The sequence below is a fragment of the Chryseobacterium sp. Leaf201 genome (assembly GCF_001421435.1).
Taxonomy (GTDB): domain Bacteria; phylum Bacteroidota; class Bacteroidia; order Flavobacteriales; family Weeksellaceae; genus Chryseobacterium.
On the sequence record NZ_LMKA01000001.1, the window covers coordinates 1 to 57,671 of the forward strand.

General features: G+C 37.5%; 51 protein-coding genes, 1 tRNA gene and 1 pseudogene (1 of these 53 running past the window's edge). 10 read left to right on the plus strand and 43 right to left on the minus strand.

Going from position 1 to position 57,671, the window contains the following annotated elements:
* Positions 1–56: 56 nt before the first annotated feature.
* The 9 genes from ASE55_RS20215 to ASE55_RS00045 all read right to left on the minus strand — a co-directional run bounded on the left by ASE55_RS20215 (position 57) and on the right by ASE55_RS00045 (position 9,181).
* A complete protein-coding gene (locus ASE55_RS20215) occupies positions 57–233 on the minus strand; it encodes a hypothetical protein (protein WP_157844615.1) in 177 nt (58 codons plus the stop codon).
* Between the two features lie 20 nt (positions 234–253).
* On the minus strand, positions 254–2,158 hold the full coding sequence (locus ASE55_RS00005; protein ID WP_082474304.1) for a type IV secretory system conjugative DNA transfer family protein: 1,905 nt from the start codon (positions 2,156–2,158) through the stop codon (positions 254–256).
* A gap of 12 nt (positions 2,159–2,170) precedes the next feature.
* Positions 2,171–2,932, minus strand: coding sequence for a DUF5712 family protein (locus tag ASE55_RS00010; protein ID WP_056213771.1), 762 nt, complete (start codon positions 2,930–2,932; stop codon positions 2,171–2,173).
* Entirely contained in the window at positions 2,922–3,338 is a 417-nt protein-coding gene (locus tag ASE55_RS00015) for a BfmA/BtgA family mobilization protein (RefSeq protein ID WP_056213774.1), read from the minus strand. The genes ASE55_RS00010 and ASE55_RS00015 overlap by 11 nt, the downstream gene beginning before the upstream one ends.
* A 106-nt stretch (positions 3,339–3,444) precedes the next feature.
* Entirely contained in the window at positions 3,445–4,332 is an 888-nt protein-coding gene (locus ASE55_RS00020) for a toprim domain-containing protein (RefSeq protein ID WP_056213777.1), read from the minus strand.
* A gap of 419 nt (positions 4,333–4,751) precedes the next feature.
* On the minus strand, positions 4,752–5,840 hold the full coding sequence (locus tag ASE55_RS00025; protein ID WP_056213780.1) for a hypothetical protein: 1,089 nt from the start codon (positions 5,838–5,840) through the stop codon (positions 4,752–4,754).
* A 284-nt stretch (positions 5,841–6,124) separates the two neighbouring features.
* Positions 6,125–6,403 carry a helix-turn-helix domain-containing protein gene (locus ASE55_RS00035; protein WP_056213786.1) on the minus strand — a complete coding sequence of 93 codons (279 nt, stop codon included), beginning with the start codon at positions 6,401–6,403 and terminating at the stop codon, positions 6,125–6,127.
* Positions 6,404–6,542: 139 nt separating this feature from the next.
* Complete coding sequence (locus ASE55_RS00040) at positions 6,543–7,967, minus strand: hypothetical protein (protein ID WP_056213789.1); 1,425 nt, start codon at positions 7,965–7,967, stop codon at positions 6,543–6,545.
* Positions 7,958–9,181, minus strand: coding sequence for a site-specific integrase (locus ASE55_RS00045; RefSeq protein ID WP_056213791.1), 1,224 nt, complete (start codon positions 9,179–9,181; stop codon positions 7,958–7,960). The genes ASE55_RS00040 and ASE55_RS00045 overlap by 10 nt, the downstream gene beginning before the upstream one ends.
* Before the next feature lie 473 nt (positions 9,182–9,654).
* On the opposite strand from ASE55_RS00045, the gene ASE55_RS00050 reads away from it, so the two are divergent.
* From ASE55_RS00050 to ASE55_RS00060, 3 genes are all read left to right on the plus strand, one after another.
* Positions 9,655–9,736, plus strand: a tRNA-Leu gene (locus ASE55_RS00050).
* Between the two features lie 288 nt (positions 9,737–10,024).
* Positions 10,025–10,732 (plus strand): response regulator transcription factor, encoded by a 708-nt coding sequence (locus ASE55_RS00055; RefSeq protein ID WP_056213794.1) that lies wholly within the window; start codon positions 10,025–10,027, stop codon positions 10,730–10,732.
* Between the two features lie 2 nt (positions 10,733–10,734).
* Positions 10,735–12,150, plus strand: coding sequence for a sensor histidine kinase (locus tag ASE55_RS00060; protein ID WP_056213797.1), 1,416 nt, complete (start codon positions 10,735–10,737; stop codon positions 12,148–12,150).
* 63 nt (positions 12,151–12,213) lie between these two features.
* Here ASE55_RS00060 and ASE55_RS00065 read toward each other — a convergent pair whose 3' ends face one another.
* A complete protein-coding gene (locus ASE55_RS00065; RefSeq protein WP_056213799.1) occupies positions 12,214–14,916 on the minus strand; it encodes a TonB-dependent receptor in 2,703 nt (900 codons plus the stop codon).
* A 498-nt stretch (positions 14,917–15,414) separates the two neighbouring features.
* Here ASE55_RS00065 and ASE55_RS00070 point away from each other — a divergent pair, with 498 nt between their 5' ends.
* A complete protein-coding gene (locus ASE55_RS00070; protein WP_056213802.1) occupies positions 15,415–16,296 on the plus strand; it encodes a cupin-like domain-containing protein in 882 nt (293 codons plus the stop codon).
* 80 nt (positions 16,297–16,376) lie between these two features.
* On the opposite strand, the gene ASE55_RS00075 is transcribed toward ASE55_RS00070, so the two are convergent.
* From ASE55_RS00075 to lepA, 16 genes and pseudogenes are all read right to left on the minus strand, one after another.
* On the minus strand, positions 16,377–18,101 hold the full coding sequence (locus ASE55_RS00075) for a hypothetical protein (RefSeq protein ID WP_056213804.1): 1,725 nt from the start codon (positions 18,099–18,101) through the stop codon (positions 16,377–16,379).
* 85 nt (positions 18,102–18,186) lie between these two features.
* A complete protein-coding gene (locus ASE55_RS00080; RefSeq protein ID WP_056213806.1) occupies positions 18,187–18,936 on the minus strand; it encodes a metallophosphoesterase in 750 nt (249 codons plus the stop codon).
* Positions 18,937–18,941: 5 nt separating this feature from the next.
* Positions 18,942–19,484 (minus strand): RNA 2'-phosphotransferase, encoded by a 543-nt coding sequence (locus tag ASE55_RS00085; RefSeq protein WP_056213808.1) that lies wholly within the window; start codon positions 19,482–19,484, stop codon positions 18,942–18,944.
* Positions 19,485–19,494: 10 nt separating this feature from the next.
* A complete protein-coding gene (locus tag ASE55_RS00090) occupies positions 19,495–20,436 on the minus strand; it encodes an ADP-ribosylglycohydrolase family protein (RefSeq protein WP_056213811.1) in 942 nt (313 codons plus the stop codon).
* On the minus strand, positions 20,436–21,122 hold the full coding sequence (locus ASE55_RS00095; RefSeq protein WP_056213814.1) for an SIR2 family NAD-dependent protein deacylase: 687 nt from the start codon (positions 21,120–21,122) through the stop codon (positions 20,436–20,438). The genes ASE55_RS00090 and ASE55_RS00095 overlap by 1 nt, the downstream gene beginning before the upstream one ends.
* 157 nt (positions 21,123–21,279) lie before the next feature.
* On the minus strand, positions 21,280–21,801 hold the full coding sequence (locus ASE55_RS00100; protein ID WP_202967097.1) for an O-acetyl-ADP-ribose deacetylase: 522 nt from the start codon (positions 21,799–21,801) through the stop codon (positions 21,280–21,282).
* Between the two features lie 6 nt (positions 21,802–21,807).
* Positions 21,808–22,446, minus strand: coding sequence for a DUF4291 domain-containing protein (locus ASE55_RS00105; RefSeq protein WP_238584957.1), 639 nt, complete (start codon positions 22,444–22,446; stop codon positions 21,808–21,810).
* Positions 22,433–23,053 carry a hypothetical protein gene (locus ASE55_RS00110; RefSeq protein WP_056213820.1) on the minus strand — a complete coding sequence of 207 codons (621 nt, stop codon included), beginning with the start codon at positions 23,051–23,053 and terminating at the stop codon, positions 22,433–22,435. Before ASE55_RS00110 ends, ASE55_RS00105 begins: the two co-directional genes overlap by 14 nt.
* Complete coding sequence (locus ASE55_RS00115) at positions 23,050–24,282, minus strand: TIGR02452 family protein (RefSeq protein WP_238584958.1); 1,233 nt, start codon at positions 24,280–24,282, stop codon at positions 23,050–23,052. Before ASE55_RS00115 ends, ASE55_RS00110 begins: the two co-directional genes overlap by 4 nt.
* A gap of 18 nt (positions 24,283–24,300) precedes the next feature.
* Positions 24,301–24,595, minus strand: a pseudogene (locus tag ASE55_RS00125) (hypothetical protein).
* Between the two features lie 11 nt (positions 24,596–24,606).
* Positions 24,607–25,512, minus strand: a complete 906-nt coding sequence (locus tag ASE55_RS00130) for an NAD(+)/NADH kinase (RefSeq protein ID WP_056213826.1) — start codon at positions 25,510–25,512, stop codon at positions 24,607–24,609.
* A gap of 51 nt (positions 25,513–25,563) precedes the next feature.
* A complete protein-coding gene (locus tag ASE55_RS00135) occupies positions 25,564–26,568 on the minus strand; it encodes an SPFH domain-containing protein (RefSeq protein ID WP_056213829.1) in 1,005 nt (334 codons plus the stop codon).
* Positions 26,569–26,647: 79 nt separating this feature from the next.
* Complete coding sequence (locus ASE55_RS00140; protein ID WP_056213832.1) at positions 26,648–27,196, minus strand: 2OG-Fe(II) oxygenase; 549 nt, start codon at positions 27,194–27,196, stop codon at positions 26,648–26,650.
* A gap of 36 nt (positions 27,197–27,232) precedes the next feature.
* Entirely contained in the window at positions 27,233–27,775 is a 543-nt protein-coding gene (locus ASE55_RS00145; RefSeq protein ID WP_056213835.1) for an NADAR family protein, read from the minus strand.
* 109 nt (positions 27,776–27,884) lie between these two features.
* Positions 27,885–28,580, minus strand: coding sequence for an NUDIX hydrolase (locus tag ASE55_RS00150; protein ID WP_056213839.1), 696 nt, complete (start codon positions 28,578–28,580; stop codon positions 27,885–27,887).
* Between the two features lie 108 nt (positions 28,581–28,688).
* On the minus strand, positions 28,689–30,485 hold the full coding sequence (gene lepA / locus ASE55_RS00155; RefSeq protein WP_056213842.1) for a translation elongation factor 4: 1,797 nt from the start codon (positions 30,483–30,485) through the stop codon (positions 28,689–28,691).
* A 430-nt stretch (positions 30,486–30,915) separates the two neighbouring features.
* On the opposite strand from lepA, the gene ASE55_RS00160 reads away from it, so the two are divergent.
* Positions 30,916–33,204: a GH92 family glycosyl hydrolase gene (locus tag ASE55_RS00160; protein ID WP_056213845.1), complete on the plus strand. Its 2,289-nt coding sequence runs from the start codon at positions 30,916–30,918 to the stop codon at positions 33,202–33,204.
* Positions 33,205–33,299: 95 nt separating this feature from the next.
* On the opposite strand, the gene ASE55_RS00165 is transcribed toward ASE55_RS00160, so the two are convergent.
* The 6 genes from ASE55_RS00165 to ASE55_RS00190 all read right to left on the minus strand — a co-directional run bounded on the left by ASE55_RS00165 (position 33,300) and on the right by ASE55_RS00190 (position 38,182).
* Complete coding sequence (locus ASE55_RS00165; protein WP_056213847.1) at positions 33,300–34,298, minus strand: hypothetical protein; 999 nt, start codon at positions 34,296–34,298, stop codon at positions 33,300–33,302.
* A 32-nt stretch (positions 34,299–34,330) separates the two neighbouring features.
* Positions 34,331–35,362, minus strand: coding sequence for a hypothetical protein (locus tag ASE55_RS00170; protein ID WP_056213850.1), 1,032 nt, complete (start codon positions 35,360–35,362; stop codon positions 34,331–34,333).
* A gap of 72 nt (positions 35,363–35,434) precedes the next feature.
* Entirely contained in the window at positions 35,435–36,457 is a 1,023-nt protein-coding gene (locus ASE55_RS00175) for a hypothetical protein (protein ID WP_128414465.1), read from the minus strand.
* A gap of 96 nt (positions 36,458–36,553) precedes the next feature.
* Positions 36,554–37,063 carry a hypothetical protein gene (locus ASE55_RS00180; protein WP_056214569.1) on the minus strand — a complete coding sequence of 170 codons (510 nt, stop codon included), beginning with the start codon at positions 37,061–37,063 and terminating at the stop codon, positions 36,554–36,556.
* A 7-nt stretch (positions 37,064–37,070) separates the two neighbouring features.
* Positions 37,071–37,613: a hypothetical protein gene (locus ASE55_RS00185; protein WP_056213856.1), complete on the minus strand. Its 543-nt coding sequence runs from the start codon at positions 37,611–37,613 to the stop codon at positions 37,071–37,073.
* A gap of 17 nt (positions 37,614–37,630) precedes the next feature.
* Positions 37,631–38,182: an RNA polymerase sigma factor gene (locus ASE55_RS00190; protein WP_056213859.1), complete on the minus strand. Its 552-nt coding sequence runs from the start codon at positions 38,180–38,182 to the stop codon at positions 37,631–37,633.
* 349 nt (positions 38,183–38,531) lie between these two features.
* Here ASE55_RS00190 and ASE55_RS00195 point away from each other — a divergent pair, with 349 nt between their 5' ends.
* The 4 genes from ASE55_RS00195 (at position 38,532) to ASE55_RS00210 (ending at position 43,049) form a co-directional block, all read left to right on the plus strand.
* Positions 38,532–39,281: a Rossmann-like and DUF2520 domain-containing protein gene (locus tag ASE55_RS00195; protein ID WP_056213861.1), complete on the plus strand. Its 750-nt coding sequence runs from the start codon at positions 38,532–38,534 to the stop codon at positions 39,279–39,281.
* On the plus strand, positions 39,271–39,789 hold the full coding sequence (locus ASE55_RS00200; RefSeq protein WP_056213866.1) for a KdsC family phosphatase: 519 nt from the start codon (positions 39,271–39,273) through the stop codon (positions 39,787–39,789). The genes ASE55_RS00195 and ASE55_RS00200 overlap by 11 nt, the downstream gene beginning before the upstream one ends.
* A 10-nt stretch (positions 39,790–39,799) precedes the next feature.
* Positions 39,800–40,354 (plus strand): Maf family protein, encoded by a 555-nt coding sequence (locus ASE55_RS00205; protein WP_056213868.1) that lies wholly within the window; start codon positions 39,800–39,802, stop codon positions 40,352–40,354.
* A gap of 85 nt (positions 40,355–40,439) precedes the next feature.
* On the plus strand, positions 40,440–43,049 hold the full coding sequence (locus tag ASE55_RS00210) for a tetratricopeptide repeat protein (protein WP_056213871.1): 2,610 nt from the start codon (positions 40,440–40,442) through the stop codon (positions 43,047–43,049).
* A gap of 66 nt (positions 43,050–43,115) precedes the next feature.
* On the opposite strand, the gene tsaB is transcribed toward ASE55_RS00210, so the two are convergent.
* From tsaB to rpiB, 7 genes are all read right to left on the minus strand, one after another.
* Positions 43,116–43,802: a tRNA (adenosine(37)-N6)-threonylcarbamoyltransferase complex dimerization subunit type 1 TsaB gene (gene tsaB / locus ASE55_RS00215; RefSeq protein ID WP_056213874.1), complete on the minus strand. Its 687-nt coding sequence runs from the start codon at positions 43,800–43,802 to the stop codon at positions 43,116–43,118.
* 86 nt (positions 43,803–43,888) lie between these two features.
* On the minus strand, positions 43,889–44,638 hold the full coding sequence (locus ASE55_RS00220; protein WP_056213877.1) for an SDR family NAD(P)-dependent oxidoreductase: 750 nt from the start codon (positions 44,636–44,638) through the stop codon (positions 43,889–43,891).
* A 94-nt stretch (positions 44,639–44,732) separates the two neighbouring features.
* On the minus strand, positions 44,733–45,104 hold the full coding sequence (locus tag ASE55_RS00225; RefSeq protein WP_056213880.1) for a YraN family protein: 372 nt from the start codon (positions 45,102–45,104) through the stop codon (positions 44,733–44,735).
* A 218-nt stretch (positions 45,105–45,322) separates the two neighbouring features.
* Entirely contained in the window at positions 45,323–46,252 is a 930-nt protein-coding gene (locus ASE55_RS00230; RefSeq protein WP_056213882.1) for an LD-carboxypeptidase, read from the minus strand.
* Complete coding sequence (locus ASE55_RS00235) at positions 46,249–46,935, minus strand: LysE family translocator (RefSeq protein WP_056213887.1); 687 nt, start codon at positions 46,933–46,935, stop codon at positions 46,249–46,251. The genes ASE55_RS00230 and ASE55_RS00235 overlap by 4 nt, the downstream gene beginning before the upstream one ends.
* Positions 46,936–47,181: 246 nt before the next feature.
* Entirely contained in the window at positions 47,182–49,335 is a 2,154-nt protein-coding gene (gene rnr, locus ASE55_RS00240) for a ribonuclease R (RefSeq protein ID WP_056213893.1), read from the minus strand.
* Positions 49,336–49,624: 289 nt separating this feature from the next.
* Entirely contained in the window at positions 49,625–50,059 is a 435-nt protein-coding gene (gene rpiB / locus ASE55_RS00245) for a ribose 5-phosphate isomerase B (RefSeq protein WP_056213896.1), read from the minus strand.
* 566 nt (positions 50,060–50,625) lie between these two features.
* Between rpiB and ASE55_RS00250 the strand changes: the two genes are divergently transcribed.
* Positions 50,626–51,816: a phosphoglycerate kinase gene (locus ASE55_RS00250; RefSeq protein ID WP_056213899.1), complete on the plus strand. Its 1,191-nt coding sequence runs from the start codon at positions 50,626–50,628 to the stop codon at positions 51,814–51,816.
* Positions 51,817–52,368: 552 nt separating this feature from the next.
* On the opposite strand, the gene ASE55_RS00255 is transcribed toward ASE55_RS00250, so the two are convergent.
* The 4 genes from ASE55_RS00255 to ASE55_RS00270 all read right to left on the minus strand — a co-directional run.
* Positions 52,369–53,190, minus strand: a complete 822-nt coding sequence (locus ASE55_RS00255) for a class I SAM-dependent methyltransferase (protein ID WP_056213904.1) — start codon at positions 53,188–53,190, stop codon at positions 52,369–52,371.
* Positions 53,191–53,293: 103 nt separating this feature from the next.
* A complete protein-coding gene (gene mnmG / locus ASE55_RS00260) occupies positions 53,294–55,156 on the minus strand; it encodes a tRNA uridine-5-carboxymethylaminomethyl(34) synthesis enzyme MnmG (protein ID WP_056213905.1) in 1,863 nt (620 codons plus the stop codon).
* Positions 55,157–55,376: 220 nt separating this feature from the next.
* Positions 55,377–55,787, minus strand: coding sequence for an rRNA maturation RNase YbeY (gene ybeY, locus ASE55_RS00265; protein WP_056213907.1), 411 nt, complete (start codon positions 55,785–55,787; stop codon positions 55,377–55,379).
* 7 nt (positions 55,788–55,794) lie between these two features.
* On the minus strand, positions 55,795–57,671 hold the 3' portion of the coding sequence (locus ASE55_RS00270) for a patatin-like phospholipase family protein (protein WP_056213909.1). Its footprint extends 283 nt past the window's final position; 1,877 of the gene's 2,160 nt are visible here — the last part of the coding sequence; its start codon lies off the right edge, out of view; the stop codon is at positions 55,795–55,797.

The window sequence follows — 57,671 nt, forward strand, 5'->3', positions numbered from 1 at the left end:
TTCCGATCTAAAATTATTTCTTTAAATAAATTTTTTAATTTTTGTCAAAAAAGATTTCAATTATTTTCTATAGTTCCAAATAAAGCCTTGTCAAGTTCTTTATAATCTACTTTCGGCTTTTCTGCTACTGTTTTAACTGAATTTTTTCTTATAGCAATTGAGATCAAAAAGATCATTACTATTAATATGGTTACAATGCCCCAAACTGAAATTTTGCTCTGTAATATTTTCATAACTTTTTTTTTATAATTATTTATAGGCTCCTGCTTGAAAACTTAAAGTTTCTTTCATTCTCTTCAAGTTCAGCGGATGAATTAGTCTCTTCATCTTCAATTATATTGATTCCGCTAAATTCTTCAGAACTATTATCGGGAGCTGGATTCATTTGCCTGGATCGGTCTTGCTTGCTTTCATTTTTATTAATTTCGTCTTTAAAAAGAGAAATAATTTCATTGACTTCATCCCTAACTTTTTCATAATAATCAGTAATGACGAAATCAGGCTGATTCTTAAACTGACTGTCTATCTGATACGCTAATTTCTTTCTTTTAACAGGTAAAAATTTCTCATGAATATAGGCTTCAGAACTTTCGGCAACTCTTCCAATGAATTCACCAACCGGCAACTCCATAAAAACTGAATTTCTGAAAACGTCTCTTTCCTGTACAGATCGGCTCTGACCAACGTTTCTTTTAAATGGGTTGAGAAAATGACGTGAAGTATTGTTACTTTCAAAATATTGATCTTTCTTTCCAAACTGTTTACTGAGAACATCTGCAGTATGACTACTGGAAACCTGACCGTAAAAATGATTTAGACAGCTTGCAAATAACACATCTGCTTTTTCTTTCGTGTAACCATCCGTAAGTTGTGAAAGATCCTGACAGAAAAACATACTTGCAATTTTATTGCTTCTACCTGTATTTGGAAGAGTTTGGATATCGTTAATAAAAACAGTTGGAAATTCATCCAATAATACAAAAGAATGGTGTTTATGTGGTTGATTCAATTGTTTTGCAGCAACTGAGATAATCAGACTACACAGAGGAGCTAATGTAGTCGCAATTGAAGGATTATTACCTACCGTTAAAACAATCGGATTATCCGGATTATTAATATTCAGATCAAAATCCTCTCCTCCGAGAATATACATGAACTCCGGAGTATTAATTTGTGCTACTGCTCCCTGCAATGATCCAACTACTCCCGCTAATTGTGAATTTGCTTCGCTCTCTAAAGCTGTAGCAAGTGATAATATCATTGCTTTGGTTTCGGAATTAGAAGATAGTAAAGCAATTAAATCAGTGTGATTTGTCGCAATCAATGCTAATGTATGTGGAAGATCACAATATTTAGGATATTCTTTCTTCAGAAACCAAATACAGGCTGTCAGAAGATCTGTTGCAGAACGTGACCAAAAATCCTCTTTCTTGATAGATTCTTTCATCAAATTTTTAGTGATGGCAGAAGCATATTCCCTTGCATACGCTGAATGAGGTAAATATTTTGGATTTAAAGGGTTACATCTATGGCTTTTAAGTGAATCATTAAAATTCAAAACATAATGCTTAATACCTGAATCAGAATAGAAAAGTTCTATATCATTTGCCAGTGCCGGATACTTAAAATCATAACAGATACCTGAAAACTTTTTTTGTGCTAACTCTCGTATAAAGGGGACTGCAAAACTTTCAGATTTTCCTGCTCCCGGCCCTCCTATTACTAAAATCCCACGAAAAGGATTAGGAATTTGAACGGTTCTTTTTTTCGTTTGCAAAGTTAATCCCTGAAATTTTTTCTTTGAATCTGTCAATAATGAAAAGCCTGTAAATTGTTTATTAATAAACCCAAACGGATAAAAAAGTAGTTTTTTATAAAAATTGAAAGGTATTTTCAGTGGCGGAATTAAAGATTTTACAATCCAGAATTGAATCAGAATGTATAAAAGTTCAGCATAACCGAAAAAAATTCCTACTACTAAAAATTTTAATCTTGCCAGGAAACTTGCTTCAGGAGATACCACCATTGAAAATCCGTGCTGAGATATGCTGTATAAGAATGAATTAATACCTATAATCTTCACTCCTAACATATACAATAAAAATAAAGACATTGCGACAATGATAAATTTTATCATTAAAATTGGATCTTTTTCCATGTTTATTATTTTTTATAGGCTTAAGCCCTGGTTATTTTTTTTATTTTGTTCGATAGTTTTTTTAATTTCAAATTGCTTTGAAGATTCCTGCTTTATTACTATTTCTATTACTCTTTTTCTTTCTTCGATTGTACCGTTTTTGATCGCATTACAATATTCAAAAGATTGTTTATAGTTTCTTTGAAAGGCAAATTTCTTATCAAAAGCTTCTTCGGATTTTTGAATGAAATTTTTACGGTCAAAACCTCCTTTAACCTGTCCTCTCGTTGTATTTTTATGGTTCGTCATTGGAGAAAGTTTCATTCTTTTATCTAAAGATTTTCTACTAACAACTATATGAACATGCATATCAATATTATTTTTCATGTTTCTTTCGTGATGAATTTTAGCGTAGTACATAATATCTTTAGCCTGTAATCCTTTTCCAAAATTTTCCGCATACTTCTGCATTACTTCATTTCTTACATAATCTTTCAAAGCGTCACTTCTTTCTTGGGAGGTTTTGCCAATTTGCTGTAATTCTTTTTCTGAAGGACTCACAGTAATGACAAAGAATTTTGCATCTTCTTTTGTCAGTTTTTGTCTATTGTTGTCAAGAGATTCAATAATTTCAGCTGAAGGAATTTTATACTGATAATGAGAAAAAAAGTGTTCAACTTGTTTTCCTTCCTTCATTCTTTCCAAGTCTTCATGTTCTAAATAATCAATCAGGTTTGATGAACTTCCGGAATTCGAATATTTACCACTTTCGCCACCCTGAATTTTAATGTTCATTCTGATTGCTTTGATTTAATAATTTCAAAGAATTTTTTGTTTCCATCGCAAAAGAATTAAACCCTCTGATGAATTCATTAAAATGTTCAATTTTCAAAATTTTTGAAAGATCATTTTTAATTCTTTCCTCACTCGAAACGATTGCTTCAAAACTTGGCCGTATAGTTTCCTTCTCCTGTATTTTTATAAAAGCAACAATCTGATCTATTCTTTTTATCACCTTTTCAAGTTCAGCTTTTGGAGATTCATGTTTAACTGGATCAAGTCCGGTTCTCTCAAAAAAATCTAACGAAACTGTAATAAATTCTTTCTTCGAAAGTCCTTTTTTTCTTACAAAGTTCTCCAGCCTTTTCAGGTCTTGTTGAGAAATAGCAATTGTTGTATTTGGCTTTTTAGTAGACTCCATTATATTGATTTATATGTAATAACTTCGATGAATAAAGCTCTTCAAGAGATTTACATATCATTGATATATAGTTTCAAAAAGATTAAATATTGTAATTTATTGACGGTCAGTCATTTCCCCGAAGGGGCAAGTCGAAACAGTGGCTCTGCCCAGTTTCGTCTTGCTGGATAAATCCACCCTTACAACCAAGCAAAAATTCATTAAAATCTTTATTTCCATTATAGAGAAAACTGTAATCTATTGCGTTGGAAAATGAAGACAATAGTTCATCTTTTGTCTTCTTTCCGGCAGGATCATTGTCGAGAAAAAGGAATATTTCTGAATAGTTTTGAAGATAATTTTTAGCTTTGTTTAACATAGAAATTGAGTTCAGAACTAAAATATCTTCTCTCAAATTTTCTTGAAGTTCTATATAAGAAAGAGCATCAAAAAAACCTTCAAAAACAACAATTCTATCACTACCATTTTTTAAAAGAGAAATATCTTTTTTAAGGAGTGAACCTTTGTAAAAACTATTTCTTAATTCATATCCTGATGAAAGATTTTCAAATCCAATTGCATAAAGCTTCTTGCTATTAATTGTAAATTTTATTTCTTTCAAATAAGTATAGACTTTTTTTGTCAGACCTCTTTCATTTAGATATTTTTTCAAGTTCCAATTCTTAAGTTCAGAAACTTCAGTAATTTCATAGTTAGGTTTTGCAATATCGGTTTGATGATGAAAAGAAGAAAAACTTTGTTCTGTTGTCCACGCCAATGCTTCACTTGTATTGCAATTAAGATATTTCCTTATAAAATCAATGTTGTTTCCTCCTACACCTTCAGAAAAAAGATACCATTGATTTTTTCTTTTATCAATCTTAAAAGATGCTTGTGTTTCGGTTCCAAAAGGATTCAGATACCAAGCTTCTTTTTCATTTTCTTTATTTGGAAGATGTCCAAGAGAACAAAGGACATCTTCCAGTCGGACTGAGTTAAATTGTTTACAGTTCATTTTTTTTTATTTTGATTAGCAAAAATTCCTTTTAATAAAAAAAGAAAACTTTTAAAGTACTTTTAATATATATTTTAGTAACTCCAGACAAAGCCTTTATAGGTGGGCTGTTAAGTCAAAAATGACAGGAGTGTAATACCGCAATTTGCAGGAGTGTAATACCGCAATCTACAGGAGCGCAATACCGCGAAAACATCAATAATAGCCGAGCGGAATACCGCAATTAGTTTGCGGATCCATCTGAGTTTTTCCTTATTACTACTTTTCAAATAAAAATTTCATTGGGGAAAGAGCGGAATACCGCAAAATCAGTACTTCGGATTTGTTTTTTAACATTTTCTTAACCTCAGAGAGCGCAATACCGCAATTGTTACGAGCACAATACCGCAAACACAAGAGCGCAATACCGCAAACTAAATTTATATTATAACCGGATAAGCATCTGGAAATCTTTTTCCGGTTTCCGATTCCCTATAAATTTCAATAAGGAATTCTTGTAATTTTTGAAGAAAGTAAATACCTCTTATATCAGTAGAAGCTCTTCCTTTAATCCTATTTTCTTTAATAAATCTTTTATAAGCTTCGTCGATCTGAAGTCTTATTTTTAAAATATTAGAATAACTATACAAAAACCTAGTTAAGTCAATATTTTCTAAATAATATCTTTTTCTAAAGTATCTTATTCTTTGATTTATAAGTCTAGCATCATTAGTTTTTTCTGTTAGAAGTCCTCTCTCAATATTTTTATTTAAATAAGGAATAATGGAAACGGTTTCATACTCGTATTTATAATTGAATGATAAATGGTTTAATTTATTGAGGTTTAGCCTGATTGGCTTTAAAAACTTGGAACAGAAATCATTTGAATTCTTATAATTAAGATTAAATTTCTGATTAAAGGTCGAAAGTTTTAAAGTCGTACCATTTTCAGGGATCTTTGATAGCCATATTGCAAATAAAATATGTTTGTTATTTCGTATTTGATAAACCAATTCATACATTATATGATTATATTCTGTTAGGATAATTAGTTTCTTAAGCCAAAAACTACTTATTAAAAAAGATGTATATCCTCTCTCTTCATAAGTTGGTAAAGAAATCAGACCCCCAAAGGTTTTAATGTCCTTGCCTGCTATGTTTTTTGAAGTATACCATCCCATTCTAAACCTTGCAAGATATTCATACGCTTCAATGATCTGCTTACTGGATCTTTTTCTTGAAATTTTGCTATTTCTGATCTTCATTGATATGAATACATTGTTTTCAGTTTCAAACTCTTCATCAAAAAGGGAAAGCTGTTTGATTTGTTTTTCAGGCATAAACTGATCATTTCTCAGAATTGAGATGATGTTGAAGATAATTCTTAATGCATTTATGGGTATATCAGTAGCTTTATTATCTTGAAACAAAAAGTCATCTGCAAATTGGTTACCTATTCTTATAAATTCGGCTTTATCAATGTCATTGTAACTTTTTTTGATAATTTTTTTACTTTGATCGGAAACCATATGGGGTCATCTTTTTAATTTCCTATTTATTCTTTTAATAACCTTTTGAAATATTGAAATTATCTTTAAAAATGTTTTCTTCAACATTTCGCTAAAACTTACTCTATAGTATTTCTCTACAAAATTGTCCTGAACTAGAATATTACAAGCTAGCCTCCGAAGATGGTGTCTTGATAGTTCCGGATCTCTTTGAATAGAATTCAAAAAGTCTTTCCTGGCTGTATTATTAGGCAGAGAATCTAGCTGTTTAATCAGTTCGTGTAATTCGTTCATTACAAGTTTGATTATTTACGATTTCTTTTACCGTATTCCAGAAGCTCTCTTTTCGAATAGTAAAATCTACCGCTGAAATTGTAGTAAGGAAGATTCTTATTTTTTCTCCAGTCTATGATTGTTGGAATGGAAACATGTAGGAATTTTGAAGCTTCGGTCTGAGAAATTAAATCTTCAGGTTGATCTTCTTCATTTTTTGAAGGAGCTATAAAACTCTGTGCTTTGTTGAGGATAATCTCAACTGCTTTTTCTAAATCATTCTTAGAATGTGAATAAAGTTGTATTGACATTTTATTAAACTTTTATTGGTTTTTCTAAAGCCAAAGTTCAAGTTTAAACAGATGAAAAAATAAATTCCGTTAAAAAACGGAATTTAAAAAGAGTTTAATCGATTGATTTTGAATGTCTTAATTTTAATATGTGAAATTGTTAGCGGATTAAAGAATTTAGTTGTTTTTGTATTTCATTATCTAAATTAAACCTTACCTCCCTATGAGACTTATTTATTGAAGTATTTTTATCTTCTTCCGGTTTATTAGCAAAATGGGTTAATAAATATTGTAAATCAGGAACTTTATAATAAAATTCTCTATCCTTATATTTTGAAAAAAAACGCATAATATACTTTATATTTTCAACCGTCAGCTCATTAGTCGTTGGAAAAACTGTGATTGATTCATCAGTAATAAACATGAATAAGTCTTTAAGATCTTTCTTTAACTGATCGTTGCCCAATAGACATTTGTCGACAAAGCCATTAAACAAAATAATAGTTTTATTAAAATCAATATTTGCCTTAAGTAAGTTTCTGTATCTGCTACTATTAAGCATGTTTTTTATGTCATTTTTAAACAGATTCTCTTCTTTAGTATCGTTGTTATGTTTTAATTCTTGCATATAACCATGAACACTCTTGAAAGCGCTAATATTATCATTAAAATAGTATTTTTTATTATAGTCTTCGACAAATCCCAGATATGGCAGCTTAAAATCTATTGAAACAATGAAAAAAGTAATATAATATTTAGAATCATATTTGTTGAGTTTCCTTGGGGAAAAATATTTATCTAAGTATGTGAGCAATTCATCATTTTCATCTGCATATAACTGTGCACGCATTCTAAACTCATAAAAGTTGTAACATTTAATGTAATTACATTTTGTTCTTGAAGTAATTTCTTCAAGAGTCATGTGAAGTTTGTTATTAATAATTTGAAAATTATCAATAACCTTATTTTTATCCAAAAAATTGAAGTTATCTGAAACGGTCATGAGATGATTCTCTAATTCTCTTGTACCTTTGAATAAATAAGGATAAAGATTAATTATGTCTATGTCATTAAAAGCAGTTTCATAGTTTAAAAATTGTAATTTACCGTAGTTAGACCGATCTTGATATCTTTCAACTACACGCCTAAATATCTTATTAATTTCTATATTGAAAAATATATCAATAATGCACACAACGCTATCATTATTTGTGAGCTTATATTCAATGTTAATTTCTTCAGGAAAGGAATTATCTATAGGAACTACCGAACCATAATCTCCATATACTTTTTCATATATTGAAGAATTTTCATGTATATAACCGTAAGTCTCTGTCTGAAATAATAATCCCATTACTGACAGTAAATGGTCTGAGTATTTATGAAGAGTTTCCTGATTCCTATTTATAAATTTTTCATGTTCTTTAAACAAAAAGAAAAATTTTTCTGAAGAACCTAAATATGAAATCTCTTCATATTTTTCTAAAATAGAATAGGTGTGTAAATCCTTTTCTAAATAGGAACTTAATATACTTGCGGATTCGCTTGTAATATATTTTAAGATAGTTAAATCATTTATTTCCATGCCTTATCCATTTGATCGTCCGTAAATGCTTCAGTAACTTTCATGTATTTATCTAAAACAGCATCTTTTTTAATATTAGCTATTTTTTTAATTGCCTTCGGTTCCATTCCTAAAAGCAGGGAATTTGTTATAAATGTTTTCCTAGCAGTATGGCTTGTAATAAATTTACATTTAGGTTGTGTTAAAGATTTTTTTTGATTGCCAATAAACCAATGTATTGTAAAAGGTTGTGTAATTTCAGCTTCCTCACAACACTCTTTTACATATTCATTAAATTTTTGAGATGAAATACGAGGTAATGGTTCGTAAATAGTACCTTTATACTTATTCAAAATCTCTTTTGCGTATTTATTTAGCTTAATCGCATGATTTTGAGTTTTCGTTTTTTGAATTGATAGAATTATATGTTCTTCAGAAATATTTGCTAGGTGAAGTTTTGAAAGGTCTGAAAATCTTAATCCCGTGAAGCAGCCCATGCAGTAAAAATCTCTAACATGGCTCAATCGTTCGCTTTCAAATTCTTTATTATAAAGAATCATTAGTTCTTCAAAAGTCAGATAAACAATATCGACATCATGCTCAGTGGCAATAAATTTTTCATACTCTCGATTGGAATGATAACCCTTTTCTTCAGACCATTTAAGAAATGATTTTAAGACTTTAATGATTTTGGCAAAGTAGTTTTGTTTAACTTTCTTATCCTGGTATGAATATTCCATTAGAGTCTCAAAGAATGGAGTGTTAACTTGGTCAAAAGAGATAATAAATCCGGAATCATCACAAAAATTTTTAAGATAATTTTTTACTGTAATTTGCCCCTTGGTTGTATTGGGAGTTTTCGTAAGTTTCCCTTTTTCTATATACTCATCAAAACATTGAAAGAAGTCAAATTTATTTTCAACTAATTGTTGTCTTTTTTCAAAAAGCTCATTAAACTTTTCTGCCGAAAACTCAATATCATTGACTTTCAAATAAAGAAAAAGCTTATTCACCTTATCCTCGATCTGTTGTAGGTCGTCATTAATGATCTGGTAATTGTTATCTTTTTCTTTCTTCAGGTTGGGTTTAACTCTATGTCCCGTCCAATGATTTTCTAAGACAGATAAACCTGTATTTTTCCTAATTCTTTTCCCATCATGACGTACAATAAGCTGTATTGGAATTAAGCCATCTTTATTTATTTTTTCTTTTCTTAATTCAAAAACTGTCTTCATTCTTAACTTAAATTAATTTAAACGAAATAAAGGGTGGCTAAATAGGTGGTTAAATTTAATTTTAAATGAGCTAAAATTGATTATACTGTCTATTTAAAAATCCTTTCTATTTCAAAGTTATTGAATATAAATGAATTAAAGATAAAGAAATTTTAAGAAAATTATATAGTACCCCCGTCTGGGGTACTTAAAAACCTCCGTAATTTGATTACGGAGGTTTTTTGTTTTTTGATCTGGTTAAGACTTAATACAAATGCTTCTATAAATCAATTGTGAAGAATCAAAAAATTTGAAAGATACACTTGCTTCTAAGGATTTCTTAATCAATACAATCAGAATTTAAAGAGGGGATTTAGCTTTATTTTTTCTCAATCTGTTCCAAAAAATTACATTATCCGGTATAAAATTATCCGGAAATATTTTTATATTTGCACTCACAAAGCAATACAGGTTCTTTAAAAAAAATCCAAACTGCGGATGTGGTGTAATTGGTAGCCACGCCAGAATCAGGATCTGGTGCCGCAAGGCATGGGGGTTCGAGTCCCTTCATCCGCACAATTTGCAGAAACAGTTCAGTTAGTCCGATCTTTATAAAAATTGAGGCAGAACTTAAATCTATATCTGTAAAACAAATTAATATTTCCTTTGGAATAATTAAAATCCTCTGTAATCAAATTATAGAGGATTTTTTGGCTTTGGTACAAGATGTATTTATTGATAATTCTTTATTTCAATCCATTTTCAATATAACTGAAGACACCTTCAGATATAACTGATACTTATTAGCCAAATAAAAATTCCGTTTATCTTCTTTTTTCTATTTTTGTACAATTCCCTATTCCAATGAAAAAAATTATCCTCATCGAAGACGAAACCAGTGTAGTTTCTTTTATCAAGAAAGGGCTGCAGGAGAATGGTTATGAAGTTTCCGTAGCTTTTGACGGAAAAACAGGTGTGCAGCTGGTACAGTCCAATGATTTTGATCTGGTAATCCTGGATATCATGATGCCTGAAATGAACGGACTGGATGCCTGCAAGGAAATCAGGAAAACCAACCAGCATGTCCCGATCCTGTTCCTGACAGCCTTAGGTACTTCCGAAAATATTGTATTGGGACTGGAAAGCGGCGGCGATGATTACCTGGTGAAGCCCTTCAAGTTTATTGAATTGGTGGCACGGGTAAAATCTTTACTGCGAAGAAGCAACAACGGAAGTACACCTGAAATTGCGGAGCCTGAAACTGATCAGGAGCACTTATACCAGTTTTCAGACCTGATTCTTAATGATTACACCAAAAAAGTAACCCGGGCCGGAGAAGAAATATCCCTGACCTCGACGGAATATAAACTGCTGCTGTATTTTCTTAATAACCCTGAAAAGGTAATTTCCAGAGCAGAAATCCTGGATGCCGTCTGGGGTGTGAATTATGACCTGGGAACCAATGTAGTGGATGTCTATGTCAACTATCTAAGGAAGAAACTGGATCATCAGGAAGATGAGAAACTGATCCATACCGTGATCGGTATGGGATATGTAATGAAAAAACCGTAACCATGTTCAACAGAGTCATAACCAACCAGACCAAGACCATGGTACTCCTGATGCTGGTTTTTACCGCCATTATCCTGTTGTTCAGCGGACTGGTGTATTTTTCGATTGTCAACTTTTCGCACCAGCGGTTTTATGAACTGCTTAAAATCCGGACGACTACCATTATCCAGATCGAAAAAAGTAAAGACAATCTTGATATTCCGGAAAATTATATCTTAAACGGACTGAATGATGAAGAGCTGCCGATGGAGCGCGACTATGTTTTTGCGGTTCCCGCTGATACCAATTTTAAGAAGATTTCACACGAGATCCATATTCCGGATTCTTTTTTCAAAAGTATTGTAAGAAAAGGGGAATCCAATTATAACGATAAGGAGTTCTATTATATCGGACAGACCTTCCGGCATGATCACAAGAATTATATTGCCATTGCGTCTGCCAAAAACCATTATGTTGTTTACTACCTTGGCTTCCTAAAACGCACCCTGATTACCTGTATTGTTCTTTCGCTGTTCTTCAGTATGATTTTTTCTTTTTATCTATCCAAGACATTATTTAAGCCCATCTTAAAAATTACGGGAAAAGTAAAGGATATAAGTTCTGAAAACCTTCACCTGAGGCTTGAACCTCAGCCCGACAATAAGGAACTGAATGAGCTGATTGAAACCTTCAACGGGATGCTTAATCGTATTGAAACATCTTTTGAAACCCAGAATCACCTGATCGGTAATGTTTCCCATGAGCTGAGAACGCCTTTAACGTCCATTATGGGAGAAGCGGATGTAGCCCTTTCAATTCCCAGGACCAATGATGAATATAAGGAAACCCTGAGTATTATCCTTGATGAAGCTGAAAAGCTGGACAGAAAAATCAAGGCATTGCTGATGATTGCCCAGACCGGTTTCGACGGGAAGATCCAGAAAATGGATAAGGTAAGAATTGACCAGCTGCTGTGGGACGTTATTGAAACCCTGAGGAAAATTGATGCAAGAAATAATATTTTCCTGGACATCAGCATGCTCCCTGACAACCCGAAGAAGCTGAAAGTTCAGGGAAATGAGCAGCTGCTGCATCTGGCCGTAGCCAATATCATCCAGAACGGCTGTAAATACTCTGATTTCGCACAGGTAAAAGTCTCATTGGGCGCAACGGATACGGATGTGTATCTTATTGTAAAGGACAACGGTATCGGTATTCCGGAAGAGGAGATGAAAAAGATTTATGATCCGTTTTTCAGGGCTTCGAATACCCATAACTATGAAGGATACGGAATCGGGCTGCCGCTGGCCAGGAATATCGTCAGAATGCATCACGGAGAACTTATTGTAAGCTCAAATGAAAATCAGGGAACAACAGTCCAGCTCAGATTCCCGAATTATTATCATACGACACAACAGCAGGAAATGAAAGAAAGCTGATACATTACCCGACCATTTGGAAAGAAGTAAAAACCAACCTCACTGAGGTTGGTTTTGTTTATATTATTTGAAATTGAATTTTACCGTAAACATAACCTGGCTCGGGCGGAGCTGGATTCTGGTATAAGAAATATTACTTGTGTTAATTTCATAGTTTTCAAATACTTTTTTATTCGCAATATTCATCCATTTAAGCTCAAAATCAATTTTCTTTTTAGCCCATGTGAACTGATAAGAGACATCATAGAAACCATTGTTGTATTTCTGTCCGGTTGCACTGGTGTTGACCTGATCCCAATTGAATCCTATCGTATGATTTTCTATCGGGTAGAAGAAAAGCCCTAAATTGTGTGTAAATCCTTTTCTTGCTGCATTAGAAATTACCTCTCCTGTACTGGTCTGTTTAGTTTTTGATAAGCTTGCATTATAATCTATGCTCATCCAGCTGAAATAGGTATTATTAAATTTAAAACCAACTGACTGACTGTTATTTTTGTTGGTAAAAGACGCATCATCTAAAAAAGCATCAGATTTAGAGGTATTGTTGCTGTAATTTACGGAAGCATTGGTTTTAAACTTCGGAAAATATTTTCCCACTTCCGCGCTATAGCTATTATTCAATATATGATTGTCCTGTACTATATATTGCATTACAGTAAACCCGGCAGTATTGATTGTAGGATTGGAAATAAGATTTCTCTTTGCATCTGAAAACCTGTAATTGATGTTGAAAAATAAATTGTTCAGTGGATTTCTGTATTCTAATCTTGTCCCGGCAGACTTATTATTATTCTGAGGAATAGGATTGTTAACATCCATCGCATTCAGTCCTGTAGGTGAAGTCATCAGAAGTCCTGAATATGCTGTATTAATTTCACCGAAATTATTATTGACATTGGCATTTACCGAAGCTTTCCAGAATGAAGCAAACGTATATTGCGCAAAAACACTCGGTTCAAAAGTAACTTTATTTACTGATTTTGAAACATTTCTTAACGGATCTTCTGCTTTAATATTATTGGAATTTACCGGAAAGTTAGCATAGAGCATCCAGGCATCATTTTTATAGTTTACCCCTACACTCCCGTAAGGCGTAGCTGTTGTATACTTCAGGTCATTATAATAATCCTGTCCGTATCCGAAATAAGTTCCTTCCTGCAGATTGGATAAAACCGTATTTAAATCCGTTGATTTAAAGTTGAATCCGACTTCCGGAGTAAATGTCCATCCTTTAGTTGAAAATCCGATATTGGCAGAATGGTTGGCTTCAAAGGTTTTAAGCCTTAAATTCTGTCTTACTGTTTCTGCATAGGCACCGGGATTAAACCCCGGAATGGTAATATAGGATGCCGGAGAAACATCCAGGGTCTGACGGTCTGTTTGGTAACTTATAAAAGACAGTACATTCACCATTTTCTCTTTCCACGGAACAATTGTACTTAATGAGTTCTGGAATGATGTAGTAGGAGATTCAATTGCCTCTTCTCCGTGTGTTGTAGAATTCACCAAACTGTTAACCCTCCTGTCAACAATTCCACGGTCTGCATTCCAATACTGGGAGAAACTCGTGGTATTCTTAAAGAATCCTTTTTTAGCATTTTTTGTAAAAATCAGTTCTCCTTTTGCCTTATCCGTATAAAAATTATTTAATATGTTCTGTATTACTGTTGATTGAGGTCTTTTCGGACTGGCAAAATATTCAGTCTCGCTGTAAGACTCCCTTTCTACGGCATTATTGGTATAGTTGGCATTGGCTTTAAGTTCCCATTCTTTTTTCTTATCGATATTGGTCAGGTAGTTGGCAGACAGGTAATGCACGTTGTTCATCAGGTATCTTTTTACCGGAAGGTTAGGCGTACTCGCATTTTCTACATTTAACCAGTCGTTTTGTGAAGCATTGATCCTTCTTCCTTCAAAACGGCTCCCGAAAGCCAGGATATTCCCCTCGTTTTCTACCTGTTCGCCCATGTTGTTGGTTTTATAGTTAACCACCCACTGGCTTTTCTGGCCGAAAAACATCGGTGTCAGCTTGACATTCCACAACCAGGGATCTCCGAAACCGGTTCCCACTTCTCCCCTTCCGGTCATGGTTACAGAGTTTTTCAGCTTGATATTGATAGCTGCCTGATCTGAAGGCACTTTATTCTGAAGTATTTTTACAGGCTGGTGGTTTTCCAGTACCTCAACTTTTTGTACGGCATCTTTCGGAAGCGAGTTGTTGATGGTTCCGTATCCGCCTTCCATTAAATCTTTTCCGTTGACATAAAATTTATTGATGGCATTTCCCTGGTAAAGAATTGTCCCGTCGGTATTCACTTCAATTCCCGGGATTTTTCTCATCACATCAGCCAGCGTCCTGTCGCTTTTGCTGTCGAAAGCTTTAAGGTCATACGCAATGGTATCCCCTCTTGCCGTGATCATTTTTGTTTTCAGCTGTACTTCCTTGATTTCCGTGGCTTCCCCTTCCATCTTAAAGCTCAGGGTCTGATCGCTGTTATTGATCTGTTTGGTTAAAGGTCTTTGGTTGAATGCCTTTACTTTCAGGTCAACATTGGGTTCTGTGGAAGTAAAGGTTACTTTGTATTCCCCTTTCGAGTTGGTGATTCCGTACGCGAGGATCGCATCTTTACCCGGTTCCTCTATCGTTACGCTTGCGCTTGGGATTGCCACGCCGTCTTCGTCCGTGATTTTCCCCGAAACGGTCTTCTGTGCGAACGAAAGAACAGAGAGAAAAACCATCAGGAATAAGGAAATTTTCATTTTCATAATGTATTATTTGATTAATTAGTTAACGGTTACGGCTTTTTGTTACACCTTTAAAGATGCTATTTTACAGGAAAAGTTAAAGCCTGTCTTTTATCACTACAAACATAGTGATGTTTTTACGATATTGAGCTTTTATTTTTATTTATAAATTCTTACAAAAAGGTTGATTTGCCTGACAATTTATTACAGCGCTTTTTATCCGCTTTTATAATTTATTTAAACCATAACCATTCTTTCAGAATAAAAAAATGACAGGATATCTTATTTTGGTCATATTTTGTTAACTTTAAAATCTTTATCTTTAATTAATCAGGCTTTTTAAAAGCATCCTGCTGTGCTGGATTTAAGTAGCTGATGATCATATTTTGTTAATCAGGCATTATATTGTTATTTAGGCTAAATCGTTAAAAATGATTTGAATCATAGATTAAAAAAAGCTTAAACCCGTTAACATATATTTTTTATTTAATAATTTTGTAACATTAAATTTTTAAAACAATGGGAATTAATTTAAAGCCGATTGATATTGTAGATGATATTACCCAGGAAGAGTTTATCAAAAAATATCTGAAGCCAAGAAAGCCGGTGGTCATCAAGAACATGGCGAAAAAATGGCCGGCGTACCAGAAATGGACCATGGAATATATGAAGGAAGTCGTAGGCGATGTGGAAGTTCCTTTGTATGACAGCGCCAAGGCTGACCCTGCTGCTCCCATTAATACTCCTACTGCAAGGATGATGTTCAAAGATTATATCGACCTGATTCAGAAGGAACCCACGGATCTGAGGATTTTTTTCTTTGATCCCATAAAGCACGCTAAAAAATTACTGGAAGATTATATATCCCCAAAAGACCTGATGGGTGGGTTTTTAGATAAGTACCCTTCCATGTTCTTCGGAGGTAAAGGTTCTGTAACCTTCCTTCACTATGATATTGACATGGCGCATATTTTCCATACCCATTTTAACGGAAGGAAACATGTTCTGCTTTTTGATTATAAATGGAAAGAAAGGCTGTACCAGCTTCCTTATGCCACGTATGCGCTGGAAGATTACGACATTGAAAATCCGGACTTCAATAAATTTCCTGCCCTGAACGGCGTGGAGGGCGTTGAATGTTTCCTGGAACACGGCGATACCCTGTTTATGCCTACCGGATGGTGGCACTGGATGAAATACCTGGACGGAAGTTTCTCCATTTCTTTAAGGGCATGGGATAAATCCTGGGGCGTAAAAGCCCATTCTTTATGGAATCTTACCGTACAGCGTAAATTCGATGATATCATGAAGAAGAACTTCAAAAAGAAGTATATGGACTGGAAAGAAAAAGTAGCCGTAAAACGTGCTGAATTTGCACTGAAAAAAGGCCTTCCGAAATAAATAAAGTAAAAAGACGCTTCTGATGAAACGTCTTTTTTTATTTACTGACTTACCTGAACCGGCAAGCATAAAAAGCAGTCTTATAAAATCCTGTACACCGGATACTGCCTGAATGTACTGTGTTCGAAATAAGGAGAGTTTCTGTAAATCCAATCCAGCTGGGCGGTCCCGTCATCAGCAAACTGTTTGTCTGCAGATTTTTTAGCTTCAAACCTCTGTTTTAAATCTTTATCTTTTTTCAGTAATTCCGCTGCAGTATCTTCAAAAATATAGGCTGAGTAGTATTCTTTCTGTGCTAAAATCCCGTCAAAGAAATTCCAGTTGAAGAACGAATCCAGAGCGGACGGCTCCAGCGTCTCAATAATATATTTTACGCCTTCCTGGTTAACAGGGACCAGATAATCCCCTGCTGTGAAAGCCATACTTTTCTTGGATGCATTAACTGTGGTTTCATAATGAAGATAATGGCCTTCATAGGGGTTTTTAACCGTTTTAAAATCACTGATGGCATAAGATTCTACTTGGATTGTGCTGTCACGCATAAGCGGCTGCATCCGGATCCCGTTTCTTTTAAATTCCTCAATAACCTTATCCTGCGACTTAGGGATCACGTAATATTCAGGAATGGTAACATATCCTGTGGGAACTGCCGTAGTAAACAGCTTTATTTTTTTAATAAAGGGTTTCTTACGGTCATAATACAGCCGGGGCTTCCCGGAAATTTCGCTCGGCTTATATTTTCCTTCATAACCTTTGAAATCCATCGTTGTATATTTCGCAGAATCTATTTTCCACCGGATCCCGTACTGTTTTCCGGCCCGATACTGTTTTAAGTTTTCAATCCTGAGCTGTTTTATTTTTTTGTATTCCTTATCTAAATTCTGAAGGTTAACCAGCATGTATTGATAAGTCGCATCTACTCTTCTGTCATACGGTTTCAGCATATGGGTTTCGGGCATGGTGGCCAACGCATTGAAGAGAGAAGCATATCCTGTAGAATATCTCGGGGAGTCTTCAAAAGCAGCAAATCCGATCTCGGGAACATCGCCGTGGATATTCACATACGGCGTGCTTTCGTATCCTGCCTTTTTTAAATCCTCAAGATTTTCAGCCTGGAAATGGTTGTAGAAATAGGTACCCAAAACATTTCCCAGCCGTTCCTTGAAGGTAGAGATGTAGGTAAAAGTATACTGGTAGTCTGCGCCGTTGCTCACATGGTTATCAATAAAAACATCCGGTTTCAGCCACTGATAGATCTCCTGGAAACTTCTGGCATTTTTAGTATCAGCCTTGATGAAATCCCTGTTCAGGTCATAGTTCCGGGCATTTCCCCTGAAGCCGTACTGTTCCGGGCCGTTCTGATTGGCCCTGGAAAATGACCCTCTGTTGAGCATTCCGCTCACGTTGTAAGCTGAAATGGCCGCCACAATAAAGTTCTGCGTCGTTTTTATTTTCTTTGCTGCCAGATCCCTCATCAGCATCATGGTGGCATCAATTCCGTCAGGCTCGCCGGGATGAATCCCGTTATTAATAAACAGAACTGCTTTTTCTTTTCTTAACTGATCCAGGTCTTTTTCCGGAAAGGGGTTGTACACCACGACATACATCGGTTTCCCGTTGTCATCCTCCCCTTTTTTCAGGTACTGAATGGTGCTGAAGTTTTTGGCTAAATCCTGATAATAGGCATTCATTTCTTCATAAGTAACGGTCTGATTGCCATTTCCTTTTTCGAAAGGTGTCTTAAAATGAGTCTGGGCAAAACACCAGCAGGATATAAAAGTACATAGGAAAGCGTTGAGTTTCATTGACGTGATATTTCAGGCTTCAAAATTACTCAAAGTTTTGTAAACGGATCTGTTGTTCCAGTGCAGTGTAAAAGTGGTATACTAATTATTTCAGTTTAACAATGTCTTTATTTCTCCCTTTTTCATCAGGGTATAAAGCTGGAAGCGGATCGCTCTGCCAGAACTCCTTGGTATCGGTATCCATGACCGTAAGAGGCCCTGTAAATGCGGCTCCTGTATCTAAATTCCAGATATTGGCCTTGTGAACCGGTTTGGTACTCCCCAGATATAAGGTCGGTGTATGGCCGATGAATATTTCACTGTACAGAAGCAGGCGTTTCGGATAGAGCGCTGAGTTTTTAGATAATTTCCCGTCCATAGCGATGGCTGTTTCCCAGAGGGTTCTGTCCCACCGGTAGCCACTGCTGTACATTTCTTTTTCCGGACCATTCACAGAGGAATATCCCGCATGGATAAACAGGCGGTTGTATTTATCCACGTAATAGTTTTTCAGGTTCTGAAAGAATTCAAGATGCTTGTCCAGATCTTCAAGATCATAATCCGAATAGCTGCTAACCGTACTTTTTCCGCCGTTGGAAAGCCATACGTTTTCGCTTGTTCCGAAACACAGCCAGTCCTCACACCAGGCATCGTGGTTTCCTTTGATGAAAATACATTGCTGCCTGCCGGAAAGTTCCATTAAAAACTGAATAACCCGGGACGATCCGCTCCATCCATCCACGTAATCCCCAAGGAAAATCAGAGTATCATTTTCAGTCACCTCCGCTCTTTCCAGAACCTGTGTCAGTGCTTTAAAGCCTCCGTGAATATCCCCTATTGCCAATGTTCTGCCCATATCATCTATTCCATAATATATTTAGGATCTACAAAGTCCGTCAGCCAGACTTCATTTTCTGATAAATAAAATTTTATTCCGTCCTCAAACATTTTTCCTGTGCTTATGGTAAGTATTACCGGCTTTCCGTGGCGCATTCCAACGCTGGTGGCGGTTTCCCTGTCGCTGCTTAAATGAACGTGCTGCCGGCTTCTTTTTTCAATGCCTTTTTCTAAAATGGAAACTGCATTATTTTCGGATGTTCCATGATAAAGAAATTCCGGCGGTTTTTGTTCAATTAAGGCTAAATTTATATTAATCGAATGCCCCTGGCTGGCTCTTATTTTTGTTTTATCTTCATTAAAAGCAAATCTTTTTTTACTGTTCGTCTGTACGATTTCATCAAGCTCTTCAAAAGTAAAACCCTGAGAATCATTTTTGGATTTTGTAATCAGCTCTTCAACGTCTGCCCAGCCGTGTCCATCCAGATTCAAATCAATGAGTTTGGGATGATGCCTGAGAACGTAGCTCAGGAATTTGCTTGTTTTTTTCTTTCGCTCTTCATTCATGATTGTGCTTTTATTTCATTAATTTATTCTCCAATTTAATACATACGTTTTCAATATCCTCTTTCCTCACCAGCTCAGCCACCCATTCTTCAGGGATATTTTCAAAACCGTAATAAATTCCGGCAAGTCCGCCTGTAATGGCTCCGGTGGTATCGGTATCTTCTCCTAAATTGACGGCTTTCAAAACCGCTTCAGCATAACTTTCAGAATTTAGAAAACACCATAATGAGGCTTCAAGAGTGTGGAGGACATAGCCACTGCTTTTAATTTCATCTTCAGAATATATTGAAATATCATTTTTTAAAATTCTTTCAAAAAGTATAATTTCATTGGGATTGAAACCTTGATTTTGCGCAAATTCCAAAGCTGTTTCTCTTATATAACTGTATGCTTCTGTTTTATCTTTTCCTTTAATCAGTTCAACAGCAAAAATTACGTAGATGAAACATGCAAAAACAGAACGGAAATGACCATGCGTGATGGATGAAACTTCTTTTACTGTCCGGTATAATTTTTCAATATCTTCCTCATCTTTAAGATAAAAAGCTAAAGGAAGGATTCTCATCAGAGAACCATTCCCATTATCTTCTTCAAAAATATTTCCTGAAAATTTTGCACTTTCACCTTTAATCAATCTTGCAATAGAATGTCTTGTTGTTCCGCCGATATCAAAAAGCTTTCCGTGAGCTGTCCAGTGTCCATATTTATTCCATTTCACAAAACTTTGCCCGATTTTTTCCAGATCATAGCCTTTCGTTAATTCATCGGCAAGGCAAAGCGTTAATGAGCTGTCGTCACTCCATGTACCTTTTGGCTGATTCCAAGACATGTATTCCAGCATTTTTGTAACCGGAGCTTTTTTCAGGTCTTCTCTTTTTTTGAATTCCACCGGCACGCCCAAGGCATCACCGATACATACGCCAAAGATTCCGGCTTTTACTGCGTTGTCCATTATGCGAGATTTACCAGTTTATCAAACAGTAATTTCATTCCTTTTGTTGCGGTTTCTTTCATTACAACTGCTCTCTGGCCATAACCGAAGCCGGTTTCATTCGGGTTGATGACGATGAGAAGACAGTCATCTTTGATATCATGAATCAGTCCTGCCGCCGGGTACACCTGCAGTGAAGTTCCAATCACCATAAAAATATCGGCTTCCTTAGCCTGTTTTGCGGCTTCTTTCATCAACGGAACTTCTTCCCCGAACCATACGATAAAAGGCCGCAATTGCGCTCCGTCTTCTGCTTTCTCCCCGATCTTAATATCCTCTTTCTGATCGTAAATCAGGTTTTTATTGTTACAGGAACATGACTTGAACAGTTCCCCGTGAAGGTGAAGAATATTTGAAGATCCCGCTCTTTCGTGCAGGTCATCAATATTCTGGGTGATGATGTGTACCTCGAAATATTTTTCCAGCTCTGCAAGCAATCGGTGGGCATCGTTCGGCTCCACTTCATGAAGCTGCCGCCGTCTCTGGTTATAAAACTCCAGTACCAGGGCTCTGTCTTTCCGCCATCCTTCCGGACTGGCTACATCTGTTACATTATGATTTTCCCAGAGCCCATTTCCGTCTCTGAAGGTTTGTATTCCGCTTTCGGCGCTTATTCCGGCACCTGTTAATATGGTTAGTTTTTTCATTGGTCTTTAATTTAAGAATTAATTTTTAACGCAAAATCCGCAAAGTTTTTAAGACTAATTATTTTAAGACTTGCAAAACGAAGTTTTATCGATTCTGACAGGTTAATAATAAATTGAGGAAGGCGTTTCACTCATCAAAGAGATCAATATTACATTGTTATTCATTACTGGTTTTCAATACGTTTTTATAAATTTCTTCATTTTCATCATCAAAACAGACAAAAATAACTTTTTGTATGACATCTGATTTGAAGTTTTTTATCTCATCAACAGCAATTTTCCCGGCCAGTTGCTTTGGAAACCTGTAAACTCCTGTACTGATATTGGGGAAAGCAATTGTATTGATCCCAAGGCTTTCAGCCAGTATTAAAGAGTTTTTATAGCAATCTGCCAATAATGCTGAACATTTCTCTTGATCACCATTCCAAACCGGGCCCACCGTGTGAATCACATATTTTGCCGGAAGATTTCCTGCCGTCGTTACCACAGCTTCTCCGGTGTTGCATTTCCCCTGTTTATTTCTGATTTCCCTGCATTCTTCCAGAATCTGCGGGCCTCCTGCCCGATGGATCGCACCATCAACACCACCTCCGCCAAGTAAGGATGAATTGGCTGCATTCACGATTGCATCTGCTTTTATTTTGGTGATGTCACCTTTGATCAATTCAATGTTCATCATTTATTTTTAGTTTAAATTTAATTTCCTGTTTAAACATTCATCATCAAAAAGCAACGGTTTTTCTTCAGGCAGCATCAGAGAATCCGGATCATTATTCAGTACAAACTGATGCTGTTCTTTTACAAAATCTGAAATATCATGAATTGAAATAATATCTTCCCGAGCAAAAGATGTAATGAAATCATTTCTCAAACCTATCTGAACTGCTTTTCTTTCTAATTTTCTTCCGGAAGGATCATGATCCGGATCCCATTGCAACCTTACAGAAGATTCTTTTACCTGATGCTTCCATTCCTCCCCGGAAATTTCCAATCTGCTGCTGTATGAAGAATAAACGGCATTTTCCAGATATTTTTTAAAGGCTTCCATTTTTAAATGAATTGCCAGAACATATTCCTGATCCTCCTTTGTTCCCCATCCGTTCCGGTACATCATCCAAAGAAAGTTCGGTTTGATCCAGGTCATTCTTTCCAGACTGAAGGCCCCGCCAAAATATTGATTTTTAACGGCAAATTCGCCAATCTCTTTCCGGTAAGACTGATAGACAATGATTTTCTCATCATCATACTGAGCCATGATATGATGCCCTTGCTGTGGCCAATCCTGTAGCTGCTCTTTATATTTTTTAAGTTTAAATTCCTTCATAATATTCATCCCATTCTTTTTTATCGAGCGCCTTATAATCTTCTAAAGGAAAGTTATATTTTTCAACCAGAAGATTTATATCAAACTCTTGTGTTTGGGGAAACAGTAAATAACTGATTATTTTATCTAGTCTTCCAACAAGCGTGTCAATATCTTTTATACTTTCAATAATAAAAGTTTTAGAAACCCTTTCTTCGACAGAGGGGGCGCCCATGATTCGCATACCTCCAAAAAAGCCTTCTAATATTTCAATATAACTTCTTCTAAATTGAATGATCCTGCTGACAATTTCTTTAAGATTACTGCTTTTGATGTCCTCTGTCTTATAAAAGTTTTCAATTCCAGAGTTTACTGTATCAATAACTTCTTCTGAGAATCGGTAATCTTTAAAATCAGCAATAAACTCCAGATTGTAAAAATCTCTGATATCTTTTATCGGGATGTTCAAACATGCGAAATATGCAAAAACCCTTTTATATCTCACCTGTATAGATGGCAGTAACCTTTCCGGGTACTGAATATAATAATCTGTATTTTCTAATAGATGCCTTAATTTTAAAAGTAGTTCTAAAATTTCTACAGTGGCTTCTTCTCTTGTAACTTTCATTGTATTTCTTCAAAAGGTTTTATCATTTCCTCTTTCTTCGTCAAAACTGCAAAAACCACCCTTTTAAATTTATTTTTATAGTTCCCTTGAAGGTGTTTCTTGAATAATTCAGCAATTTCTTTTGGATCATTTTTAAAAACTCCACATCCCCAAGCTCCTAAAATCAATGTTTCGTTTCCTTGATGTAAAGCTAAAGACAGCATTTTATCAATTCTCACATCCATTGCTCCGAAAATCTCACTCACTCTTTCCGGTTCCTGGCGTTTTACCACACCTGCATTTACTGCCGGAGAAGTAATGAAATTGCACAGAACAGGTTTTGCCAGAAGTTCTCCTTTGTCTTTCCTGAAAACCGGAACTTTCGGGCTATAAATCATTGTATCGGTGTAGAAGCAGGACTCCATTGCCCGATGGGTTTCATAATATGTCCAGCCTTTAAGCAATGATTCGTACAATCCTGAAGTCCTTGCCAGGCTTTCTTCCTGTGCTTCCGCGCCATTAATAAAACCACCGCCCGGATTTTTTGCTGATGCGAAATTCAGACACATTAATTTTTCCTGATTTTCTTCTTCGGCTAATTTTAAAATTGCTTTTAATGAACTGCAGTTCCAAGTTTCAAATGTTGTTTCAAAATCGGCTTTCGGAAGTTCATTTTTCTTCATTTCCGAAAGTTCTTCAGATGAAAACAATACGGTTTCTTTTTTAGAGATTTCCAGTTCGTTTTCTATATTTATTTTTTCGTTGTTTTCGTTTATATAATATTTCTTGGCTAAGATGTCTAATGTATCTTTTGCCATTCCTTTATTTGTCATTGTTAACTTTTTAATGTTTAATAATAAATTTTCGATCTCAGTATCGGAAGGCTTTTTAAATTCTTTCCCTATGAATACTTTAACCACTTCAATACTTCCCACAATGGCCTGATTGAAAGCTTCCAGCTCTTCTGAAGGAACCCAGAGTTCATTATGATTCCTTGCTCCGACATTCTGCACCTGGTATTTATCTGTTTCATCTTTCAATACTTCAAATCTGGTTACAAAACCGAGATAATTTCCTGCTTCATCACGGGTGTTCCATTTTTCAGCAATTTCGGAAGCATAGTCTTCATCCAGAACGGGATAGAAAATAGGCTGCCACTCCAGTCTCGGAGGAAATTTTCTGTAATGGCCTGCAATAATAAGCATCATTTCCTTTTCGCCTACCGGCCTGTATAGTGTTATTGTTTTCATGGTTTAATTTTATTTTATTTATTCAAAATCATAAACATATACTTCCACATTATTGCTTAATAATGTCCTTTCGATAATAGGCTCGATTTCTTCCCACTTTCCTCCTGCCAAACCGCAGCCGATCCTTGGCATATGAATACCTGCATTCAGACCATTTTCTGTATTCACTTTCCGGTTTTTTCCACCTTTTCGAAATGGCTAAAACGAAACCTTTTCCCCAGCCTCCGATATTATTGCAAATATGAGTAATGATTTTATTTCCTTCAACCTGAGGGTTTGTTGCATCACCTTTTAAATATGTAATCGTTTTCATGGTTATTATTTTTATATTACCAAAACCGCTTCCTCTTCGGAAAGCTTTATTTCTGCTGTGGCACCGCTGTTGAACTGCAGGAAGTCCTGTTCAATTCCGTCACTAAATATAAAACCATTATTCGGCATTAACGATTCTATGACCAGCGTGCTGCCTTTTTTCAGCATACCGCCGCAGATTCCAGTTTGTGTCCGGATGCTTTTGAAAGGTTCCCTTACCGCAAAATACAGGTCATCTTCATTCAGCTCCGGATATCCGGGATTGGTGATGCCTGAAATTCCGGACACCATATTAAAAATGGAACTTAGCCAGCCTGTACTTCCCGTCTTTGTAGAGACAATAATCCCGCTGGAAGAGTGGGTTTCTTCTTTTCCGTTCAGCGTGATCCTGTACCTTGCCGAAGCATGAGAGGAAATCCCGATGAACAGGTCATTTACCGCTAATAGTTTTTGTCCGTCATTAAGTACAGCTTCAGCAAACCGCATCCTCTTTGAACTAAAATTTTCGTTGACAACAGAATACACTCCTTTCATAAAGTTTTTTACGGTGAAGGGGAGCAGGACACCATCATACCTTTTTTCATCAGGATTGATGGCGATTATCGGGATATGCCTGGAATATTTGGCAACATTGGCCACCAATCCGTCCTGCCCGACGACAACAATCAGGTTATTATCAGAAAAAATATAGGAAGGCACAAACTCTCTTTCAACCACTTTATTTTTAATCACTTTGGAAAGTCCGGTCTGAATTTCAAGAAACGAACGGCAGAACTGTTCATGTTCATCAATGTATTCCTGGAAATTCCCTCCTGAACTTTCAATATAAAACCGAGCCTGCGCTTTGGTATTGAAGCGTTCGGTAAGAGATTCAAGCCTGGTTTTGTTTTTAATGATAATGGCATATTCTATTTTCATGACTCTTCTTTTTAATTCAACGACCCATTGTTTCCGGCCTCTTTTTTCTCCTTAGTGTTTCAGAATAGTTTCCAAAAGGTCAGGGCTGATGTTAAGGTTGCCTATTTTCCCTGCATTTTCAGCCAGTTCCCTGAAGGCTAAGGCGATGTTGTTTTTTGCATCCTGTTTTCCGCTTAAAGCATTCAGTATTTTCCAGTCGATTTCTTTATACGGTTTAAGAGACGTTTCCAGAATATATCCCTGGGTTTCTGCTTCCTTCCTGTCATTTTCCGTTTTCTGTTCAATCAGCTGTTTTCTTTGGCTTTCAACAGAGATATCGGCAACAATTTTCATTTCCCGGAGGATCCTGTTGTTTTCTTCCTGCTGCACTTCGGTCTCCATCCTTTTTTCTTCAATCTGCTTTTGCTTTTCCTCTACGGCAATTTCGGTATTCAGTTCGGATTCCTTGATTTTCCTTTCCTGTTCCACAGCAAAATTCCTTCTTTCATAAATGGCTTCGTCAGCCTGCTGCTGGAGCTTTTCCCTTGTTTCGGTTTCCAGCGCCCTTGCCATTTCAGGAGTGGTCTGAACCGCCAGGATATTGGCTCCCATAATTTCGATGCCCATGGTTTTTACGGCTTCCGAAGCCATCAGCCCTTCCAGAATGTTGGCTTCGATCTGCTTTGCAGAACGGATGGCATCTTTTAAACTCAGCTCATGGATAAAAGAAGAGGTGGAAGTCTGTGCCAGGTTGATGATCCTCTGGTTCAGCTTTTCCATATCATTTTTCTTATATACCCCTGCCTCATTTACGGTAAAGTCCAGCGTATTGGAAAGTGCCTTCGGATCAGTAATTTTATAGCTGATCTGTCCCTGGATTTTTACTGTCTGATAATCCAGCGTGTTTTCATTAAAAATAAACGGCAGGTCATTGCTCCCCATCGGAATCGCAACAATGGAAGAATCCGGCGCGAAGTAAAAGAAAGACAAGCCTCTTCCTTCTTTGACGATTTTCCCGTTGCTGAAATGAATCACGTAGGTCATTGAATCGAATTTGATGTGTCTGAAACCGAACATAGCTTTAGGTTTTAAGTTACTATTTGTGTTATATTTACGCTAATTGAAAATGACATAATTTTACCTGTATTTAAACAGATTATACTCTACTGTACATTACGTCTGTTCTCAATACGTACTTTAATCCGCTGATCAGCGTTTTTCCTTCGTGTCTTAACGGATGGTAGAAAACCAATGCAGATCCTTTCTTCGGAGCTACTGTGAACAGGTTTTCAAATTCTGTTTCCCCGCCTTCAAAATCATCGTTCAAATAGATCATAAAGGTATAAAAACTCTTCTCATATTCATTTCTGATATAACTTCCGTCACGGTGCATCTTAAATCTCTGTCCCGGAGAATATTTATAAATCCTGAACATTTCATTGAAATCCAGAATCCTGTAATCTTCGTGCTGCTGCGGAAGAAATTCAGATGCTTTTCTGAAAAGTGTTTCCGCTAAGTTTGCATCAAAAACTATCAGCCTCTCATTATCCCGGACCCCTTTATTCATCAGCTGCCGGCCGTGCATATTGATTTTGGCTTCCTCAAAAACCTGCCCATGTGTCAATTCAATGTAATGATCACATTCCTGAGGCGTAAGAAAATCTTCGATCAGAAAGATTTGTGGGTGCAGTTCTGTCTTTTCCATACTGAATAATTGTGTGTTTGGTTATGTATTGTGCTTCTATCCTTTCAATTCATCCCTGACTTCCATTAATGCAAATCCTAAAAGATTCTCACCATTCCACTGCAATGGGTTTTCTGCTCTTGGATCTGTCTCAGGCATCCCGATTCCCCAAACGGTATCATACGGACTGGCTTCTACCAAAATCTTATCCTCCGTTGACAGAAGAAATGTTTTCAAAGACTGATGCTGTGAGAACTTCAGAAGGTTTCCCTGCTTTACAATTTGATATTTGTGCCTGTCCCAAAGCTGAGGATCAAAATTCTTAACTTTTCTTCCCAGGCTTTTTACCTGATTGGGAGATTCCGCATGTATGATTTCCTTTAAAGTTTCATGATCATCAAACAATTCTGCTTTTCCTGCCATCATGTAATGTTCTGCAGTTTTGTAAATAGTTCCATTTTCTTCAAACGCCGCCGGGAACCACTGGCTGAAGCAGGCTTTTGTCACCTCATCCTTTACGGTATGTCCCCAAAAGAAAAGAAACGGCAGTTTTTCTCTGTTTCGGAACCGTTCAATAATATCCTGTAGTATATATTTCACATTGCGTTATTTTTACACAAATTTAAAAGAATATATTTTTATCAGCCAAATCTATTTGTGTTTATTTTACGCTAATAAAATTAAAGTATTGATTTTCAGTAGTAAAAATTTATTTGATCTCGAAGTAGAAACCGGCTTCTTCAAGCTCTTTATATTTATCCTGATTGAAGGTGAACAGTTTTCCGGGTCTCCCGCTGCCTTCTTTTTTAACATTTGCCGTCTCATTCAGAAGCCCGTAACTCATGATTTTCTTACGGAAATTCCGGCGGTCGATTTCCTGTCCGATGATGGTTTTGTAAAGGTTTTCCAGGTCTGAAAACGGAAATTCCTCATTAAGGAGGTTAAAGCCGATCGGCTGGTACTGGATTTTTGTGCGGAGCCTTTTCAGGGCAATATCAATAATAGACTGGTGATCAAAAGCCAGCTTGGGAAGCTGATTGACACTGAACCACTGGGCATCATCAGCATCTGAATCGGCAAACAGTTCGTGATAGGAAGGATTCACAAGGCCCAGGTACGCTACGGAAACCACACGGTTCCGCGGATCCCGGCCCACATTGCCAAAGGTATACAGCTGCTCCAGAAAATCGGGTTTTATGCCGGCTTCTTCATGCAGTTCTCTTTTTACGGCATCATCCAGGTTTTCATCATCCAGAACCAGGCCTCCAGGAAGGGCCCATCCTCCTTTGAAAGGATCAATTTTCCTTTTGATCAGCAGGATCTGTAAATCCTTTTTATCAAAATATCCGAAAATTACGGCATCTACCGCTACTTTTATATCCTGTAATTTCTTTGAAGGCTTCATTGTCTTAATTTGCGTTGTGAATACACAAAATTACGACTTAGATTCTGTTTAAAAAATAATTAGGATCATAAACATAAAAAAACCGCTTCAGTGAAGCGGTTTATATTTTTAATCATTCAGCTTTAATACAGCCATGAATGCCGATTGAGGGACTTCTACCCTACCAATCTGCTTCATTTTCTTTTTACCTTCTTTCTGCTTTTCCAAAAGTTTACGTTTTCTGGAAATATCTCCTCCGTAACATTTTGCGGTAACGTCTTTTCTTAATGCCTTGATGGTTTCCCTGGCGATTACTTTGGCCCCCAGTGCTGCCTGAACTGCAATATCAAACTGCTGTCTCGGGATCAGCTCACGGAGCTTTTCACACATTTTCTTACCGATATAATAGGCATTGCTGTCGTGGATCAGTGAAGATAATGCATCTACCATATCCCCATTAATCAGGATATCCATTTTTACCAGTTTGGAAGAACGCATCCCGATCGGTGAATAATCAAATGAGGCATATCCTTTGGAGATTGATTTAAGGCGGTCATAAAAGTCGAAGACCACTTCTGCCAGAGGCATATTGAATGTTAATTCTACCCTGTCTGCCGTTAAATAACTCTGGTTGACAATCTCACCTCTTTTCTCGATACAAAGCGTCATTACGGCACCTACGAAATCAGATTTGGTAATAATAGATGCTTTAATGTAAGGCTCTTCCACTCTGTCTAAAAGATTCGGGTCAATCATTTCAGATGGGTTGTTGATCAAAATTGTGGTGTCAGGCTCTCTTTTTGAATATCCGTGGTATGAAACGTTGGGCACCGTGGTAATAACATTCATATTAAACTCCCTGTCAAGACGTTCCTGCACAATTTCCATGTGAAGCATTCCCAGGAATCCGCAACGGAACCCAAAACCGAGGGCAGCAGAACTTTCCGGCTCAAAAACAAGGGAAGCATCATTTAGCCTCAGCTTTTCCAGAGAGAACCTCAGCTCTTCGAAATCTTCAGAATCAATCGGGTAAATCCCGGCGAAAACCATCGGCTTCACTTCTTCAAATCCGTCAATTGCTTCGGTAGCTGGGTTTTCAAATGAAGTAATGGTATCTCCTACTTTTACTTCTCTCGCATCCTTAATCCCGGAAATAATGTAGCCTACATCTCCGCATTCAATCTTCTTTTTCGGAACCTGCTTTAATTTAAGCGTACCTACTTCATCTGCCCCGTATTCTTTTCCTGTTGCGAAGAATTTAATCTTTTCGTTTTTAGAAATACTTCCGTTTACCACTTTAAAATAAGCTTCAATTCCTCTGAAAGGGTTATAGACCGAGTCAAAGATCAGAGCCTGTAACGGACCGTCGGGATTTCCTACCGGAGCCGGAATCCTGTTTACAATCTGCTCTAACAGATCATGAACGCCCTCTCCTGTTTTACCGGAAACCCTGAGCACATCTTCCGGTTTGCATCCTAAAAGACCAACGATTTCGTCGGTAACTTCTTCCGGATTTGCAGAAGGAAGATCGATTTTATTAAGAATCGGAATAATTTCCAGATCGTTTTCCAATGCCAGATATAAATTACTGATGGTTTGCGCCTGAATGCTCTGTGCCGCATCTACAATAAGAAGCGCGCCTTCACAGGCTGCAATGGAACGGGAAACCTCGTAAGAGAAATCTACGTGTCCCGGGGTATCAATCAGGTTTAGGATATATTTTTCTCCTTTGTATTCATAATCCATCTGGATCGCATGGGATTTGATGGTAATCCCGCGTTCTTTTTCCAGATCCATATCATCCAGTGTCTGAGACTGCAGTTCTCTTTGGGTTACCGTATTGGTATATTCCAACAGGCGGTCTGCCAAAGTACTTTTACCGTGGTCAATATGGGCGATTATGCAAAAATTTCGTATGTTTTTCATTTAAGAACCTTGTAATTGGCAAAGATAAGAAAATGCAAGAGAATTTCTGATTCTTATTTTATCGGGTAAAAATTAAATTCAGAAGCTGTTTCCCGCTATCCACTTTTACGCCTCGCGCCGGAGCTTAACCCATCCTTGCTGTGGGGTAACCGTTTCTATTGCGGCCAGGGGTGCGGCAGTACAAAGTGAATTGTGAGTTTTATATAATTGACAATTGATTATTCACTTGCGAAGCAAAATTCACTTGTTAAAACCACCCCGTCAAAAATTCTAAAGAATTTTCTCCAGAGGAGGGGAATTCTTATTGTTAAAGTTATTCAGAATGACAGATTGTATATTTTGGGAAATCAAAGTACACTTCTATTCTAAATAAAATTTTTAACTTTTCACATTGAAAAACTTTACAGAAAGCCAAAATCTACTTTTACGTATGAAAAAAGTTCTTTTACTCCTTCTAATCATATCACTGACTCACCTGAAGTCGCAGTGGGTGGAAAAAGCACCGGAAAATCCTGAAGAATTTGTCAACCCGTTAATCGGTACCCTTTCGAAGCCTTCCCTCTCCAATGGGAATACATATCCTGCCGTTGCGGTTCCTCACGGGATGAATCTCTGGACACCACAAACCGGAAAGAACGGAAACGGTTGGCAATATACGTATGATACCGATAAAATCCGCGGGATCAAACAAACGCACCAGCCTTCTCCCTGGATGAATGATTACGGCATGTTTTCCATTATGCCGGTAACAGGAAAAATGCGGTTCAGTGAAGATGAACGGGCAAGCTGGTTTTCCCATAAATCCGAGGTTTCAAAACCTTATTATTATAGTGTTTACCTGGCCGACCATAATATAACAGCGGAAATTACCCCGACTGAAAGAGCGGCCCAGATGCGCCTGACCTATCCTGATTCTCCTGATTCCTGGTTTGTTGTTGATGCATTTGATAAAGGTTCGGGCATTACCATTATCCCGTCCCAGAATAAAATCACGGGCTATTCAACAAAATATTCCCGTGGAAAGCTGGTGGGCTTTAAGAATTATTTTGTGATTTATGCTGATAAGCCTTTCAAGAAATATTCCACCTGGAAAGACAAAGACTTTGTGAAAGATGCGTTGGAAATTACCGGAGATCACTGCGGGGCTGTTGTCGGCTTTGCCACTGAGAAAGGTGAAAAAGTGAATTTAAGAATTGCTTCTTCTTTCATCAGCCCGGAACAGGCAGAATTAAATTTACAGCGGGAACTGAATAAAGATTCATTTGATGATACATTTAAAAAAGCAAAAGCAGCATGGAATGAAAAATTAAAACGGGTTGAAGTGGCAGGCGGCACCATTGACCAGATGCGGACTTTTTATTCCTGCCTGTACAGAATGCTTTGCTTCCCGCATAAAATGTATGAGATAAACAAAACCGGAGAAGTCGTCCATTACAGCCCGTATTCAGGTAAAACAGAGGCGGGATACCGCTTTGCAGGAACCGGTTTCTGGGATACGTTCAGGGCGCTCTATCCTTTCCTTAACTTGGTTTATCCGGACATCAATGTCGAAATGCAGAAAGGCTTAATCAATGATTACAAAGAAGGTGGCTGGCTGCCGGAATGGTCAAGCCCCTCCTATTCTGATATTATGATCGGAAACAATTCTGCTTCTGTAGTAGCCGATGCCTATCTTAAGGGCCTGCGGGGCTATGATATTGAAACACTGTACCAGGCATTGCTTCACGGAGCCAATAATGAAGGCCCTCAGGCAACGGGACGGCTGGGAATTGAATATTATAAAAAGCTGGGTTACGTTCCTTATGATGTGAAAATCAATGAAAATGCTGCGCGCACATTGGAATATGCTTACGATGATTTCGCGATTGCCCAATTGGGGAAAGCACTCGGAAAACCCGAATCTGAATGGAAAGAATATTACAGACGTTCCCAAAATTTCCAGAAAGTTATTGATCCGGAAGCAAAATTAGCCCGTGGAAGAAATCAGGACGGGAGTTTTCAGGCACCATTCAATCCTTTTAAATGGGGCGATGCATTTACGGAAGGAAATTCCTGGCATTATACATGGTCGGTTTTCCAGGATATTGAAGGCTTGGCAAAGCTCATGGGCGGAAGAAAAGAGTTTTCAAAAAAACTGGATCAGATTTTTGAACTGCCTCCTGTTTTTGATAACAGCTATTACGGCTCCACCATTCATGAAATCCAGGAAATGGTGAATGCAGACATGGGACAGTACGCGCACGGAAACCAGCCGGCACAGCATATCATTTATCTGTACAATTATTCGGGAGAACCATGGAAAACGCAGTATTGGGTCCGCGAAACGATGAACCGCCTGTATCAGCCTACTCCGGACGGATATTGTGGTGATGAAGACAACGGGCAGACTTCTGCATGGTATATTTTTTCTGCACTGGGTTTTTACCCGGTTACGCCGGCAACAGACCAGTATGTTCTGGGAGCACCTTTGTTTAAAAAAGCAATCCTTCATCTGGAAAACGGTAAAAAAATTGAGATTAAAGCTGAGAATAACAGCAGCGAAAACCGTTATGTAAAAGCACTGAAGCTGAACGGAAAAGCCTACTCTAAAAACTGGTTGAGCCATTCTGAATTAATGAAAGGAGGAATCTTAAAATTTGATATGGATAATAAGCCTGATAAAAACCGGAGAACTGATGAAAAGGATTTTCCTTATTCCTATTCTACGGATAAAAAATAAAATACAAGAGAGACAAAAATGTCTCTCTTGTATTTTCTATCATTCAGATTACTACAATTCCGGAATATGTTAAAATAGTAAATTATGATCTGATTTTAAAAAGTATATTCTCCTGTAAGCGGATCAATATAAATATTAGACAGTTCAGCATTGGAACTTCTTCTGGCGGATCCTGAAGAATCAATAGCGGCACCGATAAGTGCACCAACCATTCCTCCCATCATCGCTCCGATCATTACTCCATTGTTGTTTTGCGGCGGGAATAATTCTAATCTTGAAGACACCACATAATATCCTTTTCCGTCTTTTTCCATCTCCAGAAATCCTGCCGGTGTCAGGCGATATGCTTTTCCGTCTTCTACATATCCGAATATTTCTTCTCCTGAAACCATAAGGTTCTCCCTGTTCTTAATACCTGTCACCCTGCCTTTCTTATTTTTATCTACATAATATCCTTCCTGAGGTTTCTGTAAAGAAAACGACCTGAAGTCCGTATAAACTCCTGCAGTAAGTTCGGCTGCATTCAGATATTTAATATTTTTACTTACAATGGGTTCATAATTAGCAAGTTCAGCTTCAGGTACCGGCGTACTTAAAGCAATATGGGAATAGGAATCATTGATTAAAGTAGAAAAAATGGCTGAAACTGTAGAAGAAACGGCTTTGGGAATATTAGGCGTAACCTTGGAATTGAAATCCAGTGTATTGTTGTACCGGTTAATAAAATAATATTTCCCGTTCCTGTTGATAAAACTGCTGATCTTTACTTTCGCTTTTACCATCCCTGTCTCTTTGAAATCATTAATGGTAATTTCTTCCAGCAATAAGGCAATGTCATTATTTCCCCTGGTTTTATTATCCGCTGCAAACCAGGATTCGATATAATTTTTTACATCTTCATTGGTAAATTTTATCTGGACAGGCTCTTCTTTATAGGTTACTGTCCCCAGATTTTTGTCTGTCCTGTTATCAATTACCGTAAGCGATTTCGTCCGTGAGAATTTATCTTTGATATTCTGGTTCAACTTGATAAGCTCCACTTTCTGTGCAGCCATTGATGCTGAAAGCAGTAAAAAGAAAATAATTTTTTTCATTAATAATTTTTAAATTTTATAAAACTCTGAATTTATTTCTCAAAAACGTATGCTCCCGATAAAGCATCAATGTAAATGTTCATTTCTGTCGGAGACCTGTAGCCGAATCCGTTTACGTTGCCTTTATTAAGTTCAGAATGAATTATTCCTCCTACCAGAGCTCCGATACCACCCGCTGCAATGGCTCCGATAATAATGCCGTCAGAAGTATTGCTGTTGCTTAACAGTTTTTTCCTGGAAGAAACAATGTAGAATCCTTTTGCATCTTTATGCATTTCAGCAAAGCCTGAAGGTGTAACCCTGTATGCTTTTCCGCTGTCAACATAACAATACATATCAGATAATGCTGCAGACTGCCCTTCTGTATTTTTTATTCCCGTTACATTCCCTTTTTTATCTTTATCTGCAAAGTAGCCTGTATCGGGTTCCTGATAATAAAAATGCCTGAAGCTTTTATAAACACCATCCTTCAGCTCCAAGTTGAATGCACTGTAATTCTTTTTAAGATAGTTATCATAATTGCGGATTTCATTTTCAGGAATAGAATTACCGGAAACAGAAGATAAATAAGAAGTCTTAATGAACTCAGTAATAATATCCGAGATCTGCAGGGCAAGATAATTGGGTGCACTCACAGTCCTTTTAGGATCAGAAACGATTACATTATCAAAACGGTTGATAAAATAGTACCGGTCGTTTCTTTTAATAAAGCTGGAAATTTTCAATCTGGCTTTCGCATAAGGATGTTTCTCCCCTTCATCCTGTTCATTGTATATCTTTAAGTCTTCAAGCATCAGGACAATATCGTTGCTCCCCCTGTCTTTATTATCCCTGTTAAACCAGTTTTCAATATGATCCTTTAAATTTTCATTGGCCAGTTTCACTTCTATCGGTTGCCCTTTTGGTGAAAGGATGCCAATTTCCCCGGTTTCCCTGGTATCGATTAAAGTCAGCGATTTTGTGAGTCCCCTTTTATCTTTAATGTTCTGGTCTAAATTAATATAATCTACCTTCTGTGCAACCAGCGAAAGCGAAAACATTAAAAAGAAAATAATATTTCTCATCGTTAAAATTTCCCGCAAAATTAAGCATTAGTTTTAAATTAGGAGACTGCCAGAAACGCCCGGCCTTAACAATTATCTGGATTTGCTGAAACCTTCAGGTAAAATATACTCGCCGGTAAGCGCGTCGATTCCTATCCGGTAATATTTTGCATTCTGTCTGCGGATTTTTGCTGCGGTAATATCTATCACGGCTGCCACCAGGCCTCCGATTGCACCTGCATTTGATGTACCTGCAATGAGAAGTGTATTGTCAGGAGGAAAAATCTCTTCTGCTGATGCTGTTATAAAATACCCTTCATTGTCCTTTTCAAGTTCTATCAGGGTTGTCGGGGTCCTTTTATAGGCAATCCCATTATCCACTACGGCGAAAATGTCTCTTTTAAAATTATCATAACCGTCAGTTCTTTTTACCCCTTTAATCCTGCCTTCTGTATTCTTTCTTACCACAAGTTCTTTATCCGGTTTCTGTTCTGCAAATGATTTGTAATCTGTATAAACACCATCTGTAAAAGACCCGCTGTAAGCCGGCAGCCTTTCTGATATTATTTTTTCATAGTTTTCAAGCTCTGTTTCAGAAATGGGAACATTCAGCCCTTTTTCGTCATAAGAATCCTTAACTATGTTGGCAATCTGCGCTGAGATTCCTGCAGCCATTACTCTGGTGACGTAAGCATGGTTTTTCGGCTCATAATCTTTTGAAACCTTTGATTTTTTTAAAAAATAATATTTATTGTTTCTCTTTAAAAAAGTAGCCATCTTCATTTCCAGATGTGCCATAACTGTTCTTTCGGTCGGGATATCAATCGCTTTTAAATCTTCCAGCATAAGAAAATATTCAGTGCTCCCCTGCTCTTTATTATCTGCTGAAAACCATTCTGCAAATAATTTTCCGAGATCCTCACTTTCAAATTTCAGTTCATACGGTTCTTTTCTGTGAGAGACTGTTCCTATATTTTTATCTTCTCTCAAATCAATTAATGTAAGGGATTTAGCCAGATGGTTTCTGTCTTTTATACTGTTTCTAAGTTCTATGAGCTGAGTTTTCTGTGCAGATGCAAAAGCTGAAAATAAAACCAGGAAGAAGATCTTTTTCATATCTTTTAATTTCCTCAAAACTAAGCATTAGTTTTAAAATTAAACGACCCTTACAAATAAATTGTAAGGGTCGTCCAACATTAAAAAAATAAACTATTATGGGTTTTGCCTCTGTTTCGCAGCGTTATCATTTCCGCGGGGTTTTCTTTCATTCATTTTCTCTCTCATCATCCCCTCAGACTGAAACAGCTTCAAGACCTTCTGGCAAGGAATAATCTGCTGCATCTTATCAGCATATTTTTTTCTATTATCTAACAGCTTCTGCCCTACTTCAAAACTCTGCTGCAGCTTGGCTTTCGCCTCTTCATCAGACATTGTTTCCGCATCGAAATTGGAGTTAAACTGGCTTTTAATCTGCTTCTGGCTTTCCAGATATTCATTATAGATATCCGTAAATTCCTTTTTATCGCTCGGATCTAAATTCAGATTGTCCATCACCATATTATTCCTGAACTCGTTAAGAAGTGCTTTCCTTTCTTCGGGAGAAAGATTATTAATCACTTCCTTTCTCTGTTTAGGATTCATTTTCTTCCAGTCATAATCCGTTTTCTGGGCATTCAGACCAAAAGCATACATTATAAAAAGCGTAAATAATATCTTTTTCATCATCCTATTAATTATATAAATCCAAATAAACATCCTGTGTGGAATTACTTGCCAATTCTGAAATTTCAGAATTTGTGAAGGAATCCAGGAAGGCATTCATCTGAGCTTCATTTTCTTTTGACACAGGCTTTGCCGTCCGGGCTTTTGTACCTGTTGAGGCCTTTTCTGTTTTATTTTCTTTTGCTAAAGACCTTTTACTCTGTCCGCTTTCATTTGTTTGATTATTACTTTCTACAGAAGTTAAATCAGATTTCAATGTTTCGTAAGCGATCTGGCTTTCTGTTTTCTTTTCCGTATTATCGGCAACATAAGCGGTTTTGGTGCCTTTAGAACCTTCTGATGTTTCATTATAGGAATTGAAAACAAAAGTCGCTCCAAAAATCAATGCCAGTGATGCCGCTGCGGCATATGCCCAGTTCAGTTTGATTATCGGCGCTTTTTTATTGGCCTTCACATCATTCATTACTTTCTCCTGAATGTTTTCAAACATATAATCAGGCATCCGGTAAATGTTTTTGCGCTCCAGTTTTTCTATATCAAAATCTTTCATTTCCTTTTTTTCAAAAATTACCTTTCGAAATTTTCTTTAATATGTTCTTCTATTTTTTGTTTGGCATAATGATAATTTGTCTTCAGGGTGCCTACAGACATATCTACAATTTTAGATATTTCTTCATAAGGCAGGTCATCATAATACCGCATCATAAATACCAGTTTCTGCTTTTCCGGCAGGCTTTGTATGGCGTTCTGTAGTAAGATCTGTATCTCTTCTGCATCTCCTTCCGTGTTATCCGCGACCAGGTTCTGCATGTAATATTCCGGGTCTTCATCTGTTTTCTGCATCCTTTTCAGCTTATTGATCTGCTGTAATGCCTCGTTGGTTGCAATCCTGTACAGCCAGGTGTACAGCTGACTGTCATTCTTAAACTGATGAAAATTCTGATAAGCTTTAATGAAGGTTTCCTGCAAAGTATCCTGAGCAAGATCCCCATCCACAATAATCCGTCTTATGTGCCAATACAATCTGCTTTGATAAGCATCCATCAGAGCGCGGACTCCTTTTTCCTGAGTCCGTGGGTTTTGCATCAACGAAATAATTTCCGCGTCCTTAATCTTCATAAGATGCTTTCATTGTTTTGGATTACAAAAATTATTGAAAGTTAAATGAGATATTCAACTTTTAGTCCAATAGATGAGCTAAATATAAGAAATATCCTGTTCTTCCTCACATTACTCCACTCAAAATAACTAAAAATAAATCACCGGATTAGGTTCATTACCGGCATTTGCTTAAAAATCAAAGCTTAACCCATATTGAATTAAGATAAAAACCATAATTTAAATTTCTTCTTTTTATTAGGTTAGAAATTATATACTGCCATACACCTATCATCTCAGACAAACAACTTTCATATTCTGCTTCGTTAACTTCTTTCTGAAACTGAAGCGAAAACCTTATCTTTGTTCCATGCAAACTGTAATCATCGGTTCCGGAAATGTCGCATATCATCTGGCTAAAGCTTTTGTACTCAACGCTGTTCCTGTAGCCCAGATTTTCGGCAGGAATGAACAGGAACTGGAAAAAATTTCCGGGGAACTGCGGATCCCTTGTTCAACTAAAAAACTCAGTGACGCAGACTTATATATTATCTGCGTCAGTGATCATTCCGTGAGAGATGTTTCCCGGCTCATTACTAAAAAAAACTGTCTTGTGGCACACACTTCAGGTTCTCTCCCAACAGATATTTTAGCAGGGGAGTACAGGAAATCGAGCCTGTATCCGTTACAGACTTTTTCAAAATTAAAAAAGCTGGATTACCAGCATATTCCATTTTTTATTGAGGCTGAAAACAGAGAGGATATGAAGATTTTATCTGATCTTGCTTCTGCAATTTCTGAAAATGTGATGGAAAGTACGTATGAAAAAAGAAAATACATCCATCTGACTGCAGTTTTTGCCTGTAATTTTGTGAACCACCTTTTCTCAAGGGCAAAAGAAATTTCAGATTCCCAGGAGATCCCGTTTGATTATTTTTTACCGCTGATTGGTGAAACCGTCCGGAAAATTTATGAAATTGAACCGAAATCTGCACAAACCGGTCCAGCCGTAAGAAACGATAAAAGGATTCTGGAAATGCATGAGCAGTTACTGAAGGATGAAAGCCTAGAGATTTATAAAACAATGAATCATTCTATTCAAAAAATGTATGAGCTATAAAGAGAAACTAAAAAATATAAAAGCATTTGTATTTGATGTAGACGGTGTTTTTACCGACGGAAGCGTTTACCTTCTTCCCGGAGGAAATATGTGCCGGGTAATGAATGTGCTGGATGGCTATGCTGTAGTGAAGGCTTTGAAAAACAATTACCTGATCGGGGTTATTACCGGAGGAAATGATGACATGGTAAAACACAGGATCAATTATCTGGGAATTGAGGACTATTATCCTAAATCTCCTGATAAGATGATTGATTTCGAAGATTTTAAAGCGAAATACAATCTTGCCAATGAAGAGATTTTAACGATGGGCGATGATATTCCGGATCTTCATATCATGAAACATTCTGCAGTTGCAGCCTGCCCGGAAAATGCCGTTCCTGAAATCAAGGAAATTGCCACCTATATTTCACCAAAAAAGGGGGGAAGCGGGGCCGTACGCGATGTTATCGAACAGGTGATGAAAGTGCAGGGAAACTGGCATGATGACAATACACAATCAGTATAATTATTTGAAAATGAAATTATTGTTAGCCTCACAGTCTCCCAGGAGAAAAGAGCTGTTATCCAGTTTAGGGTTTGAGTTTGAAGTGGTGAAAATTGATTGTGAAGAGATTGTTCCCGCGCATATTACAGCAGGGGAGTCTGCAGCTTATCTCTCTGAATTGAAATCAAAAGCCTTCCGGGAACTGGAAGGAGACGAAGTCCTGTTAACGGCAGATACCGTGGTAGCGATTGATAATCAATTTCTCGGGAAACCGAAGGATGAAGAGGATGCCAGGAACATACTGAAGCTGCTTTCCGGAAAAACCCATCAGGTCTATACGGGGATTACCATTAAAACATTAAATCACAGCATTACGCAGACTGATGTGGCGGATGTAGAATTCAGCACCATTACAGATGATGAAATTCAATATTACATCGAGCATTACCGGCCTTTTGATAAGGCGGGAAGCTACGGGATCCAGGAATGGCTCGGAATGGCAAAAATCAGTAAAATAAACGGAAGTTTTTATACCATTATGGGGCTTCCGACCCATTTGGTTTACAAAATTCTGAAAGAAATATAATCAGTTTCCCTGTAAAATTTTATTATTTTTACAAAATCATCAAACTGCTTATAATAAAAAGTATATTAGCGAGTTATATTAAATAATGAAAAAGAATATCTTATTCCTTCTGATACTCTGTATTGTTGCTTCCTGTTCTACCAGAACCAAGAAGCCGGAGCAGCGATCTAAGTTCATGAAAGGGTTTACTACATACTACAATACTTTATTTAATGCCAAAGATGCATTGAATAATGAATTTGAAACCCGGGACAAAGCACATAAGGACAATTTTTATGCGCCTTTTATCCCTATTCTTACCTATGAAGACCAGCCTTTGGGAAGTGACCTGGGACAGTCTTCAGCTTTTGCAGAAAACTCCATGAAAATGGCGGAAGTCAACAGGCCGCAGCAAAGCAGCAACGGCAGAGGCGGGATGCCCGGAATGCCTTCAGGAATGCCCGGAAACCCAGCCATGTCCGGTGGCCTGGGCGGCGGTACAGGAACAGACCCGAACCAAATGGACCAGAAAGGAGCTACAACCCTGGAAATCGCAGAAGCAAAAGCATTAAAGGCTATCAATAAATATTCTGTGATCAAACACGGTGAAGAACGGAACAAACAAATTTTTGATGCGTACATGATCCTTGCGCAGGCCAGGATTTACAGAGGCAAGTCTCTGGAGGCCTTGGATGCCCTGAACTATGTCTTTACCCATATGAAGGATGACAAAAGAATCCCTCTGGCAAAAATTTATCAGGGTTTAGCCTATGCCCAGATTAAAAATTACCATAAAGCACATGAAGTTTTTTCGAAATTAAAAAGCGAAAAAATCAGCAAACAATATGAAAAGCTGTTGAGCATCTATTATTCTGAATCCCTTCTGGATGCAGGAAAGAAAGAAGAGGCCGTACGGGAGCTGGATAATGCTTTTGAACTCAACAGCAACAGAAAGCTGAAAAGCCGGATTGCTTACCTGAGAGGGCAGGTTTTGGAAAACCTCAACCAAAATGAGAAAGCAAGGGAAAGCTTTATGGCTGCCTACAAATATGCCAATGATTTTGAATTTGAGGTAAAATCCCAGATTGAAATTGCCAAAACGTTCAACGGAAACGGAGATTACAGCGGAGCACGGAAATACCTTGAAGACATCAGTACCAAGGGGACATACGGTTCCAGAAAGAATGAATTTTATTATGCGTTAGGACTTATGGCCAATAAAGCCGGTAAAAAGGACGAAGCCCAGGAATATTTCAGGAAATCCCTGGCAGAAAAAGTTTCAGACGGACAGATCCGCGGACTGGCATATTATGAAATCGGGAAAGGATATTTAGATAAAAATGATTATATCGGAGCGGGAGCATATTATGATTCTGCTTTAGCGGTGATGACTTATGAACCTTCAAAGGTTCTTTTGGCAGACCAGTCCGTTTATATTAAAAAGATCTCTAAAAATTATTACATGATCAAGAAAAATGACAGTATTCTGAATCTGGCTAAAATGTCGCCGGAACAGAAAACCGATTTTTTCTCAAAATATATTGCTAAAATAAAAGTAAAGGAAGAGAAAGAAGAACTGGAAAGAAGACGAGCGGAACGAAGCAAAGGATTTGACGGGGGAGATTACAATGCCGCTTCAATTTTCGCCAACAGTTCAAATGCTTTCGAAGATTTCGGAGTCTCCAACAGAGGGTTTTATTTTTCCAATACAGGAACGGTTTCAAAAGGGTCGCAGACCTTTAAACAGACCTGGGGAGAAAGGGCCCTGGTTGATAACTGGCGTTCATCAAAGAAAATGGCTACGATTGAGGATATGAAAAATGATGCTCTGGGAACTACGGCAGCACCGAACCCAAGACGTTTCGAGCCTGCTTTCTATATTGAACAGATCCCGACGGATCTTGCCAAGCTGGACCAGTTGAAAAAGGATAGGGATACTGCTTCATTAGGATTAGGGGTGATGTATCAGAATTATTTCACGAATACGCCTTTAGCCACAAAGACCCTGTATGACCTGGTGGATGTAAAGCCTGAAGAAAAAGTAATGCTGCAGGCACTGTATGAAATTTTTGCCATGAATTACCTTAAAAATCCCCAGGTTGCCGAAAGAGCCAAGCAGATTTTACTGAAAGACTATCCTTATACTTCCTACGCAGAATTTGCAAGAAACCCGAAGAGTAGTACGTTTGTAAAATCTTCAGAAGACGTAGAAACACAGTATAAACAGGCATTTTCCTTGTATGAATCCGAGAAATTCGGGGAGAGCAAAGACATTATTGAACAGACCATTCAGAAATATCCGAAAGATGCACTGGTTCCGAAGCTGTATTTGTTGAATGCGTTCAATTCCGGAAAATCGAGTGGGAAAGAAGTGATGATCCTTCAGCTGGAACAGATTGCTTTAAATTATTCCAAAACTCCTGAAGGAGAAAAAGCTAAGGAAATGCTGAATTACCTGAAAACGGACCTCTCATTTCAGGCAACAGACAATAAAGGAAATTCATTACCCAAGAACCCCGGAGCCATGAGCAGTAATGTTCCGGGTCAGCAGTTCAATGCTACAGGAGTTCCCCAAAACCAGGGAAATATGCAGATGAGCAATCCTCAAACAATCCAGCCTACAGATGGAAACAATAATACACAGAGAAGGAGACAAAACAAGAATCAGCAAATGCAGCCTGCAGATATGAATTCGGTTCCTGCAAAACCACAATAAACAAAAAGCGAAGAATTAAATTCTTCGCTTTTTTTATGATATCAATTCAATTGCTTATCTATTTTATTATGTCAGATCCTGGGATTTCTTTTTCTTTACACCGTGAAAATCCTTGAGGTAAAACGGTTCAAAATAGGCGATATCTTCAAATGCTTTGTCCCTGATTTTCTCCATGGTTTTTTTGACCAGATACTGTGCGGAAGGGTAGATGCCTGCATTAAATTCAGCATTTGGGAGCTGCAGGATTTCTTTTGCTTTCAGGGCGCCGTCTCCTACAAATATGATCTTTCTGTCTTTAAATTCAGTGAAAGAGGTTTCATCTAAAATTTTTGCTTCCGTACCAGAAACGTCATCACCTGTTTTTCCGTCATAAATGGCGGTATAAACCTCCATTCTCCTGGCATCGATCAAAGGGATAATTAAATCATAGTTCTGCCCTAAAAAAGGCTCTATCATGCTTTCCAGTGAATTTACTGCAATTAAAGGAACTTTCAGTCCGTAACAGAAGCCTTTTGCTGATGATGAACCGATCCTTAAACCTGTATAGGAACCTGGACCTTTTCCTAAAGAGACTGCTTCAATATCCTGTATTGAAATTCCGGCACCTTCAAGGGCCCATTCTACAAAAGTATGGAGGCTTTCCGACTGTTTATAGTTTTCAGAAACTTCTTCGGTAAGGCACAGCAGCTTTTCATCATCAGAAATGGCTACCGAACAGTTTTTTGAAGAGGTTTCAAGATATAATATTTTCATTTTTTAATGTAAAATTTAACTGTACTGCAATTTATCAATAAATAAAATGATGAGTTATGCTGCAAATTTAAGCCATTATTTTGAGACTACTTCCTGTAAATGGTCCTCGGCTCTGCCTGTGCAGTAGGGTAGATGGTCATATCAGAAATGCAGACATGCTTCGGTGCATTGATACAGTAAGCTATTGAATCTGCAATATCTTCCGCTTTTAAAGGCTCATAGCCTGCGTAGACCGTTGCCGCCCTTTCTGTATCTCCTTTGAATCTTACTACGGAAAAGTCGGTTTCCACAGCACCGGGCTGGATATTGGTTACCTTAACTCCGAATTCGGTAAGCTCAAGTCTCATGCCTTCAGATATAACATCAACTGCTTTTTTAGTTGCACAGTACACCACGCCGTTTGCATAGGTCTGCCTTGCTGCTACGGAACTGATGTTGATAATATGTCCCGAATTTCTTTCCTTCATTCCCGGAATAACCATTTTAGAAACGTACAGCAGCCCTTTGACATTACCGTCAATCATCGAATCCCAATCATCTGTTTTACCGGCAGAAAGAGGATCCAGGCCGTGGGCATTCCCTGCATTGTTAATCAGCACATCAATATCCTTCCATTCCTGAGGAAGAGAACTGAAGGCTGCTTCCACCTCATCCAGGTTCCTTACATCGAATTTCAAACTAAATATTTCGGTATTTAAGGAAAGTTCTGCCTTTAATGATTCCAGAACTTCATCTCTTCTTCCGCAAATAATCATTCTGTTTCCCTGTTTTACCAGAAGCTGAGCGGTAGATTTTCCTATTCCGGATGTAGCACCGGTAATTACTATTGTTTTCATAAAATTTTAATGTTTAAATATACCACCTGATAGGTAATCAGTAAAACAGCCATTGGTAACTGTTAAACTGATGTATTGTTATTGTTACCTCATTTTAGTTGGCATCGAATGCTTCAAAAGCACCAACAATATGTTCAATGACTAGTTTTTTTCTCTCATCGGGAAGAACGGTAATTACATCAAACCTTACTTCCTGATGTTTATTAAACTCTTCCATATAATAATTAGCTGCCGATACAATTGATCTGATCTTTGTTTTGGTCACTGCTTCCTGTGGCAGCATAAAGGCATCTGTGGACCGTGCTTTTACTTCCACAATAATGATCTGGTTATCTGCTTCAGCAATGATGTCTATTTCCGCTTTCTGAAACCGGAAGTTTCTGACCAGGATTTTATAGCCTTTTTTCTGTAAAAATTCTACCGCCAAATCTTCTGCTTTTTTGCCGAAATCGTTGTGTGTGGCCATACTTGAATTTAAGTTATAGGATTAATCTTCCTGTTTAATTAAAGTATTGTGAGTTCATCAATCCAATCTATTCTTCGTCAGAAAGAGTTTTATCTGGCTTTTTATAATAGAAGATTTCAAATTTAAAATCAAAATTTTCATAAATGCAAATGTCAACACTTCTGAGTACCCCTGTTATTGAAGGAGAATAGCTGTATTCTACTAGAACATTTTCCATTTTAAAATTCAATTTCTACCATATCGTCAATCTTTATCTTGATATGGCTTCCGATAATCAAAGGCCGGTTATCTTTAATATGTCCGTTTGGAAACCCGAAAATTACAGGGAAATCATACTTTAAAATTCTTTCTGAGATTAATTGATATGCGAATTCATCAAAACTTTCGTTATATTGGTTATTCTCTTTTTCATCGCCCATATTGGTCATTCCACCGACAATCAAGCCTGAAATTTTATGAAAAACGCCTGCCAGTTCCAGGCTCATGATCATTCGGTCAAGCGCATAAAAACTCTCGCCGATATCTTCAATAAATAAAATTCTGTTTTTAAATTTAAATGAATATTCTGTCCCGAGAAGGGCATAAATCAGGGCTAAATTTCCGCCGGTAAGCTGTCCTTCAACGGTGCCTGCCCTGTTTAACTGATGTGATGCAAAACTGTATTCCGGTTTTTTTCCTTCCAGAATATCGAAAATCAGATCATAGCTTTCATCAGTTACTCCAAAACTTGAAGTTTTAACAGTCTGTCCATGAACGGAAGCAAACCCTTTTTTCAATAAATAACTCTGGACAACCGTATTATCGGAATATCCGATGTACCATTTCGGACGGTCTTTAAAATCACTGAGTTCTATATGTTTAATCAGATGCTGACAGCCGTAACCGCCTCTGGAAGCCCAGACTGCAGAAATTTCACTGTCATTTAAAGCCCAGTTAAGGTCTTTTATTCTTTCCTGTTCAGTTCCTGCGTAATTGTATCCGTTAGAGAATTTTGTGTACACATGCTCTCCTAAAACAGGTTCATAGCCTTTATTTTTAATCATGGCAATCCCTTCCTCCAGCTGGGATGCCTCTACAGCTCCTGCGGGAGAAATAACGGCTATTTTATCGCCTTTTTTAAGGGATTCCGGAAAGATTATTTTTTTCATTTCTGCTTTTGGTATTTTACTTCTGTTTTTTCTGCTTCTTCCAAACGCTTATCAAACTGATTGAACTTTTTAAAGCTCTGTAAAAAGATAAAGAAACTGAAGCCGATAAGAATTCCGCCGACAATCTTCCTGATCCTGTTCGCCAATGTCTGGGTCAGCCGGTCATGAAACTGTTTGGCCAGAAAAATTTTAATAAGGTCTATGAAAAGGTAAGTGCCGATGACAATGCCGATGTATAAAATAAAATTGCCGGTATTCGGATACTGATTCCTTACGGAAATTACCGTTACCAGCCAGAAAAGAATGACCCCCACATTTAAAAGATTAAAGAAAAAGCCATTAATGAATGTTTTAAAATAGTTCTGACTGATGATTTTTTCTTCACCGGACATATGCATCTTGGTTTTGGTAAGCATCATTATAATACCGTAGGCAAAAATGAGTATTGCCGTAATCCTGTAAAAACCGGGATGCTTGTCAATTAAAGTTACAATATCTGCACTCGCGTAATAAGCTGCCAGAATACACAGCAAATCTGCAGAAATCACCCCGATATCCAGAGCCAAAGCATGTTTCGGGCCCCGGGAAAAGCTGGTTTCGATGAGAAGGAAAAAAATAGGTCCTATAAAAACCAGGCTCAGCATAAATCCTAATACGATGGCAGATAATATAAGTTCAAACATTGATTATGGGTTTCAGAGCCAAATTTAAAGATTATATTTTTATCTGGGTTTAAAAACGTTGTTGTTTTAATTTTCAAAGAATGCTTTCTTATCGATTATCATGCTTTCAGCCTCATTAAAGGAAACCAATTCTGTACTACTTATAATCTGCAAACGATGATAATCAGCTATAAAAACAAAAAAGACCACAAATTGTGATCTTCAGTATATTAAATGGATTTCGTTCTTTCAGAACCTATAGATTAATTATTCAACAATCTTAAAGTCCAGCTGCTTTTGGATTAAGTTTGCTTTTACCACTTTGATCTTCACCTGGTCTCCCAGCTGATACCGGTTGCCGGTTCTTGAACCGTAAACGGCATGGGTAGCTTTATCATAGGTGTAAGAATCATCCATCAGGTCTCTTAATTTAATCAGGCCTTCTGCACCGTTTTCAGGGATTTCAACCCAGAATCCGAATTCTGCCACACCGGAAATTACCCCTGTGAAAGTTTCTCCCAGATGTTTTTCCATGAATTTCACCTGCATATATTTAATGGAATCCCTTTCTGCATCTGCCGCCAGCCTTTCCATGGAGCTGCAGTGTTTTGCTTTTTCTTCAAGTTCTGCTTTGTTCGGGGATTTCCCTCCGTCCAGATAATGCTGCAATAACCGGTGGGCAAGCAAATCGGGATATCGACGGATAGGAGAGGTAAAGTGGCTGTAATAATCAAATCCGAGTCCATAGTGACCGATTGGTTCCGTAGAATATACAGCCTTGCTCATGCTTCGCATCGCCAGTGTTTCAATCATATTTTCTTCACCCTTGCCTTTTACATCCTGTAACAATCTGTTTAAAGACTCAGCTACTTTTTTGGTATTGGCCAGGTCCATTTTATATCCGAATGTAGAAACAAAATCCCTTAGCGATTTTAGTTTTGCCGGATCCGGATCATCATGCACCCTGTAAATAAAGGTATTCTGACTTAAATCTCCTCTTTTGTTCAGGGAAACAAATTCTGACACTTTTTTATTGGCCAGCAACATAAATTCCTCAATCAGGTGGTTTGAATCTTTACTGATTTTAAAATATACCCCGATAGGACTATTGTTTTCATCTAAATTAAACCTGACTTCACTTCTATCAAAAGTAATCGCTCCGTCCTTAATCCTTTTCTGACGCATGATTTTTGCCAGCCTGTCCATGACCAGGATCTCTTCTTTGAAATCACCTTCCTGTCCTTCAATTCTTTCCTGGGCTTCTTCGTAAGTAAACCTTCTGTCTGAATGGATAACCGTTCTTCCAAACCATTGGTTATGAATTTTTGCATCATCATCCAGCTCAAAAACAGCAGAAAATGTAAATTTATCTTCATGCGGGCGGAGTGAGCAGACATCATTACTTAAAACCTCCGGAAGCATCGGCACTACACGGTCTACAAGGTATACTGAGGTAGCTCTCTGATAGGCTTCATCATCCAGCATGGTCCCCGGAACCACATAATGGGAAACATCTGCAATATGGACACCGATTTCCCAGTTCCCGTTTTCTAATTTTCTGATAGACAATGCATCATCAAAGTCTTTGGCATCTTTAGGGTCAATGGTAAAGGTAGTAATCCCACGCATATCCCGGCGTTTTGCCACTTCATCATCATTAATGCTCCTGTCTATTTTATCGGCATCTTTTTCCACTTCTTCAGGGAATTCATACGGAAGCCCGTATTCTGCCAGGATAGAATGGATTTCGGTTTCATGTTCTCCCGGTGCGCCGAGCACCTGGGTGATTTCACCTTCCGGATTTTTATCTCCCGGTCTCCATTCCGTCATTTTTACAATTACCTTATCGCCGTCTGCAGCGCCTCCGAATTTTCCTTTCGGAATAAAAATATCTGTATTGATCGTTTTTTTGTCACACACTACAAATCCGAAATCTTTATGGGTAACCATCTGCAGTGTCCCAACAAATTCCGTTCTGGATCTTTCCAGAACTTCCAGTACCGAACCTTCCAGTTTCTTTCCTTTATAGGTATAGGTTACAATGAGTACTTTATCACCCTGCAATGCATCTTTTACATTTTTGGAATGGATGAAGACATCATCTTCAAGTCCTTCAACGGTAACATAAGCATTCCCCGACTGGTTAAAATCAATTATTCCGGTTAAGGTTCCTTTAATATCAAGGTTGATGATATATTTTCCTTTTTCAGGCTCTTTAATGCGGTCAGCAGCCTGCAGCTTGTGTAAAGCCTGGATAACAAGCTCGCGTTGTCTTGGATTTCTATGGTCAATTCCGTCTGAGATCTGTTTGTAATTGTAGATCTTCGTAGAATTTTCATTCATGAAACGCAGGATCAGCCTTCCGATTTCCTGGAGCTTATGGTCATTTTTCTGACTTATATATTTTCCTTTTTTTGGCATTTTATTATTATTAATGGGTTATAGTTTTAATGATATTAAAACCATTTAAATTTACCGTTTATAATCAACAGCATCAATTTTCCTACCAGTCTTTCGACAGCAGGGAGCTTTTAGTTTCTATAAATTTAATACAAATATGGAGAAGAGAAGAGGAAAACCTTCTTTTAAATATCTTTTAAAATGATAGAGGCAGTGCAGGAATATTCGGCGTATCCTATTCCTTATATGCTGCAAATATACAGAATAAAAAATAAATAAGGCTTACCGATTGATTGATAAGCCTTTATATTTAGCAAAATGCAATTTTATCTACTCTGTTCTGATGCCTTCCGCCTTCAAAGTCTGTTGAAAGGAATTTATCTGCAATTTCAATCGCCAGTTCCTTAGATATGAACCTTGCCGGGATGGAAATCATATTGGCATCATTATGCTGTCTGGCCAGTGATGCAATCTCCGGCATCCAGCAAAGCGCGCAACGGATCTTCTGGTGTTTGTTTGCTGTGATCTGAACTCCGTTTCCGCTTCCGCATATTAAAATACCGAGTTCATTTTCTCCGTTTTCAACGGAAGCTGCAGCCGGGTGCACAAAGTCAGGATAATCCACACTGTCTGTGGAAAACGTTCCAAAATCCTGAACCTCAAAGTTTTCTGATAAATAGTTCTTAACAATCTCTTTATATTCAAACCCTGCATGGTCTGCGGCAATAGCGATTTTTCTTTTCATAATACCTGTATTAAACTTTTTTAGATGTATTTCCGGACAAAGGTAAGAATAATAACAAAGTCTGTTAGTCGTTCGGGAGTAAATTGTGAACAGCAATGTGAATAACTGTGGATAACTCCGGTAAAATAAATGTTTCGTAACATTATAAAAATGTGTAATGGAAAGGACGCCCAAAAATTCCGGGACAAACTTCGCAAAACTTTCCTGCACGAACTCACCGGTTTTTCCGGAAATCAGTTATCCATAATCGAAATTGGGGAAAAGTTACTAATATTTGTTAGTAAGTACCTGAAAAATCAGATTTCCAGCAGATTATAATGTAAATAAATTGTGAATTGATCAGAAATTTCATGTTATAAAGATTTTATACAAAAGTTATCCCCTAAACTCACAACACACAACAACAATAGCGTATTCTTTTTTTATATAAAGAAAAAATTGTTGGTTAATGGATGTTGGGCTTGCGGAGAACATTCTTAAAAACTTTTCTGAAAACTTTTAATGGGCTGGCGCATTTCCAAATTTTTAAAATCTTACATTTGTGAAAAGAAAATTCTGGGTTATTTATGAAAACAATCAATGATTTCAATTTTAATGGTAAGAAGGCTCTGGTAAGAGTAGATTTCAATGTTCCGCAGGACGACCAGCTGAAAGTTGCAGACAATACGAGAATTGCAGCGGTAAAGCCTACGGTAGATAAAATTCTTAAAGACGGAGGTTCCGTTATCCTGATGGCGCATTTGGGAAGACCTAAGGGCGAGGTAAAGGACGAGTTCTCTCTTAAGCATATTACAGACGAGGTTTCCAAAGTTTTAGGGACGGAAGTAAAATTTGTTGAAGACTGTATCGGGGAGAAAGCTGAACAGGCAGCTGCTGATCTTAAGCCGGGCGAAATTTTATTGCTGGAGAATCTGCGTTTTCATAATGAAGAGGAAAAAGGTGACCGTGATTTTGCTGAAAAGCTTTCACAACTCGCTGATACTTATGTGAATGATGCCTTTGGAACAGCGCACAGGGCACATGCCTCAACCGCTGTGATTGCTGAATTCTTTACTTCGACTAAATTTTTCGGTTTACTGATGGCTGATGAATTAGAAGCCATTGATAAAGTTCTGAAAAGCGGCGAAAAGCCTGTAACGGCTATTTTAGGTGGATCTAAGGTTTCAACTAAAATTACCATTATAGAAAATATACTTCCGGCTGTAGATAATTTAATCATCGGCGGAGGAATGGCTTTCACTTTCATCAAGGCACTGGGCGGAAAAATCGGGACTTCACTGGTGGAAGAAGATAAATTATCCCTGGCTCTTGAGATTTTAGGAAAAGCAAAAGAAAACAACGTAAAGGTATATCTGCCTTCTGATGTCATCATCGCTGAGAGCTTCAGTAATGACGCGGAAAGAAAAGAATCAGATATTTATACAATCCCTGAAGGATGGATGGGTATGGATGCAGGCCCGAAGTCCAGAGATCAGTTCAACGATATCCTTTTAAACTCAAGAACTATTTTATGGAACGGTCCGATTGGAGTTTTTGAAATGTCGAATTTTGCTGCAGGAACTGTTGCACTTGGAGACAGCATTGCTGAAGCTACAAAACTGGGTGCTTTCTCTTTAGTAGGAGGGGGAGACAGTGTGGCCTTCGTAAAGCAGTTCGGTTACGATGATAAAGTAAGTTATGTTTCTACCGGTGGGGGAGCAATGCTTGAAAGTCTGGAAGGTCTGGAGCTGCCCGGCGTTGCCGCAATTAATAAATAATAAATTTCATATACAATTTTTAAAGTCCACTGCATTAGAGTGGACTTTTATTTTTAGCAACCTAACCTGTTAAATAATTAATATTTTCTAAAATTATTTAAAACACTTAAATTATTTTAAGCTTTCCTAAATTCTGTCATTAAATTCCACTTTAGAAAAAATTAAAAATTTTCAAAACTCAGTGTCCTTCTATAAAGTGATAACAGCTTCCTTAATAAAAGTTAAGCATGTGCAATTTCAAATAGGCAGTAAAATAATTATACTATTTTATTTTTAATAGACTGTATTCTGAATTTAAAATTAAAAGTATAAATAGTTTCGTTATCAGAATCTCAACAATAACATCAGATTTAAATATTCCAGAATTTATAAATTTTACCTGTCTTGAATACTAAGAGGGTAGGGGAGGAGCTGACTATGCTATAAAATAGGAACCTTTATTCTGACTGGTTTAAATTTAAATAAAAAACCTCAGAAAAATTTTCCGAGGTTCTGATTTTTAATCTTAATACGTGAAAATTGACACTCATAAATGGGCCAAAAACAGCGTTTCTACTTTTTTTCGATAACGTATATCAAACTTGAAAATTCGTTTGAAAAAAGGGCATTTATGTTAGAAATTGTTCCGTAAACCACCGCTTTTATCCAAAAAAGAGATGATTTTTTATATTTTTCGCTCAACATGGAGATGTAATAGGAATCTAAAACCAAAGGTTTGATTTTTCTCATTTTCCAATTCGGTTTTTTGGAAATTAAGTTTTCCATTCCTTTTTTTGAAAAATGATAGACATGCCGGGGAACATCGTATGCTGCCCAATATTCCCTGTAATGTTTAGCATCGTAGGAAGTAGGATTTGGTACTGCAATAATCAACAGTCCTTTATCTTTTAATTTTCTGTTAAATATTTCAAGCATTTCATCCTGGTTTTCAATATGCTCAAAAACATGCCATAAGGTTATGGCATCCAGACTCTTATCCTGAATGAGATTAATATCATCTAAAATAGCTGCTTTTGAAATTTTATGCTGTGCTGCTTTTCTTGCGTCGGCATCCGGTTCAAACCCAAATGTTTCAAAATCATTTTCAATGTATCTTACAAATTCTCCAGCGCCACAGCCGTAATCTAAAACTTTCGCTCCTTTTTTTATTCTGTCTAAGAGAATGGTCTTTTTATACTGCAGATTGAAAGACTGCAGAAATTTATACAGTTTTTCTTTCAGGCTGCCTGAATCCTGATGATGAGAAATATAATCTTCACTTTCATAATATCTGGAAATATTGGATGGAATAGGGGAGGTCTTAAAAACCCCCTGAGTTTCGGTTTCTTTAATTTCAAATATTTCCTGGGAAAGAAAATGATCTTTAATTTTCATTGTATGTTATTATTTAAAATAAAATTTGAAGCTTTTGTAAGCCCCAAATTTTAATTAATTTTTCAAAAATATTTTTTATGTTTCACGTGAAACATATTCTTAATTATCTTCCAAGATACACTAATAAAACATTAATGTCGGCAGGAGAAACACCGCTGATTCTTCCGGCCTGTGCAATGGTCTTTGGTTTCACATTGGCCATTTTCTGTCTGGCTTCTGCAGAAAGACTGGAAATTTTAGCATATTCAAAATCCTCCGGAATCTTAATATTTTCAAGACGGTTCAGTTTGGCCACATTTTCCTTTTCCTTTTCTATGTATCCTTTATACTTGATATTGATTTCAGCCTGTTCTCTCACTTCATTACTGTATTGAGACGCTTTTTCTTTAATAGCTTCAATATTTTCCAGTTTTTCAATCGTCATATTAGGTCTGGTAAGAATCTGTGCTGCTCTGTACGCCTGGTCTACAGGATTACTTTCAATACTTTCCAATATCGGATTAATCATTCCCGGCTTTAAAGAAGTTTCCCGGAGAAAGCTTTCAAGTTCTTCACCTTGAGCTACTTTTTCTTCCACCTTTTTCAGTCGTTCTTCTTTAGCGAGACCTAAGTCAAAAGACTTTTTGGTTAACCTGATATCTGCATTATCCTGTCTCAGAAGAAGCCTGTATTCTGCCCTTGAAGTAAACATGCGGTACGGTTCTTCCGTTCCTTTTGTGATCAGATCATCAATAAGAACCCCGATATAGGCTTCATCCCTGTTCAGGATAAATTCATCTTTCTGATGTACTTTATTGTGGGCATTGATCCCTGCCATTAATCCCTGTCCTGCCGCTTCTTCATAACCGGTTGTCCCGTTGATCTGCCCTGCAAAATATAAATTTTCAATCAGCTTTGTTTCTAAAGTATGTTTTAGCTGGGTAGGGGGGAAGTAGTCATATTCAATAGCATAGCCCGGACGGAATACTTTCACGTTTTCAAATCCGGGAATGTGTTTCATGGCTTTCACCTGTACATCCTCCGGTAATGAAGAACTGAATCCGTTGACGTAGATCTCAACTGTTTTCCAGCCTTCGGGTTCTACGAATAACTGATGCCTGTTACGCTCTGCAAAACGGTTGATTTTATCTTCAATGCTAGGGCAGTATCTCGGTCCTAAACTTTGAATCGTACCATTGAACATCGGGCTCCTGTCAAAACCTTCACGCAGAATATCGTGTACCGTTTCGTTGGTATAAACGATGTGGCAACTTAATTGTTTGGTTAATTTAGGCGTATCTAAGTAACTGAATTTTTGAGGATTTTCATCACCCTTCTGTTTTTCCATTTTAGAATAATCCAGGCTTCTTCCGTCTACTCTCGGCGGCGTACCGGTTTTCATTCTGCCCGCTTCAAAACCTAGAGAAACCAACTGCTCTGTAATTCCGAAAGCTCTTGGTTCACCCATTCTTCCGCCTCCCAATTGTTTATCTCCTACATGGATCAATCCGTTCAGGAAAGTACCGTTGGTCAGAACTACGGAATGTGCTTTTATCTCGATACCTAAAGAAGTAATAACGCCTGCTACTTTATTGTTTTCAATAATAAGCTGCTTCACCATATCCTGAAAGAAATCAAGATTGGGTGTATTTTCTAATGCAAGACGCCACTCTTCTGCAAAAAGCATCCTGTCATTCTGTGTCCTCGGAGACCACATAGCCGGACCTTTGGAAAGGTTGAGCATCTTAAACTGGATGGCAGATTTGTCGGCAATAATTCCTGAGTATCCTCCTATTGCATCAATCTCCCGTACAATCTGTCCTTTTGCAATTCCTCCCATTGCGGGGTTGCAGCTCATCTGTCCGATGGTCTGCATATTCATGGTAACCAGAAGTGTTTTAGAACCCAGGTTGGCTGCTGCGGCTGCGGCTTCACATCCTGCATGTCCGGCTCCCACCACTATCACATCATATGTTTCTGAAATCATTTTTACGCTTGTTTTAAGCCTTATATTTTAATTTTTTCTTATTAATGTTTCACGTGAAACATTCTACCGGAATACGTGATTGAATCGTCTGTATTGCGGTTCTTTTAGCCCCGATTGCAGCATTTGTCTGAGCTCATTTTCTTTTTGTAAGAAAAGAAAATAGCGAGTGCGGAAAGCGGGATTAAGCTCCTTAATAATTTAAGTACACTACTTAAATTACCTAATGCTCATACTTTGCTAAATAAAAATCTTCTTTACTTCGCATTACCGTTTCTTCTTCCTCTGTTTTATCTTTATATCCGCAAAGATGAAGAATTCCGTGAGCCAAAACCCTTCTGAGTTCTTCTTCATATTCTTTGGATAGGGTAGAAGCGTTGTCTGAAATGCGCTGCAAAGATACAAAAATCTCTCCGCTTATCGTTCTGCCTTTTACATAGTCGAAGGTAATGATGTCTGTATAATAATCATGCTGTAAATAGTCCTGGTTTACCTTCAGTAAATATTCGTCGTCACAGAATATATAATTGATATCCCCGGACTTTTTTCCTTCAGAAATAATAATATCTTCCAGCCATGCTGTGTACCCTGTACTTACAGATTCCGGTACATTTTCGTAAAAAAATTGTATCATGATGTAATTAAAACCAATGTCCTAGAATGACACTGAATATGCCTTTTTGGTTATTTTTAAGTGAGTGGCTAAAGTTGATCTTGATCTGCCCAAACGGAGATTTATAGCCTGCCGTTAATCCGATTGAGCTGTAATTCAGTTTTACGGCATCTTCAAAACTTATATCATCAGACAGATTGGCTAAAGAAAAGTTTCCGCTTATAAAATAATTTTTGTTGAATTTAAACTGCACATCATTTGAAACCAGAATCACATTATTGGTGCTGAGCTGCCCGAAATAAAATCCGGAGAAGCTTCTGAAATTAACCAGGTTCTGTTCAAAGATTCCTCCCAAACGGTATTGGTAAAACTGAGGAAGATTTTCTCCTATGGTAATTCCGCCGTACAGATTAAGACGGTAGGCAAACTGTTTGGTAACGGGGAAATTAATTCTGATATCCGCTTTTACCTGTACGAGCCTTTTATCGACTTCAGACTTTAAAAGATCGATTACTTTTCCTTCAGCATTAATATAGATTCCGCGGGTAGGGAAGTCCTTATCATCCTGCGTATCGCTTTTCAGAAAAACGTAAGGGTTTAAAAAACGGTTATACCGCTTATTGGTTCCGTTGGCTTCCGCTTCAAAGTAGTCATTGCTGATTCCGCCGCCTACAGCAAACTTATCTTTCCAGATAGACTGGATATAGACTTCATTCCTCAGCCACATCCAATTTTCTGTATTGTTATTATCGGCATCCCGCAGGTCAAAACTCATTCCGGAAGAATAGATTCCAAAGCCGGGAATGTAGCCGTTGTCGATGAAATAATTTAAGTAATATCTTGGTTTATCTCCTACAATAACATCCAGGGAAAGATTGGAATTTCTAAAAAGAAGCCTTTTGGCTGAATAGTTCAGCAGCAGTCCGGTTTTAAAGATTTCGTCATAGTGCAGCCCGAATTTCACAAAATGCCTGGAATTATCTTCGGTGACATACAGCTTAAGGTAATTGGCATTATTCTCCGTAACGATGTCGTAATTAATGAATTTATAATTATTGGTGGCAACAAGCTTATCTATTTTTTTATTGATGCTTCCGTAGGTCTGAAGAGAGGGGAGACGCAATCCCATTTTTCCGAGGACGTAGTTTTCGCCGTAAATCCGGCTGCCTTCTACGGAAACACTGTCTATCTTATAGACGTTGGAATAGATCGGATTTATATGCTGCCTGAGGCGGTCAAAAGGGCGTTTCGGAAGTTCATTCAGGATCTCTGAATATTTAAGGCCTTCAGCATATCCGCTGTCGAGAATTTTTTTCTTGTCATCATAGCTTGTAGCGGTCATCCCTTTCAGATCAGGCTTGATATTGATGTCCGTGTATTTGTACTGCCTGCGGGTATCTTTTTTAATGCCGAAATCAATAACCTGATTTAATATAGCCACAATGCTGTTCAGGTCTTCCCGTTTTGAAAGATCCTGGTTAAGATCCACACCGATGACAATATCAATGCCTTTATCTTTTAATGGTTTTGAAGGATAATTTACCGTCATGGCGCCGTCGATATAAATACTGTCCCCAATCTTTACAGGATCCATCAGCGATGGAAAAGCAGAGCTTGCCATGATAGACTGCACCAGATCTCCTTTCTCAAAAATTTCCATATTCCCGCTTTCGAGATTGGTGGCTACACACATGAAAGGAATCGGCAGCTTTGAGAAGTCATTGATATTGGAAACATTCTTAAAAAGCTCTTTCAGTAAGTAAACATTTTTCTGCCCGGTACTGATGGAAGAGGGAAGGGTAATCTTACCGTTTTTAAGAGGGATTGATAAAAGGTATTTGTCTACAGACTTATTAAAAAATGTGGTTTCCTGACGGGTAGCTTTGGGATCCAGGATCAACGAAT

What these genes read in the sequence shown, in the direction of transcription:
- ASE55_RS20215 (WP_157844615.1), bottom strand. Translation starts at nt 233, where the DNA reads ATGAAAATATTACAGAGCAAAATTTCAGTTTGGGGCATTGTAACCATA.
- ASE55_RS00005 (WP_082474304.1), bottom strand. Translation starts at nt 2,158, where the DNA reads ATGGAAAAAGATCCAATTTTAATGATAAAATTTATCATTGTCGCAATG.
- ASE55_RS00010 (WP_056213771.1), bottom strand. Translation starts at nt 2,932, where the DNA reads ATGAACATTAAAATTCAGGGTGGCGAAAGTGGTAAATATTCGAATTCC.
- ASE55_RS00015 (WP_056213774.1), bottom strand. Translation starts at nt 3,338, where the DNA reads ATGGAGTCTACTAAAAAGCCAAATACAACAATTGCTATTTCTCAACAA.
- ASE55_RS00020 (WP_056213777.1), bottom strand. Translation starts at nt 4,332, where the DNA reads ATGAACTGTAAACAATTTAACTCAGTCCGACTGGAAGATGTCCTTTGT.
- ASE55_RS00025 (WP_056213780.1), bottom strand. Translation starts at nt 5,840, where the DNA reads ATGGTTTCCGATCAAAGTAAAAAAATTATCAAAAAAAGTTACAATGAC.
- ASE55_RS00035 (WP_056213786.1), bottom strand. Translation starts at nt 6,403, where the DNA reads ATGTCAATACAACTTTATTCACATTCTAAGAATGATTTAGAAAAAGCA.
- ASE55_RS00040 (WP_056213789.1), bottom strand. Translation starts at nt 7,967, where the DNA reads ATGGAAATAAATGATTTAACTATCTTAAAATATATTACAAGCGAATCC.
- ASE55_RS00045 (WP_056213791.1), bottom strand. Translation starts at nt 9,181, where the DNA reads ATGAAGACAGTTTTTGAATTAAGAAAAGAAAAAATAAATAAAGATGGC.
- ASE55_RS00055 (WP_056213794.1), top strand. Translation starts at nt 10,025, where the DNA reads ATGAAAAAAATTATCCTCATCGAAGACGAAACCAGTGTAGTTTCTTTT.
- ASE55_RS00060 (WP_056213797.1), top strand. Translation starts at nt 10,735, where the DNA reads ATGTTCAACAGAGTCATAACCAACCAGACCAAGACCATGGTACTCCTG.
- ASE55_RS00065 (WP_056213799.1), bottom strand. Translation starts at nt 14,916, where the DNA reads ATGAAAATGAAAATTTCCTTATTCCTGATGGTTTTTCTCTCTGTTCTT.
- ASE55_RS00070 (WP_056213802.1), top strand. Translation starts at nt 15,415, where the DNA reads ATGGGAATTAATTTAAAGCCGATTGATATTGTAGATGATATTACCCAG.
- ASE55_RS00075 (WP_056213804.1), bottom strand. Translation starts at nt 18,101, where the DNA reads ATGAAACTCAACGCTTTCCTATGTACTTTTATATCCTGCTGGTGTTTT.
- ASE55_RS00080 (WP_056213806.1), bottom strand. Translation starts at nt 18,936, where the DNA reads ATGGGCAGAACATTGGCAATAGGGGATATTCACGGAGGCTTTAAAGCA.
- ASE55_RS00085 (WP_056213808.1), bottom strand. Translation starts at nt 19,484, where the DNA reads ATGAATGAAGAGCGAAAGAAAAAAACAAGCAAATTCCTGAGCTACGTT.
- ASE55_RS00090 (WP_056213811.1), bottom strand. Translation starts at nt 20,436, where the DNA reads ATGGACAACGCAGTAAAAGCCGGAATCTTTGGCGTATGTATCGGTGAT.
- ASE55_RS00095 (WP_056213814.1), bottom strand. Translation starts at nt 21,122, where the DNA reads ATGAAAAAACTAACCATATTAACAGGTGCCGGAATAAGCGCCGAAAGC.
- ASE55_RS00100 (WP_202967097.1), bottom strand. Translation starts at nt 21,801, where the DNA reads ATGATGAACATTGAATTGATCAAAGGTGACATCACCAAAATAAAAGCA.
- ASE55_RS00105 (WP_238584957.1), bottom strand. Translation starts at nt 22,446, where the DNA reads ATGAAGGAATTTAAACTTAAAAAATATAAAGAGCAGCTACAGGATTGG.
- ASE55_RS00110 (WP_056213820.1), bottom strand. Translation starts at nt 23,053, where the DNA reads ATGAAAGTTACAAGAGAAGAAGCCACTGTAGAAATTTTAGAACTACTT.
- ASE55_RS00115 (WP_238584958.1), bottom strand. Translation starts at nt 24,282, where the DNA reads ATGAAAACAATAACACTATACAGGCCGGTAGGCGAAAAGGAAATGATG.
- ASE55_RS00130 (WP_056213826.1), bottom strand. Translation starts at nt 25,512, where the DNA reads ATGAAAATAGAATATGCCATTATCATTAAAAACAAAACCAGGCTTGAA.
- ASE55_RS00135 (WP_056213829.1), bottom strand. Translation starts at nt 26,568, where the DNA reads ATGTTCGGTTTCAGACACATCAAATTCGATTCAATGACCTACGTGATT.
- ASE55_RS00140 (WP_056213832.1), bottom strand. Translation starts at nt 27,196, where the DNA reads ATGGAAAAGACAGAACTGCACCCACAAATCTTTCTGATCGAAGATTTT.
- ASE55_RS00150 (WP_056213839.1), bottom strand. Translation starts at nt 28,580, where the DNA reads ATGAAGCCTTCAAAGAAATTACAGGATATAAAAGTAGCGGTAGATGCC.
- lepA (WP_056213842.1), bottom strand. Translation starts at nt 30,485, where the DNA reads ATGAAAAACATACGAAATTTTTGCATAATCGCCCATATTGACCACGGT.
- ASE55_RS00160 (WP_056213845.1), top strand. Translation starts at nt 30,916, where the DNA reads ATGAAAAAAGTTCTTTTACTCCTTCTAATCATATCACTGACTCACCTG.
- ASE55_RS00165 (WP_056213847.1), bottom strand. Translation starts at nt 34,298, where the DNA reads ATGAAAAAAATTATTTTCTTTTTACTGCTTTCAGCATCAATGGCTGCA.
- ASE55_RS00170 (WP_056213850.1), bottom strand. Translation starts at nt 35,362, where the DNA reads ATGAGAAATATTATTTTCTTTTTAATGTTTTCGCTTTCGCTGGTTGCA.
- ASE55_RS00175 (WP_128414465.1), bottom strand. Translation starts at nt 36,457, where the DNA reads ATGAAAAAGATCTTCTTCCTGGTTTTATTTTCAGCTTTTGCATCTGCA.
- ASE55_RS00180 (WP_056214569.1), bottom strand. Translation starts at nt 37,063, where the DNA reads ATGAAAAAGATATTATTTACGCTTTTTATAATGTATGCTTTTGGTCTG.
- ASE55_RS00185 (WP_056213856.1), bottom strand. Translation starts at nt 37,613, where the DNA reads ATGAAAGATTTTGATATAGAAAAACTGGAGCGCAAAAACATTTACCGG.
- ASE55_RS00190 (WP_056213859.1), bottom strand. Translation starts at nt 38,182, where the DNA reads ATGAAGATTAAGGACGCGGAAATTATTTCGTTGATGCAAAACCCACGG.
- ASE55_RS00195 (WP_056213861.1), top strand. Translation starts at nt 38,532, where the DNA reads ATGCAAACTGTAATCATCGGTTCCGGAAATGTCGCATATCATCTGGCT.
- ASE55_RS00200 (WP_056213866.1), top strand. Translation starts at nt 39,271, where the DNA reads ATGAGCTATAAAGAGAAACTAAAAAATATAAAAGCATTTGTATTTGAT.
- ASE55_RS00205 (WP_056213868.1), top strand. Translation starts at nt 39,800, where the DNA reads ATGAAATTATTGTTAGCCTCACAGTCTCCCAGGAGAAAAGAGCTGTTA.
- ASE55_RS00210 (WP_056213871.1), top strand. Translation starts at nt 40,440, where the DNA reads ATGAAAAAGAATATCTTATTCCTTCTGATACTCTGTATTGTTGCTTCC.
- tsaB (WP_056213874.1), bottom strand. Translation starts at nt 43,802, where the DNA reads ATGAAAATATTATATCTTGAAACCTCTTCAAAAAACTGTTCGGTAGCC.
- ASE55_RS00220 (WP_056213877.1), bottom strand. Translation starts at nt 44,638, where the DNA reads ATGAAAACAATAGTAATTACCGGTGCTACATCCGGAATAGGAAAATCT.
- ASE55_RS00225 (WP_056213880.1), bottom strand. Translation starts at nt 45,104, where the DNA reads ATGGCCACACACAACGATTTCGGCAAAAAAGCAGAAGATTTGGCGGTA.
- ASE55_RS00230 (WP_056213882.1), bottom strand. Translation starts at nt 46,252, where the DNA reads ATGAAAAAAATAATCTTTCCGGAATCCCTTAAAAAAGGCGATAAAATA.
- ASE55_RS00235 (WP_056213887.1), bottom strand. Translation starts at nt 46,935, where the DNA reads ATGTTTGAACTTATATTATCTGCCATCGTATTAGGATTTATGCTGAGC.
- rnr (WP_056213893.1), bottom strand. Translation starts at nt 49,335, where the DNA reads ATGCCAAAAAAAGGAAAATATATAAGTCAGAAAAATGACCATAAGCTC.
- rpiB (WP_056213896.1), bottom strand. Translation starts at nt 50,059, where the DNA reads ATGAAAAGAAAAATCGCTATTGCCGCAGACCATGCAGGGTTTGAATAT.
- ASE55_RS00250 (WP_056213899.1), top strand. Translation starts at nt 50,626, where the DNA reads ATGAAAACAATCAATGATTTCAATTTTAATGGTAAGAAGGCTCTGGTA.
- ASE55_RS00255 (WP_056213904.1), bottom strand. Translation starts at nt 53,190, where the DNA reads ATGAAAATTAAAGATCATTTTCTTTCCCAGGAAATATTTGAAATTAAA.
- mnmG (WP_056213905.1), bottom strand. Translation starts at nt 55,156, where the DNA reads ATGATTTCAGAAACATATGATGTGATAGTGGTGGGAGCCGGACATGCA.
- ybeY (WP_056213907.1), bottom strand. Translation starts at nt 55,787, where the DNA reads ATGATACAATTTTTTTACGAAAATGTACCGGAATCTGTAAGTACAGGG.